This window comes from Polynucleobacter sp. Adler-ghost (genome assembly GCF_018688495.1).
Taxonomy (GTDB): Bacteria; Pseudomonadota; Gammaproteobacteria; order Burkholderiales; family Burkholderiaceae; genus Polynucleobacter.
On record NZ_CP061320.1, the window covers coordinates 1,286,573 to 1,343,702 of the forward strand.

The 57,130-nt window shown below is 46.4% G+C and carries 60 protein-coding genes (2 of these 60 cut by a window edge); 24 read left to right on the top strand and 36 right to left on the bottom strand.

Annotated features, from left to right (window positions below; genetic code table 11):
• From ICV89_RS06750 to ICV89_RS06765, 4 genes are all read left to right on the top strand, one after another.
• Window positions 1-970 carry the 3' portion of an alpha-hydroxy acid oxidase gene (locus ICV89_RS06750; protein WP_215307618.1) on the top strand. It extends 176 nt beyond the left edge of the window, so 970 of the gene's 1,146 nt are visible here — the last part of the coding sequence; its start codon lies beyond the left edge, outside the window; it ends in the stop codon at window positions 968-970.
• Between the two features lie 130 nt (window positions 971-1,100).
• Entirely contained in the window at window positions 1,101-1,772 is a 672-nt protein-coding gene (locus ICV89_RS06755) for a hypothetical protein (protein ID WP_215307620.1), read from the top strand.
• Window positions 1,769-1,960: a hypothetical protein gene (locus ICV89_RS06760; RefSeq protein WP_046330353.1), complete on the top strand. Its 192-nt coding sequence runs from the start codon at window positions 1,769-1,771 to the stop codon at window positions 1,958-1,960. The genes ICV89_RS06755 and ICV89_RS06760 overlap by 4 nt, the downstream gene beginning before the upstream one ends.
• Window positions 1,961-1,982: 22 nt before the next feature.
• Window positions 1,983-2,159 (top strand): hypothetical protein, encoded by a 177-nt coding sequence (locus tag ICV89_RS06765; protein WP_170217000.1) that lies wholly within the window; start codon window positions 1,983-1,985, stop codon window positions 2,157-2,159.
• 42 nt (window positions 2,160-2,201) lie between these two features.
• Here ICV89_RS06765 and ICV89_RS06770 read toward each other — a convergent pair whose 3' ends face one another.
• A complete protein-coding gene (locus ICV89_RS06770; RefSeq protein WP_215307622.1) occupies window positions 2,202-3,302 on the bottom strand; it encodes an alkene reductase in 1,101 nt (366 codons plus the stop codon).
• 78 nt (window positions 3,303-3,380) lie between these two features.
• Window positions 3,381-4,328 carry a hydrogen peroxide-inducible genes activator gene (locus ICV89_RS06775; RefSeq protein WP_215307624.1) on the bottom strand — a complete coding sequence of 316 codons (948 nt, stop codon included), beginning with the start codon at window positions 4,326-4,328 and terminating at the stop codon, window positions 3,381-3,383.
• 180 nt (window positions 4,329-4,508) lie between these two features.
• Here ICV89_RS06775 and ICV89_RS06780 point away from each other — a divergent pair, with 180 nt between their 5' ends.
• Both ICV89_RS06780 and ICV89_RS06785 read left to right on the top strand, forming a co-directional pair.
• On the top strand, window positions 4,509-4,676 hold the full coding sequence (locus ICV89_RS06780) for a rubredoxin (protein WP_215304339.1): 168 nt from the start codon (window positions 4,509-4,511) through the stop codon (window positions 4,674-4,676).
• A gap of 48 nt (window positions 4,677-4,724) precedes the next feature.
• The gene (locus ICV89_RS06785) at window positions 4,725-5,891 is read left to right on the top strand and encodes an NAD(P)/FAD-dependent oxidoreductase (RefSeq protein WP_215307626.1); all 1,167 of its coding nucleotides are present in this window, start codon (window positions 4,725-4,727) and stop codon (window positions 5,889-5,891) included.
• An 88-nt stretch (window positions 5,892-5,979) separates the two neighbouring features.
• On the opposite strand, the gene ICV89_RS06790 is transcribed toward ICV89_RS06785, so the two are convergent.
• The 6 genes from ICV89_RS06790 to ICV89_RS06815 all read right to left on the bottom strand — a co-directional run bounded on the left by ICV89_RS06790 (window position 5,980) and on the right by ICV89_RS06815 (window position 12,016).
• Window positions 5,980-6,573: a urate hydroxylase PuuD gene (locus tag ICV89_RS06790; protein WP_215307628.1), complete on the bottom strand. Its 594-nt coding sequence runs from the start codon at window positions 6,571-6,573 to the stop codon at window positions 5,980-5,982.
• Between the two features lie 194 nt (window positions 6,574-6,767).
• Window positions 6,768-7,544, bottom strand: a complete 777-nt coding sequence (locus tag ICV89_RS06795) for a 3-hydroxybutyrate dehydrogenase (protein WP_215307630.1) — start codon at window positions 7,542-7,544, stop codon at window positions 6,768-6,770.
• A 131-nt stretch (window positions 7,545-7,675) separates the two neighbouring features.
• Window positions 7,676-10,072 carry a xanthine dehydrogenase family protein molybdopterin-binding subunit gene (locus tag ICV89_RS06800; protein WP_215307632.1) on the bottom strand — a complete coding sequence of 799 codons (2,397 nt, stop codon included), beginning with the start codon at window positions 10,070-10,072 and terminating at the stop codon, window positions 7,676-7,678.
• A 20-nt stretch (window positions 10,073-10,092) separates the two neighbouring features.
• Window positions 10,093-10,602: a (2Fe-2S)-binding protein gene (locus tag ICV89_RS06805; RefSeq protein WP_215307634.1), complete on the bottom strand. Its 510-nt coding sequence runs from the start codon at window positions 10,600-10,602 to the stop codon at window positions 10,093-10,095.
• Window positions 10,603-10,644: 42 nt separating this feature from the next.
• Window positions 10,645-11,499, bottom strand: coding sequence for a xanthine dehydrogenase family protein subunit M (locus ICV89_RS06810; RefSeq protein WP_215307636.1), 855 nt, complete (start codon window positions 11,497-11,499; stop codon window positions 10,645-10,647).
• Window positions 11,500-11,539: 40 nt separating this feature from the next.
• On the bottom strand, window positions 11,540-12,016 hold the full coding sequence (locus ICV89_RS06815; protein WP_215307638.1) for a CoxG family protein: 477 nt from the start codon (window positions 12,014-12,016) through the stop codon (window positions 11,540-11,542).
• Between the two features lie 105 nt (window positions 12,017-12,121).
• Between ICV89_RS06815 and ICV89_RS06820 the strand changes: the two genes are divergently transcribed.
• The 8 genes from ICV89_RS06820 to ICV89_RS06855 all read left to right on the top strand — a co-directional run bounded on the left by ICV89_RS06820 (window position 12,122) and on the right by ICV89_RS06855 (window position 19,298).
• Window positions 12,122-12,832, top strand: coding sequence for a TetR/AcrR family transcriptional regulator (locus tag ICV89_RS06820; RefSeq protein WP_251370800.1), 711 nt, complete (start codon window positions 12,122-12,124; stop codon window positions 12,830-12,832).
• Between the two features lies 1 nt (window position 12,833).
• Window positions 12,834-13,292 (top strand): VOC family protein, encoded by a 459-nt coding sequence (locus ICV89_RS06825; protein ID WP_215307640.1) that lies wholly within the window; start codon window positions 12,834-12,836, stop codon window positions 13,290-13,292.
• Between the two features lie 6 nt (window positions 13,293-13,298).
• On the top strand, window positions 13,299-14,540 hold the full coding sequence (locus ICV89_RS06830) for an FAD binding domain-containing protein (protein WP_215307642.1): 1,242 nt from the start codon (window positions 13,299-13,301) through the stop codon (window positions 14,538-14,540).
• 102 nt (window positions 14,541-14,642) lie between these two features.
• Window positions 14,643-15,878, top strand: a complete 1,236-nt coding sequence (locus ICV89_RS06835; RefSeq protein WP_251370801.1) for an ABC transporter substrate-binding protein — start codon at window positions 14,643-14,645, stop codon at window positions 15,876-15,878.
• Between the two features lie 88 nt (window positions 15,879-15,966).
• Window positions 15,967-16,851: a branched-chain amino acid ABC transporter permease gene (locus tag ICV89_RS06840; RefSeq protein WP_215307644.1), complete on the top strand. Its 885-nt coding sequence runs from the start codon at window positions 15,967-15,969 to the stop codon at window positions 16,849-16,851.
• A 14-nt stretch (window positions 16,852-16,865) separates the two neighbouring features.
• Window positions 16,866-17,825 carry a branched-chain amino acid ABC transporter permease gene (locus tag ICV89_RS06845; protein ID WP_215307646.1) on the top strand — a complete coding sequence of 320 codons (960 nt, stop codon included), beginning with the start codon at window positions 16,866-16,868 and terminating at the stop codon, window positions 17,823-17,825.
• Complete coding sequence (locus ICV89_RS06850; RefSeq protein ID WP_215307648.1) at window positions 17,825-18,580, top strand: ABC transporter ATP-binding protein; 756 nt, start codon at window positions 17,825-17,827, stop codon at window positions 18,578-18,580. The genes ICV89_RS06845 and ICV89_RS06850 overlap by 1 nt, the downstream gene beginning before the upstream one ends.
• Window positions 18,581-18,593: 13 nt before the next feature.
• A complete protein-coding gene (locus tag ICV89_RS06855; RefSeq protein ID WP_215307650.1) occupies window positions 18,594-19,298 on the top strand; it encodes an ABC transporter ATP-binding protein in 705 nt (234 codons plus the stop codon).
• 16 nt (window positions 19,299-19,314) lie between these two features.
• On the opposite strand, the gene ICV89_RS06860 is transcribed toward ICV89_RS06855, so the two are convergent.
• Complete coding sequence (locus ICV89_RS06860) at window positions 19,315-19,818, bottom strand: YqaA family protein (protein WP_215307653.1); 504 nt, start codon at window positions 19,816-19,818, stop codon at window positions 19,315-19,317.
• A gap of 186 nt (window positions 19,819-20,004) precedes the next feature.
• Here ICV89_RS06860 and ICV89_RS06865 point away from each other — a divergent pair, with 186 nt between their 5' ends.
• Entirely contained in the window at window positions 20,005-21,174 is a 1,170-nt protein-coding gene (locus tag ICV89_RS06865; RefSeq protein ID WP_215307655.1) for an acyl-CoA dehydrogenase family protein, read from the top strand.
• A 47-nt stretch (window positions 21,175-21,221) separates the two neighbouring features.
• A complete protein-coding gene (locus ICV89_RS06870; protein ID WP_215307657.1) occupies window positions 21,222-22,406 on the top strand; it encodes a CaiB/BaiF CoA-transferase family protein in 1,185 nt (394 codons plus the stop codon).
• Here the strand turns inward: ICV89_RS06870 and cls are convergent.
• From cls to ICV89_RS06885, 3 genes are read right to left on the bottom strand one after another with little or no spacing between them, the layout of a single operon-like run.
• Complete coding sequence (gene cls, locus ICV89_RS06875) at window positions 22,403-23,878, bottom strand: cardiolipin synthase (RefSeq protein WP_215307659.1); 1,476 nt, start codon at window positions 23,876-23,878, stop codon at window positions 22,403-22,405. The genes ICV89_RS06870 and cls overlap by 4 nt on opposite strands.
• Window positions 23,875-24,624: an endonuclease/exonuclease/phosphatase family protein gene (locus tag ICV89_RS06880; protein ID WP_215307661.1), complete on the bottom strand. Its 750-nt coding sequence runs from the start codon at window positions 24,622-24,624 to the stop codon at window positions 23,875-23,877. The genes cls and ICV89_RS06880 overlap by 4 nt, the downstream gene beginning before the upstream one ends.
• Complete coding sequence (locus tag ICV89_RS06885; RefSeq protein WP_215307663.1) at window positions 24,624-24,824, bottom strand: hypothetical protein; 201 nt, start codon at window positions 24,822-24,824, stop codon at window positions 24,624-24,626. The genes ICV89_RS06880 and ICV89_RS06885 overlap by 1 nt, the downstream gene beginning before the upstream one ends.
• A 66-nt stretch (window positions 24,825-24,890) precedes the next feature.
• Here ICV89_RS06885 and ICV89_RS06890 point away from each other — a divergent pair, with 66 nt between their 5' ends.
• Window positions 24,891-25,586: an ABC transporter permease gene (locus tag ICV89_RS06890; protein ID WP_215307665.1), complete on the top strand. Its 696-nt coding sequence runs from the start codon at window positions 24,891-24,893 to the stop codon at window positions 25,584-25,586.
• On the top strand, window positions 25,579-26,289 hold the full coding sequence (locus ICV89_RS06895; protein WP_215307667.1) for an energy-coupling factor ABC transporter ATP-binding protein: 711 nt from the start codon (window positions 25,579-25,581) through the stop codon (window positions 26,287-26,289). The genes ICV89_RS06890 and ICV89_RS06895 overlap by 8 nt, the downstream gene beginning before the upstream one ends.
• Here ICV89_RS06895 and ICV89_RS06900 read toward each other — a convergent pair whose 3' ends face one another.
• The 14 genes from ICV89_RS06900 to ICV89_RS06965 form a co-directional block, all read right to left on the bottom strand.
• Window positions 26,290-26,559, bottom strand: a complete 270-nt coding sequence (locus ICV89_RS06900; RefSeq protein ID WP_215307669.1) for a hypothetical protein — start codon at window positions 26,557-26,559, stop codon at window positions 26,290-26,292.
• A gap of 10 nt (window positions 26,560-26,569) precedes the next feature.
• Window positions 26,570-27,625 carry a formate dehydrogenase subunit gamma gene (locus ICV89_RS06905; protein WP_215307671.1) on the bottom strand — a complete coding sequence of 352 codons (1,056 nt, stop codon included), beginning with the start codon at window positions 27,623-27,625 and terminating at the stop codon, window positions 26,570-26,572.
• Window positions 27,626-27,672: 47 nt separating this feature from the next.
• Window positions 27,673-27,909, bottom strand: a complete 237-nt coding sequence (locus tag ICV89_RS06910) for a hypothetical protein (protein ID WP_215307673.1) — start codon at window positions 27,907-27,909, stop codon at window positions 27,673-27,675.
• Window positions 27,906-28,565 carry a formate dehydrogenase FDH3 subunit beta gene (gene fdh3B, locus ICV89_RS06915; protein WP_215304386.1) on the bottom strand — a complete coding sequence of 220 codons (660 nt, stop codon included), beginning with the start codon at window positions 28,563-28,565 and terminating at the stop codon, window positions 27,906-27,908. Before fdh3B ends, ICV89_RS06910 begins: the two co-directional genes overlap by 4 nt.
• Before the next feature lie 27 nt (window positions 28,566-28,592).
• Window positions 28,593-31,577, bottom strand: a complete 2,985-nt coding sequence (locus ICV89_RS06920) for a formate dehydrogenase subunit alpha (protein WP_215307675.1) — start codon at window positions 31,575-31,577, stop codon at window positions 28,593-28,595.
• A gap of 62 nt (window positions 31,578-31,639) precedes the next feature.
• The gene (locus ICV89_RS06925; RefSeq protein WP_215307676.1) at window positions 31,640-31,861 is read right to left on the bottom strand and encodes a formate dehydrogenase; all 222 of its coding nucleotides are present in this window, start codon (window positions 31,859-31,861) and stop codon (window positions 31,640-31,642) included.
• 132 nt (window positions 31,862-31,993) lie between these two features.
• Entirely contained in the window at window positions 31,994-32,638 is a 645-nt protein-coding gene (locus ICV89_RS06930) for a molecular chaperone (protein ID WP_215307678.1), read from the bottom strand.
• Complete coding sequence (locus ICV89_RS06935) at window positions 32,635-34,725, bottom strand: 4Fe-4S dicluster domain-containing protein (RefSeq protein ID WP_215307680.1); 2,091 nt, start codon at window positions 34,723-34,725, stop codon at window positions 32,635-32,637. The genes ICV89_RS06930 and ICV89_RS06935 overlap by 4 nt, the downstream gene beginning before the upstream one ends.
• 10 nt (window positions 34,726-34,735) lie before the next feature.
• The gene (locus ICV89_RS06940; RefSeq protein WP_215307682.1) at window positions 34,736-35,287 is read right to left on the bottom strand and encodes a DUF3306 domain-containing protein; all 552 of its coding nucleotides are present in this window, start codon (window positions 35,285-35,287) and stop codon (window positions 34,736-34,738) included.
• Window positions 35,287-35,826, bottom strand: a complete 540-nt coding sequence (locus ICV89_RS06945; RefSeq protein ID WP_215307684.1) for a DUF3305 domain-containing protein — start codon at window positions 35,824-35,826, stop codon at window positions 35,287-35,289. Before ICV89_RS06945 ends, ICV89_RS06940 begins: the two co-directional genes overlap by 1 nt.
• A gap of 6 nt (window positions 35,827-35,832) precedes the next feature.
• On the bottom strand, window positions 35,833-36,921 hold the full coding sequence (apbC, locus tag ICV89_RS06950; protein WP_215307686.1) for an iron-sulfur cluster carrier protein ApbC: 1,089 nt from the start codon (window positions 36,919-36,921) through the stop codon (window positions 35,833-35,835).
• A gap of 141 nt (window positions 36,922-37,062) precedes the next feature.
• Complete coding sequence (locus ICV89_RS06955; RefSeq protein ID WP_371817890.1) at window positions 37,063-38,004, bottom strand: anion permease; 942 nt, start codon at window positions 38,002-38,004, stop codon at window positions 37,063-37,065.
• Between the two features lie 80 nt (window positions 38,005-38,084).
• Window positions 38,085-38,732, bottom strand: a complete 648-nt coding sequence (locus tag ICV89_RS06960) for a DUF47 domain-containing protein (protein WP_215307690.1) — start codon at window positions 38,730-38,732, stop codon at window positions 38,085-38,087.
• Between the two features lie 65 nt (window positions 38,733-38,797).
• Window positions 38,798-38,992, bottom strand: a complete 195-nt coding sequence (locus tag ICV89_RS06965) for a heavy-metal-associated domain-containing protein (RefSeq protein WP_215307691.1) — start codon at window positions 38,990-38,992, stop codon at window positions 38,798-38,800.
• Between the two features lie 73 nt (window positions 38,993-39,065).
• On the opposite strand from ICV89_RS06965, the gene ICV89_RS06970 reads away from it, so the two are divergent.
• On the top strand, window positions 39,066-41,363 hold the full coding sequence (locus ICV89_RS06970; protein ID WP_215307693.1) for a cation-translocating P-type ATPase: 2,298 nt from the start codon (window positions 39,066-39,068) through the stop codon (window positions 41,361-41,363).
• On the opposite strand, the gene ICV89_RS06975 is transcribed toward ICV89_RS06970, so the two are convergent.
• Window positions 41,356-42,207, bottom strand: coding sequence for a DUF3047 domain-containing protein (locus ICV89_RS06975; RefSeq protein WP_251370802.1), 852 nt, complete (start codon window positions 42,205-42,207; stop codon window positions 41,356-41,358). The genes ICV89_RS06970 and ICV89_RS06975 overlap by 8 nt on opposite strands.
• 3 nt (window positions 42,208-42,210) lie before the next feature.
• Between ICV89_RS06975 and ICV89_RS06980 the strand changes: the two genes are divergently transcribed.
• From ICV89_RS06980 to ICV89_RS07000, 5 genes are read left to right on the top strand one after another with little or no spacing between them, the layout of a single operon-like run.
• A complete protein-coding gene (locus ICV89_RS06980) occupies window positions 42,211-43,707 on the top strand; it encodes a glycosyltransferase family 39 protein (protein WP_215307695.1) in 1,497 nt (498 codons plus the stop codon).
• Window positions 43,708-43,755: 48 nt separating this feature from the next.
• Window positions 43,756-44,799, top strand: coding sequence for a lysylphosphatidylglycerol synthase transmembrane domain-containing protein (locus ICV89_RS06985; RefSeq protein ID WP_215307697.1), 1,044 nt, complete (start codon window positions 43,756-43,758; stop codon window positions 44,797-44,799).
• A gap of 18 nt (window positions 44,800-44,817) precedes the next feature.
• Window positions 44,818-46,077, top strand: coding sequence for a glycosyltransferase family 9 protein (locus ICV89_RS06990; RefSeq protein WP_215307699.1), 1,260 nt, complete (start codon window positions 44,818-44,820; stop codon window positions 46,075-46,077).
• 5 nt (window positions 46,078-46,082) lie between these two features.
• Window positions 46,083-46,880: a phosphatase PAP2 family protein gene (locus ICV89_RS06995; RefSeq protein ID WP_215307701.1), complete on the top strand. Its 798-nt coding sequence runs from the start codon at window positions 46,083-46,085 to the stop codon at window positions 46,878-46,880.
• 2 nt (window positions 46,881-46,882) lie between these two features.
• The gene (locus ICV89_RS07000) at window positions 46,883-47,749 is read left to right on the top strand and encodes a 23S rRNA (adenine(2030)-N(6))-methyltransferase RlmJ (RefSeq protein ID WP_215307703.1); all 867 of its coding nucleotides are present in this window, start codon (window positions 46,883-46,885) and stop codon (window positions 47,747-47,749) included.
• Window positions 47,750-47,776: 27 nt separating this feature from the next.
• Here ICV89_RS07000 and ICV89_RS07005 read toward each other — a convergent pair whose 3' ends face one another.
• The 9 genes from ICV89_RS07005 to chlG all read right to left on the bottom strand — a co-directional run.
• The gene (locus ICV89_RS07005; protein ID WP_215307705.1) at window positions 47,777-48,148 is read right to left on the bottom strand and encodes a phosphate-starvation-inducible PsiE family protein; all 372 of its coding nucleotides are present in this window, start codon (window positions 48,146-48,148) and stop codon (window positions 47,777-47,779) included.
• A gap of 55 nt (window positions 48,149-48,203) precedes the next feature.
• Window positions 48,204-49,172, bottom strand: coding sequence for a B12-binding domain-containing protein (locus ICV89_RS07010; RefSeq protein WP_215307707.1), 969 nt, complete (start codon window positions 49,170-49,172; stop codon window positions 48,204-48,206).
• Window positions 49,173-49,296: 124 nt separating this feature from the next.
• Entirely contained in the window at window positions 49,297-50,544 is a 1,248-nt protein-coding gene (locus ICV89_RS07015) for a Coenzyme F420 hydrogenase/dehydrogenase, beta subunit C-terminal domain (protein WP_251370803.1), read from the bottom strand.
• Complete coding sequence (gene dxs / locus ICV89_RS07020) at window positions 50,522-52,405, bottom strand: 1-deoxy-D-xylulose-5-phosphate synthase (RefSeq protein ID WP_215307709.1); 1,884 nt, start codon at window positions 52,403-52,405, stop codon at window positions 50,522-50,524. The genes ICV89_RS07015 and dxs overlap by 23 nt, the downstream gene beginning before the upstream one ends.
• A gap of 6 nt (window positions 52,406-52,411) precedes the next feature.
• Entirely contained in the window at window positions 52,412-53,713 is a 1,302-nt protein-coding gene (hemA, locus tag ICV89_RS07025; RefSeq protein WP_215307711.1) for a glutamyl-tRNA reductase, read from the bottom strand.
• Window positions 53,714-53,725: 12 nt separating this feature from the next.
• A complete protein-coding gene (locus ICV89_RS07030; protein ID WP_215307712.1) occupies window positions 53,726-54,211 on the bottom strand; it encodes a TspO/MBR family protein in 486 nt (161 codons plus the stop codon).
• A complete protein-coding gene (locus tag ICV89_RS07035) occupies window positions 54,208-55,413 on the bottom strand; it encodes a geranylgeranyl diphosphate reductase (protein ID WP_215307714.1) in 1,206 nt (401 codons plus the stop codon). The genes ICV89_RS07030 and ICV89_RS07035 overlap by 4 nt, the downstream gene beginning before the upstream one ends.
• Before the next feature lie 5 nt (window positions 55,414-55,418).
• Window positions 55,419-56,747 (bottom strand): BCD family MFS transporter, encoded by a 1,329-nt coding sequence (locus ICV89_RS07040; protein ID WP_251370804.1) that lies wholly within the window; start codon window positions 56,745-56,747, stop codon window positions 55,419-55,421.
• A 1-nt stretch (window position 56,748) separates the two neighbouring features.
• Window positions 56,749-57,130: the 3' end of a chlorophyll synthase ChlG gene (gene chlG / locus ICV89_RS07045; protein ID WP_215307716.1), read on the bottom strand. The gene runs 497 nt beyond the window's last position; 382 of the gene's 879 nt are visible here — the last part of the coding sequence; the start codon falls outside the window, past its right edge; the stop codon is at window positions 56,749-56,751.

The following is a 57,130-nucleotide window of genomic DNA, read 5'->3' on the forward strand; positions in this document are numbered from 1 at the left end:
CACCACCAAAACAACCATGATCGGTCAAGAGGTTGCCATGCCAGTCGCATTAGCACCTACAGGACTAACCGGCATGCAACATGCTGATGGTGAAATTCTGGCGGCACGTGCTGCAGAAAAATTTGGTGTCCCCTTCTGCCTTTCTACGATGAGTATTTGCTCGATTGAAGATGTGGCAGAACGCACCACTAAACCCTTTTGGTTTCAGCTCTATGTCATGAAAGACCGCGGCTTTATTGAGCGCCTCATTGAACGCGCCAAAGCAGCTAAATGCTCCGCCCTGGTTCTCACCTTAGATTTACAGATTCTGGGGCAGCGCCATAAAGATTTGAAAAATGGTTTATCTGCGCCTCCAAAGCTGACGATTGCCAACATCATTAATATGATGACTAAGCCCCGTTGGTGCATGGGTATGGCGATGACGCCCCGCAGAACCTTTCGCAACATTGTTGGTCATGCCACTGGTGTTGGCAATATGTCTTCCCTCTCCTCTTGGACCGCCGAGCAGTTCGACCCAGGTCTGAGCTGGGATGATGTGGAGTGGATTAAAAAACTTTGGGGTGGCAAGTTAATTATTAAAGGCATCTTGGATGAAGAAGATGCCCGCTTTGCTGCTAATTCTGGAGCAGATGCCCTGATTGTTTCTAATCATGGTGGTCGTCAGCTCGATGGCGCGATCTCCAGCATCAAAGCATTGCCAGGCATCGTAAATGCTGTTGGCAAAGATATTGAGGTATGGATGGATGGCGGCATTCGTTCCGGACAAGATGTATTGAAAGCATGGGCATTAGGTGCACGTGGCACGATGATCGGTCGCCCCTTTCTTTATGGCTTGGGTGCTATGGGCGAGGCCGGCGTTACTAAATGCCTAGAGCTTATTCACAATGAATTGGATATCACCATGGCGTTTACAGGACACCGTGACATCCAGAATGTGACTAAAGATATTTTGTATCCAGGAACTTTTTAATATTCCACACTTAGCCAATTTCCCTGAACTGGTATTTGCAATTTCTGCTGTAGCCCTCTCGGGCTCAGTATGGTTTGGCAATGCCGTACTAAGTAAATACCGCACCAAGGACACTGAGACCTCGGCAGACTTGGGGATCATTCAGAGCGCAACACTCACATTGCTTGGCCTGATTATTGGATTTACCTTCTCCATGGCTATCGCTCGGTATGACTTGCGGCAGACTTATGAGGAGGCTGAGGCCAATGCAATTGGCACGGAGTTCTTAAGAGCCGATCTACTGCCGAGCAAAACTGCAGAGAGTGTCAAGGACCTTCTTCGTGAATACCTAGATCAGCGCATCTTGTTTTACTCTAAGCAAGATCACGAGACGGCCATGCAAATTATGAAACGCACCCTTGCTTTAGAGAGCGCAATGTGGAATGAATTACTCCCCATAGCACGAACACAATCAACCCCGACTATTGCACTCGTAATCTCTGGTATGAATGATGTGATTAACTCCCAAGGCTATACCCAAGCAGCTTGGTGGAACCGCATCCCCACTGCGGCCTGGTGGCTGATGGCTGCAATCGCTATTGCTGCCAATATGCTAGTGGGCTTTGGTGCGCGGAACTTTCAACGTAATGTCGGCCTGTTTATGATTTTCCCAACCATGATTGCCATTGCCTTCTTTCTGATTGCAGACATTGATAGCCCTCGTGGTGGTGTTATTCGTATCGATCCACGTAATCTGATTGATTTAAAAAACAATATGAGTCCCGCAAATGGCTCAGCTCCCACCAGAGGCATTAATAAATGAAGCGCATTGTTGATGTATATAAAGATAGGGGTCGAGAGCTTGTGTGGACTTATGTCATTCACCTTGGCAATCTTGAGTTTCACCCAGCCCAAATTGATTTTGAGCAAGAAGCGTTACGACTTTCTCAACTGGATAAGCGTGGAACGCCAAACGAGTTGAGCGCCAAGGCTAGACTTACCGTTCGATAATTTTTCACCTGAGTTCTGAAATATGAAACCTTTAAGCAAAAAAGCCAAGATGGCAGTAGGATGGACAATCTTAATGACCGTCACAGGTACTGCCATGCTTCATCAATGGGAATTCTTTGCAATGGGATGTGCATCTATTGCCATGCTACTCGTTGCGAATCACTATGGCCTACTGAAAGACCCCGAAGACAAAAAATAAGGCCCCTATCTTTCGATAGAGGCCCTGATTGCTCTTCAGCAATTAGAGTGTTGGGTAGTCCGTGTATCCGACTTCTGCTCCACCGTAAAACGTTGCGCGGTTATAAGCATTGAGTGCTGCACCCTGCTTAAAGCGCTCAGCCAAATCCGGATTAGAAATATACAGACGTCCATAGGCCACTGCATCTGCTAAGCCAGCCTCCAAAACAGCTTCACCCATAGCCTGATCATATCCACCGGCACTAATAAATTGACCTTGATATGCCGATCGGAACATCTCTGATGTAATGGGTGCCTCTACGTTCACTTGATCATTGCCACCTGCACTTGTGGAACGCGGTTCGATCATATGTACATAAGATAAGTGATAGCCATTGAGTTTTTGAATGACCGCAGTGAACAAGGCAACTGGATCGCTGTCAGCCATATCATTAAAGCTACCGTATGGTGATAAGCGCACACCGATACGATCACTTGGATAGACCCTGGTAATAGATTCAATCACTTCACCCAATAGGCGCATGCGATTTTCGATTGACCCGCCATAGCCGTCAGTGCGTTGATTGGTTTTGTCTTGCAAAAACTGATCGAGTAAGTAGCCATTCGCAGAATGAATTTCCACGCCATCAAAACCTGCGGCTTTTGCGTTAGCAGCAGCCAATTCAAAATCTTTCAAGAGACCAGCAATATCTTCAGTAGTCATTGCCTTAGGAGTTTCGTAATCGTGCAACCTCCAATCAGCGCCATAAGTTTGGCCAGCAGGCGCAATCGCAGATGGAGCCTCAGGGATACCCTGCTCAGGATGTAAAGAGGAATGAGAAATGCGTCCAACATGCCATAACTGCGCGATCATCTTGCCGCCTTTGGCATGCACTGCACTCACGATCTCCTTCCAAGCCGCTGTTTGCTCAGCAGAATAAATACCAGGCGTTGCGGGATAGCCTTTGCCAATAGCAGAAATTTGCGTTGCTTCACTGATGATGAGGCCAGCACTTGCCCTTTGTTCATAGTAAGTTTTTGCGAGAGGGTGTGGCACATCCCCATCGATGGCACGCATTCTGGTGAGAGGCGCCATCACAAGGCGATTCTTTAATTCAATAGCGCCAAGCTTGACGGGGGTAAACATGATTTCTTTTCCAGACATGAATTACTTTCTTTGAGAGTGAATACATCAATTGATGCGCAACTTTAGCAGGGATATTAAAGTCCCGCCAATACCATACTAGACTTTTTGAAAACTCTTTCGACTGCCCCGACTAATTCTTGGACTAGATTTAAATCTTGACTCAATACTTTGGGCAAGTGCTTGGAACTCATCCTGATGTGCGGTTGACAAGCGAGCAACAAGCGCAATCACTCTATTGGGAGCGGGTGGCGCTAAAGGCCGAGCAATCAATGAGCTGCCATTCAAAATCCCACCTTTTACCGCCATCTCAGGAAGGAGCGCAATGCCCATGCCAGACTCCACCATTTGCAATAAAGTGAGCAAGCTAGTTGCCTCCATGCCTTCGGCATTGCGGATATCAGAATGCTTACAAGCCTGCATAGTGTGATCGCGTAGGCAATGACCCTCCTCTAGCAAAAGCAATCTCTCTGCCATTTTGGTGGGCAAATGAATTTCCTTACCTTTTAATGCTGGATCATTTGCACCTGCAACCAACCAAAATTCATCAACAAAAAGCTCCTTGACCAATAGGCCGGCTGTGTCATATGGCAATGCAATTAATGCAAAATCAAGTTGATGGTCCGCTAAGCGCGCCAGTAGATTAGCGGTTAAATCTTCACGCAAGACAATTTTTAGCTTAGGGTAATGCTCCCGAATATCAGGCAACACATTTGGCAATAAAAATGGTGTGATGGTTGGGATTACTCCCAATCGAATTGTTCCCACCATTGGCTCGCCCGAGGCGCTCGCATACTCCACCAGGTCTTGAGACGAGGCTAAGATGGCCTTAGCCCGTTCCAAAATCTCTACACCGATAGGCGTGATGGCTACATTTTGTCTATCCCGCTCTACTAAGCAGACTCCCAAAACATCTTCCAGCTCTTTTAAACCAGCACTCAGGGTAGATTGACCTACAAAGCAGGCCTCTGCAGCCCTAGTAAAATTGAGCTCTTGAGCAACTGCTACAAAATAGCGAAGTTGTCGTAATGAAGGTAGAGCCGCCATAAGCTGTAGTTATCCCTATAATCTATTTATCAGATAAATAATATCATTCCTATTTACCTTATAAATCATTGTTTGCTTACCTACTTGCTTGCTAGATACAAAACGAGCAGACCTTTGGTAAGCAGGTGAATTTGAAATTCAATTTAAACTGTCTTTAATCTCTTACAGCAAGGAATCCCTATGAAATCTTGGCAATGTATCGTATGCGGTTTCGTCTATGACGAGGCCAAAGGCTTACCTGAAGATGGCATTCCTGCCGGCACTGCTTGGGCCGATGTCCCTGAAGATTGGGAATGCCCAGATTGTGGTGTATCCAAATCTGATTTTGAAATGGTACAAGTTTCCTAACTCAAGCCAAACGCAACACCTTTCAACGCATTATTAGGGAGTCCAGTTTTGGATCATCAGAATCATTCATCCCCATCAGGGATTGTCATCATTGGTAGCGGCCTAGCTGGCTACACTGTCATTCGCGAGCTTCGCAAAATAGATAAGGCGATTCCCATTACCCTAGTAACAAGAGAACCAGGCTACTTTTACTCAAAGCCGATGCTCTCTACAGCATTGGCCAGCAATAAGTCTGCAGAGCAATTGGTCTCTACTAATGCAGAGGGTATGGCAACACAGCTAGACATGACGGTTCTGGGTGATGCTGATGTCACTGCAATTGATACCACCGCACAAACAGTCACTACTTCTAAAGGCAGTATTTCCTATGGAAAGTTAGTGCTAGGATTAGGCGCCGATCAAATTCGCTTACCTTTAGAGGGTAATGCAGCTCATGAGGTCATTACCGTTAATGATCTGGAAGACTATGCCCAATTTCGCAAGACAATTGAAGGCAAAAAACGCGTTGCCATTTTAGGTGCCGGCCTCATTGGATGCGAATTTGCGAATGATTTAGTTTTAGGCTCATATGAAGTAGATGTCATCGACTTAGCGCCGCAGGCTTTGGGTAGATTACTTCCCGAGGCGGCAGCCCAAGCACTACAAGCGAAGCTCAGTGCGGCAGGCGTACGTTGGCACTTTGCCACTACCGTGCAATCGGTTGATCGAAGCGGCGACTCTCTCTCGATTGCCCTTGCCAACGGAACAGTAATCAATAGTGATGCATTTCTATCTGCTGTCGGCTTAAGACCTCGCATAGATTTAGCTCAATCAGCCGGAATTGCAACAGGCGTAGGTATTACAGTTAATCGTCAATTAGAAACCAGCGCCAAGAATGTTTATGCAATTGGCGACTGTGCCGAAGTTGAGGGCTTAGTTCTACCTTATGTGATGCCAATCATGCAGGCAGCACGAGCTTTAGCACCCAACTTACTTGGACAAGCGACTACTCTCAACTATCCCGCTATGCCAGTGATGGTGAAGACCCCCGCCCTCGCAACCATTGTTTCACCCCCAGCCAAAGGTGCAGTCGGACACTGGAAAATGAATACAGTAGAAGGCGGTCTTGAAGCGCGCTTTGAATCTAGTGACGGTAAGCTACTTGGGTTTGCTCTTCTGGGTACAGCTACTGCACAACGTGGCGCACTGACAAAAGAGTTGCCGCCCATCCTGTAATCAAGATGGCTGATTACCATCTCTAGCGCTCTGTACTAAAGCAAAAGGCCCGCTCAGCGGGCCTTTTAATGTATCTAAGAAGATAAGCTTATGAGGCAATCACAAACCATGTTGTGTTGTGTGACTGAGCGCTCATCAAAAATAGCATTGGGATAGAAAGCATTGTATTGAGACGGGAAGTCAACATTGCAATGCGTGCAGACTTTGCTTTGACGTCAGGCTCAACCGCAACAATGCCGAGGGCACGTTTTTGATTTGGCCAAATAATGAACCAAACGTTGAACGCCATAATCAAGGCAATCCACATACCTAAACCGATTGCACGGAAAGGTGCTTGCAAAGTAAATGCCTGATGCGCATATCCATTCAGTATGGATAAAATCAAACCGCTCAGTACAGTTACTAAAGCAGCCCATCGAAACCAAAAGAGCGCTGTTGGAGCGATTACTTTTCCGATTGCTGGCTTTTGCTCATCCGGAATCTTTGGCATGGATGGAATCTGCACGAAATTGAAATACCAAAGCAAGCCTATCCACATCACGCCAACCATCACGTGAATCCAGCGGAATAAGAATGGCAACTCAATCGAGCTCAGGTTCGCACCTAAGGCTAAGACAATCAATGCGAGTAGCACAAAGCCGGCTAAAACAGTGCGGCCTAATGAGGTAAAGATGGATGACATGAGAGCTTCCTAAAAAAAGTAAATATATCAGGCAGGATTTCAGCAAAATTCTTGCTTGCAAAATCCAATTTCACAACATTATAAAACGTACTAATCTGTAGCTACAAAAGCCACAATCGTCCTTACTATAGACGATTCCGAGGAATTTGTTCGGCATAAGGCAAACAAGAGGTGTCCAGTGACCCTTTTTAAGATTACTGAGCCGTCCAGCCGCCATCCATATTCCAGGCTGCTCCACGTACTTCAGAAGCATCTGGACTGCAAAGGAAAATAGCTAATGCGGCCAATTGCTCTGGAGCCACGAATTCACCAGAAGGCTGCTTCTCAGACACCAAGGCTTTTTTAGCCTCTTCATTCGAGATCCCTTCACGCTCTGCTCGGGCATCTACTTGCTTTTGAACCAAGGGGGTCAAAACCCAACCCGGGCAAATCGCATTACAAGTAATCCCCGTTTTGGCATTCTCTAGAGCGGTTACTTTGGTTAGGCCAACGATGCCATGCTTAGCGGCAACATAAGCTGATTTTTGAACAGAACCGACCAAGCCATGCACGGAGGCGATATTGATGATGCGACCCCAGTTACGCTGCTTCATTCCAGGCAAGGCATAGTGGGAGGTATAAAAAGCTGAGCTTAAGTTGATGGCAATAATGGACTCCCACTTATCCGCTGGAAAGTCTTCAATATTCGCTGTGTGCTGAATGCCTGCATTGTTTACTAATATATCTAGCGAACCAAAGCGTTTTTCGGTTTGCTTGATAAGATCTTCAATCTCGGCAGGCTTACTCATATCTGCGCCGTGATATTCCACCTCAACACCACAAGCTTTAATAGCTGTAATTGCAGCATCCTTTTCACCAAAACCATTCACCATTATGTTGGCACCCTGCTTTGCCAAACCAATAGCCATTGCCAAACCAATACCACTGGTTGAGCCGGTGACAAGAGCTGTTTTACCTTTTAAATGGGACATATTTTTCTTCGCTATATCAAGTTAGTCGCACATCCCCAAGCAGGGGATGTACACATGGTCAAAACTGGATCTTACAGGATGCATCAGCACCTTTGATACTGGTAATGCACCGCATATAAACAAGCTCTACATTAGACTTTTCCAAGGGCCTTGAGAATCTTTTCACAAGTAATGGGCTGATCAAACACTGCAGTGTTAAATGGTGCCAGAGCATCATTAATCGCATTTTGAACCGCCCCAGGGGCGCCAGCTGTACCAGCCTCACCAGCACCTTTTGCACCCAACTTAGATGACTGAGTTGGGGTCTCAACGTGAGCTACCTCAATATCCGGCATTTCATTGGCCATTGGCACTAAGTAATCAGCCATACTGCCATTTCGTAACAGGCCACTCTCGTCGTAGATACACTCCTCGAAAAGGACGCCACCGATACCCTGCACAATTGCACCACGCACTTGCTCGTCCACCAACATGGGATTCAACACACGACCGCAATCTTCAACTGCCCAGTGCTTTAAGAGCTTTACAAATCCAGTATCCGGATCGACTTCCACATAAGAAGCCTGAACGCCATTAGTAAAAATAAATGGATATTCTTTTTGAGTGTAATGACGTGTCACCATCAGGTCAGCCGAGAATCCTACTGGCAAAGTATCTGTACGGAAATAACCTATTCGCCCAATCTCACTAAACGGTAGGAGCTGTTCACCGCTTGCTTTATCTAAAACATGACCACGGCGAACAGATAACTCTTCAGGCGATCTACTCAAGATTGCACCAGCGAGCTTCAAGATATTCTCTTGAAGTGCTTGGCAAGCCAATAAGACTGCCTCGCCACCCACTCCGGCACCACGTGAAGCCCAGGTACCACCTCCGTAAGGAGTCACATCGGTATCACCAGTAATGATGCGCACATCTTTAATCGACAGACCGACGGCATCAGCAGCAATTTGCGCATAAATACCTTCAGTACCTTGGCCCTGCTCACCAACACCGATCAATATCGATACAACGCCACTTGGATCTAGACGCGCAGAGGCGCCATCCTGAGATGCGATACGCGCACCACCCACGCCATAGAATGCCGGACTTGGGTTAGTTAACTCGATTAATGTGGCAAAACCGATTCCACGATAGATACCTTTTTTACGCAACTCAGCCTGCTCTTTACGCAAAGCAGAATAGTCCATCATCTTTTCAATAGTTCGTAAGCATTGCTCGTGTGAAAGCACTTCCAACTTAATTCCGGAAATTCCCGAGCAAGGGTATGCATCATCAGGAATCACATTACGTTTACGAAACTCCAAAGGATCCATTTTTAGTTTTTGAGCTGCTAAATCAACCAAGCCCTCAGTCACGGCGCAGGCAATAGGGTGACCTACGCCACGATATTGGCAGGTAGGCGTTTTATTCTGAAACACCACATTCAGTTTGGCTCGGTAGTTCTGATGCTTATATGGCCCGCCAACCAAGTTCACCACCTGATTACCTTCGATTGCACTGGTTCTCGGAAACATAGAGTAAGGGCCAATCGCTGTGAGATCGTCGATCTCAAATGCCAAGATATCACCTTCTTTATTGGCTGCAATACGTCCTTTAATCCGATGCTCACGCGCATGAATATCACTCGTAAATGATTCAAGTCGATCTGCAACAAACTTGACTGGGCGCTCCAACATCATCGCTAGACCCACCGTCGCAAAATCATCAGGATACGCATGCACCTTAATACCAAAGGATCCGCCTACGTCTTTACAAATGACATGGACATCAGACTCTGACAAGCCAAACTGACGGCAATATAAATCTTGCATCATGTGCGGCGCTTGTTGCGAGTGATATACCGTGAGGCGACGATCGCCTGGATTGTAGTCAGCAATTTGGCAGCGAGGCTCTAAAGTAACGCCTGTATGTCGACCAAATCCAAAAGTAGCTTCAGCCACAATATCTGCGGTTGCAAATACTTCATCTACCTGGCCAACATCCAAAGTACGGGTAAAGCAAAGATTGTCGCCAAGCTCAGGATGAATTACCGGAGTATCTGCATCCAATGCCGTTTCCATTGAAACTACTGCAGGTAACTCTTCCCACTCAACATCAATGAACTGCAAAGCATCTTCTGCTTGTGCACGCGTCTCAGCAACTACAGCAACTACAGGCTCGCCTTGCCAGCAAGCCCTATCAATTGCTAATGCGTATTGAGGGGCGGATTTCATACCCGCAAGATGGCCTAAGGTGGCAACCCATGGCTTACAAAGCTCAGCCATTCTCACGCCATCGACAATGGCTAGAACGCCTGGCATCTTGCTGGCTTCTTCAGTATGAATTTTTCCAATTTTCATATGCGCTACTGGCGAACGCCAATAGACAACATGGCCCATCCTAGGCAATTGAATATCATCTACATAGGTGCCCTGACCCTCGATAAGCCGACGCGACTGATGTCGAGGTTCGCTGCTACCGATATAGCGCTGGTCATTGGTTACCGGATCAAGCACCAATCCTTTGAGATCTACTGGCTTATTCATAATCAGTTTTCCCAGTCTTCTTAAGCGAGAGCAACAACGGGTTTAATTTTTTCACCTTTGGCGCGAGCCTCAAGCACAGCCATGATGGCGTCTACTATGGAATGGTAGCCAGTACAACGGCAGTAGTTTCCAGAGATCCATTCACGCACTTCTTCACGAGTAGATTTAGGTTGTTTTTCTACTAATTCGGCCGCAGCAAGCAACATCCCAGAAGAGCAGAAACCACATTGCATTGCATTATGACGCATAAAGGCTTCTTGAAGATCTGCCAATGCCCCACTCTTAGTTAATCCCTCGATTGTTTCTACTACACAGCCATTGGCTTGTACGGCCAGATATAAACAGCCGCGAATAATTTTCCCATCCACCTTCACGGTACAGGCGCCGCAAGCACCTTGCTCACAACCAAGATGCGGACCTTTGAGATGGAGATCTTCTCGCAAAAAATCTACCAAATGACGACGCGGCTCAATCTCCGCATTCACTATCGAGCCATTGACGGTCATCGTAATTTTCTTCTTTAAGCTCATTGAAATCTCCGAACTAGATTTATCTTTTTATATATTGATTGCTCAAGCAATTAAGTGCTTTAGTCCACGCTCTAACAAAACACCAATCAGATGTTGCTTCGTTTGCGCACTGTTAGTGATATCTGCGATCGACTCAATCTCTTCCCTTGCGGCAGCAACTGCATTTGCAATTAATTCGTCATTAAGAGACTTACCATCTACCAAGGCTTGAGCCTTTGTCGCCATGATCGGCGTAGCACACACAGAGAAGAAGGTAAAAGTGCAATCGCTCAGAACATTACCCGCCTTATTCGCAACTAAAGCCACCCCAGCAATCGCATAGTCTCCGTGGCGACGAGCTAACTCATGGAAATAAAAAACTTGATTACTACTAGCAATAGGGATTTCTGTTGCTATAAGAATTTCATTAGGCTCTAAAGAAGTGGTGTAAAGATCAATGAAGAAGTCTTGCGCTGAAATTCGACGCTCTCCATCAGGGCCACCAATCAACATGGTTGCATTCAATGCCAGGCTACAGGCAGGCCATTCAGCCGCAGGATCTCCATAGGCTAGAGAGCCGCCCCAGGTCCCTAAATTACGGATCGCTCTGTGGGCAATATGCGGAGCTGCAGCCTTAAGAAGTGGTGCATGCTGCGCAATTAGTTTGGAGTCCTCAATCTCCGTATGGGTTACTAATGCACCAATACGTAATTGATTTCCGTTAACGGAAATACCTTTTAATTCATCCAAATTCGTAATGTCAATGAGCATGCTAGGCTCAGAAAGACGCAGGTTCAAGGTAGCTAAGAGCGTCTGCCCACCCGCAATCAATTGCGCATCTTCACCAGCTTCGGCCAACATAGCTAAAGCCTCACTGAGAGCCTTCGGTTTTGCATAATCAAATGCTGCTGCTTTCATTGTGTCTCCTCCACTACTTTTATATTGACATCGCCGCGCATTATTGGGCTTGCGGGTCCGACTCCAGTGGCGCTATTTCACCACCTAACTCTTTTGCAAATCGCTGGAAAAAGTCATCCGCAATCTTTTTAGCAGAGGCGCTAATAAGCCGCCCACCAATTTGACCAAGCTTGCCGCCAATAGAAGCCTCAGTCGTATAAGAAACCAGTGTCCCGCCCTCGGCAGCCTTCAACTCCACTCGTGAACGACCTTTTGCAAATCCCGCAGCACCACCAGAGCCCTCAAAGGCCATAGAACAGGATTGATCTGGAATGACATCACTCAAAAATAGCTTTCCTGAGAATCTGGCTCTGACGGGTCCAATTTTGAACATCACCTTGGCATGAATCTCCTCGGGGGAGATGCGACTGATTTCCTCGCAACCTGGAATGGACTTTGCCAGCACGTCAATATCATTCAAGCCCTTCCATACATCTGGGATTGGGGCTGCAATGAGTTGCTCGCCATTTAATTCCATTACATCTCCTTGGGGTTTGTACGAATAGAGTCTTATCTACCAATTGTTCAACAATGTACCATTATTTAACTTTTGGTCAATAAGGCCAAATTCGGATAAACCCTGATGACAATGAGTTTCGATCGAGATGGCAGTGCTAGAGGCAGTATCGCTACAGAATTAGCTGCATCCAGTACGCCTGCACGTCGCAGAATGAGTACCGCAGATCGTAAGCGTCAGATTCTGGATCGTGCTATCCAATACTTTGCAAAGCATGGAATGGATGGGCAACTCAGGAACCTAACAAAGGGATTGGGTATTACCCACACCCTGCTTTACCACTACTTCCCTACTAAGGATGCTTTAATCAAAGCAGTCTATGAAGATGTCTTCGAGTCACGCTGGAAGCCGGAGTGGGAGCAGCTACTCGATGACAAGAAGCTCTCTCCCGAAGAAAAATTTAATGCTTTCTATCTAGACTACTCAAACACAGTGCTGACCTACGATTTTGTACGTATTTTAATTTTCTCAGGACTGAGCGATCACTCCATTAGTGACCGCTTCTTTGAATTATTGCGCGATCGTCTATTACCGCGCCTGATTCGAGAAACCCGTAAACACTGTGGTCGTAGCTCGCGTAGCAAGCCTTCCCAGCGAGAATTAGAATTTTTGATGGGCCTGCATGGCGGCATCTTTTATATTGGTATGCGACGTTGGATATACGGGCAAGCCATTTATGACTCCGGCAACCCCCATACCGAGCAAGAAATTATTCAAGATCGAGTTAGCTCTTACCTTGCTTCAGCAAAAACTTTATTTAATACTGGTAAAAAATAAAATGACCAACTTAAGCTTAAATCACTTCTCTATTCGTAGCCTAGAGATTGAACAAACTACCAAGTTTTACTGCGATGTCTTTGGATTCACAGTTGGACCTCGACCTGATTTTCCATTCCCCGGTGTGTGGCTATACAACGGTGATCAAAACGATTGGGCTAACGCAGTTGTTCATCTCATCGCAATTGATAAGAATAATCCTAATGGCTTAAAACAATATCTTGGGGAACGAGATCCTAGCTCACTCTTTGGCTCTGGCGCAGTTGATCATATCGCCTTCTTTGCCAAGGGATTGGAGGCCAAACTTGCATTACTAGAGAAGTTGGGTATACCTTGCAGACAACGCACCGTACCCGCCATTAAATTACACCAAGTCTTTATGGATGATCCTAATGGTGTTGTGGTTGAGTTGAACTACCCTGCTGCCGAAAAGGCGGCACTAGATGCCAAGGCTGCGTAAGTAAAGATGGCCAAAATACTTGTCATTGGCGGATCACTTGGGGGCTTATTTGCCGCCAATATACTGCTGCGCCAAGGGCATGACGTCACTTTATTAGAAAAAGCAATTGGCTCCCTGGATGGTCGAGGCGCCGGAATCGTGACCCATGACGCTCTTGCGGATGCTTTAAGTGAAGCTGGTATTCAAGTTGATGATAGCCTAGGGGTTGCTGTATCGAAGCGAGTTACTTTGGGGGTTGATGGCGAGAACCTCGGTGAAATGCCACTCCCACAAATCCTGACCTCCTGGAGCCGCTTATATCACCTATTAAAAGAGAATTTTCCAAGCGAGCGTTACCTACAAGGCAAGAATGTCAAAGTGGTGACACAGGACTCTAATAGCGTTCAGGTAAGTTGTGAAGATGGCAGCACTTATCAGGCAGAGCTTCTGATTGCATCAGATGGTATACGCTCCACAGTCAGATCCCAAGTAGCACCAAACATCCAACCTGAATACGCAGGATATATTGCGTGGCGTGGCGTTTGTGATGAAAGTAATTTATCAAATTACACCTTAGATACTCTATTTAATTATTTTGGATTCTGCTTACCTAATGGCGAACAGATGCTTGGCTATCCAGTTGCAGGGCCCGGCAATGACACCAGACCAGGCAAGCGTCGCTATAACTTTGTTTGGTATCGCCCGGCATCCGAGGATGATGAGCTAGTCAAGTTGCTGACTGATGCGGATGGTCACTATTATCCAACTGGCATCCCACCGCTAAAAGTCTCATGGAAGCATATTGCCGAAATGCGCACAATTGCGCGCGATATTCTGGCGCCACAATATGCCGAAATTTTAGAAAAAACACCCTCACCTTTTTTGCAAACGATTTATGACGTCCGTTCGGAGCAAATCGTCTTTGGAAGAATTGCCTTAATGGGGGATGCCGCTTTTGTTGGTAGACCTCATGTGGGCATGGGAGTTACCAAAGCAGGTGATGAGGCTATGGTAATCGCACGTCACATTGCAGCCTTAGGGGCAACTCCTGCAGCACTTGAAGCGTACAGCAAGGAGCGTCTTGAATTTGGACAACAGGTTGTTGCAAGAGCGCAATACTTAGGGCGCTACATGCAAGCACAAGGTAGCAAAGGCAGCAGAAATAACGATAGCCTGCGTAGAAATGCAGATACCGTCATGGCAGAAACGGCCATCGATATCAGTACTTTGTTGGCGGCTGGAAAAGCAGTGCCAGAGTCACATGAATGAAAACCCGCTGTAGATTTTTAGTATTACTAGAAGCATTCAGTTAAGATTTATGCAATACGCAGTAGTCCCATTAATTAACTGTTTTAAATGGAGGAGACAACCATGAAACAAAAAGTAACGAATCAAACAAGAAGAAAAATGTTGATCGGCGGAGCTGCTGCTGCCAGCACTCCACTGTGGATGAATGTAGCCAGCGCCCAGGCTGAACCAATTAAGATTGGTTTTCCAACGCCACTAACTGGGCCATTTTCTGCAGAGGCACAAGATCAAGTTAAAGCGGCTGAATTAGCCATTAAAGAATTTAATGACGCCGGTGGCTTTAATGGACGCAAAGCCGAACTTTTAGTTCGTGACGACAAACTCAACCCAGGTGAAGCTGCAACGCGCACTCTCGAGTTAATTGAAAAAGATAAAGTGAATTTTGTTGTGGGTTCACTATCGGCCGCAACTCAACTCTCTATCAATGCTGTTTGTAAAGAGCGTAAAGTTCTCTTCAATTCAATTAGCCAATCTGATGCGATTAACGAAGCAAAAGACTGGAGTGTTTACACATTCCACGAGGCACTCAATCCAACGATGACAGCAGGTGCAGTGGCGCGCTATGCCATTCCCCGTTTCGGCAAGAAGATCGTATTCCTGACCGCCGACTATGCTTATGGCCATGAGATGGTGCGCGCTTTTGAGCGTGCAGGAAAGGAAATGGGTGCCACTACATTGGCCGATATTCGTCATCCCTTGGGCGCATCTGATTACTCTGCATTCTTGCCGCGCATTAAAGCCTTAAATCCCGACATCTTGGTACTTTGCAACTTTGGTCGTGACCTCGTGAATGCAGCTAAACAATGTACTGACTTTGGTCTAAAGTCCAGCATGAAAATTGTGACGCCAGTCCTGCTCTACACTGCGCGTCTTGCTGGTGGACCAGAAGCATTTGAGGGTATCGTCGGCGGCACTTCTTATTACTGGGGACTTGAGGATCGCATCCCTACAGCCAAGACCTTTAATGACGCATTCCGTAAGATGTACAACGGTTCAGTACCGTCAGACTACGGCGCACTAGGTTACGCCGGGGTAAAAACAGTTCTCGCTGCTGTGAAGAATGCTAAATCCACCGATACAAATAAGGTAATTACAGCACTAGAGAATCTCAAGTACGACTTTTATAAAGGTCCTGAGTACTATCGCAAGTGTGACCACCAAGCAGTGCAAACGGTCATCATTGTGGAATCCAAATCCAAGAATATGAAGGATAAGTATGACGTCTTTAATATTCTGACGATTGAACCGACTACCGAGAAGAATATGCGTAGTTGCGCGGAGTTAGGCCACAAGGCTTAAATCTGAAATTCCAGGGCAGATCATCTGATTTGCCCTGAGTACCTCCCCTGATAGCAATAGCTGAAGGGGAGTTTTTCTGAGTATATATATGACCGGCCTTACATTTGAACTTCTCTGCATGCAGCTACTCACAGGAATTGCCCTGGGTAGCATCTACGCCCTTCTAGCACTGGGTTTGTGCCTGATTTTTGGCATGCTCAATGTAGTGAACTTTGCACACGGTGCCTTCTTCATGGTTGGCGCATTTATGGGCGTCTATTTTTTAGGCGTAACGGGAAACTTTTGGTTCAGCTTAATTCTCACGCCGCTTGCCACTGGAGCCCTCGGATTATTAACCGAGCGATTCTTAGTGCGCCCCCTATACGGTCGAGGTATTGACTACCCGCTACTCCTCACCTTTGGATTGTCTTATGTCCTGATTGAGGCAATGCGCGTTACTTTTGGCATAGAAGGTTTGCCTTCCGTTACGCCTGATGGATTGAAGGGTACTTTAGATGTTGGCATTGGCTTCTTTCCAAAATATCGCCTGTTCCTGATTGCGGCTACCGTTGTCATTATTTTTGCAGTCTGGTTTTTCATTCAAAAGACTCGCTACGGCCTCATCATCAAAGCAGGCGCCGCTGACCAAGAGATCGTCAAGGTACTTGGCGTAGACATTGCTAAGGTGTGGTTAATGGTATTTGGACTAGGCTGTGCGATCGCCGGCCTCTCTGGAATATTGGCCTCACCTACTCGCTCGGTGAATCCAGAAATGGGCATTCCGATCTTGGCAGAGTCCTTTGTTGTGACGGTTGTAGGCGGCATGGGCTCAGCAGTCGGCGCAGTTGTCGCAGGCCTCTTGGTTGGCGTGGTTTACAGCATGACCTCCCTATTCTTTCCAGACCTTGCAGAGCTTTCGATTTTTGTGCTGATGGCAGTAGTACTCTTAATTCGCCCGCAAGGTTTATTTGGCAAAGCGGGGGCGATGGGTTAACCCTCCGAATATTTATGAAATCATTTTTCCAACTCGTTGAACGCCATCGCGTGCTAGCAAGCAGCCTTTTCTTGATGGTTTTTCCTTTCATCATGCCGTACGAAGCGCTTGCTATCAATATCTTGATCTTTGGCTTATTCGCCATGGGATTCAATCTCTTGTTTGGCTACATGGGACTACTATCCTTCGGACATGCAGCCTTCCTTGGTATTGGTAGCTATCTCACTGGTATTGGCATCGTCCATTACTCCATGCCTTGGGGCGCAGCAATATTGGTAGGCGTCATTGGTGCGGCTATCGGCGGACTGATTATGGGCTTTCTAGCCATTCGCACCAGAGGCATTTACTTCTCCATGGTGACACTCGCATTGGGTCAAATTGTGTTTTATTGCTTTTACAAGGCTGAGGGTTTGACTGGTGGGGAGAATGGCTTAAGAGGGGTACGAGTTGACACCTTTAATATTCTCGGCTTCCCAGTTGATTTTTTAAACCCCTTGGTGAAGTACTACATCATTCTCTTTTTTGTAGTCATCGCAATTTGGCTCATATCCCGAATCTTGAGCTCACCTCTGGGCGCCGTGATGGAGGCGATTCGCGAGAATGAAAAACGTGCCGCAGCCTGTGGCTTTGATGTCGCCCGCACCAAACTATTGGTTTTTGTGTTGTCAGCTGCAATCTGCGGTTTAGCGGGTTCATTGCGCGCTCTACACCTTTCTATTGTTCCAATAGACTCACTCCACTACCTCCAATCTGGACAAGCGGTAATGATGAGCATCTTAGGTGGTATGGGCACTTTCTTTGGGCCATTCATTGGCGCAGCTGTCATGCTCTATTTAGAGGATGTGGTTACTACCTTTACCAAGCATTGGATGGCCGTTATCGGACTGATATTTATGTTCTTCGTTTTGTTCTTCCCTAAAGGAATTTGGGGAAGCATCTTGAGCAAGCTAAACCTCAATCAGGATTTGAAATAATGAGTAGCTCAAATCAAACCCCCATTCTAGAAGCTCGTAATGTCAGTAAGAGCTTTGGGAAATTTAAAGCCTTACAGAATGTCTCAACCACATTTATGCCCGGCTCCCTTACAGCAATCATTGGACCTAATGGCGCAGGCAAAAGTACCTTCTTTAATGTTCTTAGTGGCGCATTTCCACCGTCTAGCGGCCAAATCTTATTTAATGGCAAAGATATTACCGGCATGCAGCAATATGAGTTTGCCCGTATCGGCATCTCTAAGAGCTTTCAGATTACCAATGTATTTAAGCAACTCACCGTTCATGAAAATGTGCGCGTTGCCGCCCAAATGGAAACGGCGCGTTATAACTTTTTACGTAATGCACAAAGTTATCCAGAGCCCATTGAGCTTGCAGACCAGTTGTTACGTCGCGTTAACTTAGAGCATCTCAGAAATAAAAAGACGGGGGACTTAGCCCACGGTCAACAACGCGCTTTAGAAATTGCGATGGCGCTCGCATGCAACCCTAGCCTTCTTTTACTGGATGAGCCAACCGCAGGCATGTCTCCTGAGGAAACGCTCGTCATGATGGATCTCATTCGCACGCTTGCAAATGAAAGAACGGTGATTTTGGTTGAGCATAAGATGAAACTCATCATGGGTTTATGCAAACGCATCATTGTTTTACATCATGGTGAGTTTTTAGCTGAAGGCACTCCAGAAGAAATTCAGAATAATGCAGAGGTACGACGTGTGTACCTAGGTCAAGGTTAAAGAAGGTGTATATATGTTGCGTGTAGAAAATTTAAATGCCTGGTACGACCGCAGCCACGTTCTGCAAGGCGTCTCCTTAGAAGTCAATAGCGGTGAAATCGTTACCTTAATGGGCCGTAATGGTGCTGGCAAGACTACTACCCTGCGCTCCTTAATGGGTCTGCTGTCAAAGAGGGAAGGTAAAGCTTCTATTGATGGCACCTCTTTTTTAGATCTCGCGGCGCATGAGCGCTACCACTTAGGCTTAGCTTATGTCCCCGAAGATAGGCGGATTGTTCCAGGATTAACCGTCAAAGAAAACTTAGAGCTGGGTGTGATTGCCAAGAAAAGTCGTGGCGATATGAATGCCCTGGTTGATGAAATCGCAGAAACCTTTCCTCGCCTGAAGGAGCGATTGCATCAGGATGGTACTTCGATGTCTGGTGGAGAACAGCAGATGCTAGCGATTGCTCGCGCCATGATTGCCAAGCCAAAAGTAATCTTGTTGGATGAACCATCAGAAGGGATCATGCCAGTCTTGGTTGAAGAAATGTTTGAACTATTTGCCAAACTAAAGCAGCAGGGTTTAACTATTCTGCTTGTGGAGCAAAATGTTCAGCAAGCACTTAAGATTTCCGATAGAGCTTATATTTTGGATCAAGGTGAAATTGTTTTCCACGACACCGCTCAAAATCTGTTGAATAACGACGAGATTCAGCAAAAATACTGCGCTGTTTAATCTTTCAAATCCCCGCTTAAATTAGACCTAGCCAATGTCCTAATTGGTGCCAAACGCTGGTGGGCACCAAAGTTAACAACCAGGTCATCGTGAGATAGCGTAGTAACTTACCAATAAACATATAGATTAAGCATGGGCCCCAAGCCAGCCTGAGCCACCCTGCCGCCAAACACAAGGGGTCGCCAAAGCCAGGCAACCAGGATAACAAGAGCATCTTTGGCCCCCGCTCTTCGAGCCAGCGCTGCATTCTGCCATTACTGGGTCCTTTGAGGGACTCAAAGCTATTACGGCTTATTAGTCCGAGCCACCAGTCAAGCATACCCCCCAATGTATTGCCGATCGTGGCAACCATAATGGCGATCCAATATAAATGGGGATTAACTGAGACGTAGCCAAACAGTATGGGCTCAGAGCCGACAGGCAGTAAAGTTGCGGAGATAAAAGCGCTGATAAATACCGCTGGCAAACCAATCGATGGCATCCCAAAGAAGTCAAAGAATTGACTGAGCATTTGCTCCATTACGCCAGAACTCCGGACGGTTTAGAAAGTAAGTACTTGGTCATCTATCAAGTATGCCCCAATAGACACTCAGGTCGGCCGCGGCCCTTAGGAATGAGGTCTTTTTTGACCTGCCCTGAATTCTGAATTCTTGCTTAAACTGTAGGTCTTAGCATTAATTAACCTCCCCCTACTTTAGATAGCCATATGAATCACCCCATCCCCAAGCCAGACCAATATCAAGATATGCGTGAAGCTTTGCGCGACCTCTGTAGCAGCTTTGACTCTGCTTACTGGCAAAAGGTAGATCATGAGCGTGACTATCCAGAGGCGTTTGTAGATGCCATGGCCCAAGCGGGCTGGTTAGCGGCATTAATTCCTGAGGAGTATGGTGGCTCTGGATTGGGTTTGGCTGAGGCTTCAGTCATCATGGAGGAGATTAATTTCTCCGGTGGCAACGCTGGCTCTTGCCATGGACAGATGTACAACATGGGCACCTTGCTACGCCATGGCTCTGACCTACAGAAGAAACTCTACCTCCCAAAAATCGCAACCGGTGAATTACGCCTTCAGAGTATGGCGGTGACCGAACCCAGCACAGGCACGGATACCACCAAACTCAAAACTACTGCCGTCAAAAAAGGTGATAAGTACATTGTGAATGGTCAGAAGGTTTGGATCTCCCGCATTCAGCACTCTGATTTGATGATTCTGCTAGCGCGCACTACGCCATTAGCAGAGGTCAAGAAAAAATCAGAGGGCATGTCGATCTTTATCGTCAACCTGAAAGATGCTATTGGCAATGGCATGGCAATTCAGCCGATTGCTAATATGGTCAATCATGAAACCAATGAAGTCTTCTTTGATAACTTAGAAATTCCAGCTGAGAATCTCATTGGCGAAGAAGGCAAAGGCTTTAAGTACATCTTAGATGGCCTCAATGCCGAGCGCGTCCTCATTGCAGCTGAGTGCATTGGTGATGCTTATTGGTTTGTAGATAAATCACGGCGTTATGCCAATGACCGTGTGGTATTTGATCGCCCTATTGGCAAGAACCAAGGCATTCAGTTCCCTATTGCCGACTCGTTTATTGAGACCGAGGCAGCTAACTTGATGCGCTTTAAAGCATGCGAACTGTTTGACAATAATCAAGCTTGCGGTGCAGAGTCGAATATGGCTAAGTACTTGGCTGCAAAAGCCTCTTGGGAAGCGGCCAATGTTTGTCTACAAACGCATGGTGGCTTTGGTTTTGCGAATGAATATGATGTTGAACGCAAGTTCCGCGAGACCCGTCTCTATCAAGTTGCGCCTATCTCTACGAACTTGATCTACTCTTATGTGGCAGAGCACATTTTGGGTCTGCCACGCTCCTTTTGATGTGCTAGATCTTTTGATTGATTGAGTTTTTTTAGACAAGTAATGACATGAGTATTCGCCCCTTAGATGGCATCACTGTAGTTTCCCTAGAACACGCTATTGCCGCCCCTTTTTGCACGCGCCAATTAGCTGATTTAGGTGCGCGTGTTATTAAGGTTGAGAGGCCTGGTGCCGGAGACTTTGCCCGCGCCTATGATGAGCGCGTCAATGGCATGTCCTCTCACTTTACTTGGGTCAACCGCTCCAAAGAAAGCTTGACCTTAGATCTCAAACAAGAATCTGCGCTAGCAGCACTGAAGATGCTACTCAAAACAGCTGACGTCCTAGTACAAAATTTGGCGCCTGGTGCCGCAGCACGCATGGGACTGACTGCAGAGCTCTTGCAAAAAGACAATCCGGGTTTGATTTTGTGCGACATCTCAGGTTATGGAAATAACGGCCCTTATCGTGACAAAAAGGCTTATGACCTGTTGATTCAAAGTGAAGCTGGGTTCTTATCTGTTACCGGCACACCAGAAACTCCTAGTAAAGCAGGTAACTCGATTGCTGATATTGCTGCAGGCATGTATGCGTACACCAATGTACTGGTGGCACTATTACAGCGGGGTAAGACTGGCAAGGGATCTACGATTGATGTTTCTATGCTCGAGTCTTTGGGTGAATGGATGAGTTATCCACTCTATTACGCTTATGAGGGTGCAACACCCCCTCCTCGCAATGGTGCATCTCATGCCACGATCTATCCTTATGGGCCATTTAAAGCTGGTGATGGCGGCACTATCATGCTGGGATTACAAAATGATCGTGAGTGGGTTTTATTCTGTGAAGTGGTACTTGAAAATCTAACCCTCGCCAAAGATGAGCGCTTTGATAAAAACTTCAAACGTAATGAAAAGCGCGATGAATTACTCTCCATCATTGATGCGTGTTTTAGCAAACTCACTACCGAGCAGGTCATAGCAAAGCTAGATAAAGCTCAAATCGCCAATGCCCGACTTAACGATATGCAGGGTTTATGGAATCACGATCAACTCAAAGCTCGCGAGCGCTGGGTACAAGTCGGGTCACCGGTAGGTCCCATTCCAGCAATGCTTCCGCCTGGTAGCAATAACAGCTTCGACTACCGCATGGATGACATTCCTGCGGTGGGGCAGCATACCGAAGCAATCCTATCTGAACTTGGTATTGCCGCAACTGAAATTAAGGTGATGCGCAGCCAAGGGGCGATTTAAAGTAGAGGTGATGCTAAGTGTGCTGCGTTCTCTAGCAAGACGCGCCAACGTGGTCGCTTAGCCCAACTTACCGGATCAACTAAATCCGATTGCGCTAAGTAGGATTCAATCAGGGTCTCTAGCTTGGCACAAAACTCATTGTTGTAGACAATTAAACTGATCTCAAAATTGAGGCGCAAGCTGCGCTGATCAAAATTGACTGATCCAAAAATTGCCACTTGCTGATCAATTAGCAAACTCTTGGTATGCAATAAACCACCATGAAATTCAGCGATATTGACACCCGCATCCATCAGGTCAGCATAAAAGCTATGGCTACTCCAGGCGACTAAGGCTGAATCGTTCAATTTAGGAACAATTAAAGTGACCTTCACACCACGACCAGCTGCTGCCATCAACGCCTGAATCAAGCCATCATCTGGACCAAAGTAAGGCGTGGTGATGATGAGCTCTTTGCGTGCATCCATGATGGCGGAGAGCAATACCTGATACAAGATGTCATCGCGATATACCGGACCGGAAGAAAACTCTTGGGCAAGTACTCGCCCCTCAATCGGAGTGGGAGTGGGAGCCACAGCATTAAAGTGGGTAATCTTCGGATTGTCGACACTCCAGTCAAAAGAGAATGTCAGCTCAAACTGAGATGCAACCGGGCCTTCAATTCTGACCATGGCATCCACCCACTCCCCCACACCGGAGTCTTGCTTAAAACTGCGTGGATCGACCATATTCATACTGCCAGTCCAAACCACGGTGTTATCGATCACAAATATTTTTCGATGTAGCCGGAGATCCGCACGACGAAATTGAAAGCGTCCAATTTGAATTGGCAATGCCTCAGTGACTTGAATGCCAGCATTTCTAAAGCGATTAGGCCAGCTGGATTTAAACCAATCTTTACTTCCCAATGAATCTAGTAACACCTTACAGGCTACACCCCGTTTAGCCGCCGCAATTAAGGCCTCGCCAACGCGATCAGCATCACCACCTAAGGCCCAAATATAAAACTCCAAATGCAGTGATTTTTTTGCCTGGTTAATTTCGTCAATGAAATGCTGCAAAATCTCAAGTGAGCTGGTAAACAACTCTATCTTGTTACCAGCAATCACGGGGGATCCGTTTTTGGATTCAGCTAATAAGCTAAGAGCCCTGCCTTCGATAGGTAGTTGTAGCTTATCAGCTTGATAGTGCTTGCGCATTTCTGCTGTGATGGCCGCATATTCCTTATCCATCCGAATAATTTTTCTCGTGAGTTTACGACCTACAGGGCGCTCACCAATCAGGATGTAGAGACTGATACCTAGAAGCGGAAACAAGACCACAATCAAAAACCATGCAATCGCAACACCGACTGGTCTTCTGACGGAAATTAATCTAAATCCAAACAGAATCACAATGACCGCATGAACTATGGGGACCCAAATTAAAGAGAATCCAAAAATAGATCCTAATAAATAATTTAATATGCTCATATGATTTCCAGTTCAGCAGTAATACCTAGATGATCTGAGAGCTTCAACCATTCATGCAAAACTGCTGCCGAATGAATCTTCAAGCCTCGTACATAAATTCGGTCCATTGAAAGCATGGGCTTCACACTGGGAAAGGTTTTTGCAGGAGCACCTGTAAGTACCTCAAAAACCTCTTGAAAACCAGCGGCACGCATCGGGGCGCTAACACGATTACGCCAATCGTTAAAGTCACCCGCCACAATAGTGGGTCCACCCTCTGCAAGAAAATCAATGTAGCGAATAATTTCATCTAATTGACGCTCTCGCCCCCTCTCAAATAAAGCTAGATGCACACAAAAACAATGGATCGGCGTTGAATTTCCTTCTAGCTGGGCAACGCTATGGAGCAAGCCTCGCCTCTCGAATCGATAGGCAGAGATGTCGTAGTTTTCACCTTTACGCAATGGCCTCTTTGAAAGGATTGCGTTGCCATGATGGCCGTCTGGATACTCAACATTTTTACCGTAGTGCCAATCATGCCAAAAGTCTTCGGATAAAAAATGGGTAAGCTCTGTTAGTGGCCATTGGCTAAATCTCCTAATCCGCCCACGATGCTCTTGTTGCAGCTCTTGTAAAAATAGCAAGTCTGGATGATGACTGCGCATTTTTTGACGCAACTCATAAATAGTGGATTTTCTGTGCAAGGGTGATAGCCCCTTGTGGACATTCATAGTCATGATGCTAAAGCGACCTAGCACTTGTGTCATCAAAACTGTCCTGCAGCACGCTGCCGTCGCACGCGTGCTAAATAGATTTCACCCTCGACTAAATCCTGACACTGCATACATTTATTACAAATGGATGCCTGCTCGCGTAAGTCATCAATCGAGTCAATTGGATGAGTATCGAGATATTCGCGCAGATCAACATCGAGAACCTCATTACAGAGGCAAATGACTTCAGCCATGAGTTCAAAAAGGGGAAATTGTTTGCATTCATGCCATTTTGCCATCCCCTTGCTAGAATCTAGCCCATGTTGACGACCTTTCAAGATGCTTTCAGACTACTTTTGCATTTAGATGCAGGGGTCATTGGCATTGTGCTGGTCTCACTTCAGGTCAGCTTGAGCGCATTGATCCTCGGCACCATACTAGGACTACCAGTTGGTGCCCTATTGGCCACAGAGGAATTTAAGGGTAAACAAACAATTACACTGATCTTAAACACCCTCATGGGCGTTCCAACTGTGATTATTGGTGTCATTGTGTATCTACTGCTATCGAGGACAGGGCCTTTAGGAGTATGGGGCTGGCTATTTACACCCAAGGGCATGATCCTGGCCCAAACACTGCTCACAACCCCCCTAATTGCCGCCCTGAGCCGCCAAATCCTAGAGGATTCTTGGAGAATTCATCGGGATGCTTTCATGGCACTTCGCTTACCCAAGCTTTCCACCCTGAAGTGGCTTTTATGGGACTGCCGCTTCTCCCTCACCATTGCCATCCTTGCTGGACTCGCTAGAGCGATATCCGAAGTGGGGGCCGTCATGATCGTCGGCGGTAATATCGATCAATCTACTCGTACCATGACAACAGCAATTGCCCTAGAAACTAGCAAAGGCGATCTCCCCTTAGCACTTGCTTTGGGTATTGTTTTGCTTGGCATTGTTTTGTTGGCAAACCTCTTTACATTTGTAGTTCGCCAAATTGCGGAGCGTCGCTATGGTTAATCATTCTGAACAATTCCAGCAATTTATTGAGTTCAAAGACGTCATTGTCAAAAGTGATGGACGCATCATCTTGGATATCCCTCATGCAGTGATTCCTGCAGATCGAATTTGCGCTTGCATTGGCCCTAATGGCGCCGGCAAAACAACCTTCCTCAAATTAATAGATGGCTTAATCAAGCCAGACTCGGGCACCGTTAATCACTCAAGCGGCCCCATTAAATCGTCTCTGGTATTGCACCATACGCCAATGATTAAAGCCTCAGCACGAACGAACATGTCGATGGTGACAGACTCAGATCCCTCAATTTCTTCTATTGCTATTGATGCGGTGATGGAGCAGATCGGCTTAAGTCACCTTGCCAATAGTCCTGCGCACAAACTTTCGGCAGGTGAAAGACAAAAACTTTGCTTAGGTCGAGTTATTTTGCAAAAACCCAACTTGATACTGCTTGATGAACCTACGGCTAATTTAGATCCGAACACGACAGAACAAGTCGAAGAGATCATTCGCCAATTTAAGTGCCAAGGCTCTGATGTCATCTTTACATCTCACCAACTTGCACAAGTACAAAGAATTGCGGAATACATCATCTTCATTGATCAGGGCCAGATAAAAGAAAAGGGACCCGTAGGTCCCTTCTTTGCCAATCCCCAGACACAAGCAGCTAAACGCTACTTACATCAAGAATTACTCGTCGACTAATTACTTGGCTGCTGGTGCCGCAGCTACAGGAGCAACAAACGGTGGCGGAGCTACACAAGCTGCGGGAGCTGGTGTACCAGCAACCCTGAAGCGATCAGCCACTCTATTTTGAGCTTGACATAGCTGGAATGCACCCATTCTGTCGCCATAGGCAGTCTTGGCTTTTGCCAAAGCTGCAGCCTCTTGAGCCTCAGGTGTCAACGGAGGCAAGGCAGCAAATACAGCTGCGCTTGCGAGTGAACAGAATGTGAGAGCGATGATTTTTTTCATAGCCATGTCCTTATTTATTAACTTTGTCGTACCAGAGCTCATGGTGCTCTTTAGCCCAAGTAGCATCAACATAGCCAGTCATCATGCCATCCGATGAGCCTTGCATACCGATAGAACCAATGTAAATGTGGCCCATTGCCATTGCAGTCATCAAGATAGAGGCAGAGCTATGAACGATGTTGGCTAACTGCATGGTGCCACGGAGATACTGCACGTCCATGAACGGTACGATCATATCGAGCACGAATCCTGAAGCTGAGATAGTTAAGCCTAGTACAACCATACCAAACCAGAACCAGATTTTTTCACCCATATTGAAGAAGCCTGCAGGTGGGTGCTTACCGGTCAATGCACCGCCAAGCGTCATCAACCAGGTAAGGTCGCCCTTGCCAGGAATGTTGCGAGTGGCAAACAGCAAGAAGAAAATCACAACGCTCAAAGTAAACAATGGGCCAGAGTAGTTATGAATATTCTTGCAAATCATCAAGAATGATCCGTAAGCCGCACCACCCATCAAAGGCATTGCAAAGTACTTACCCCACAAAATCAACATACCGGTTAAGGCTAAGCCGATAAAACTGGCAGCCATTACCCAGTGCGTGAAGCGCTCAAAACCATTGAAACGCTTGATTTTTTGACCCGACATAGGAGCGTGAAGCTTGATTGGACCCTTGACCAAGAACAGAGCAGCAATACCAAAGAAGGCAATTGCTAGAATCCAAGCACCGTAAACAGTGATGACACCATTACGAATCAAACGCCACTGTTGACCAGCGCGCTGAATCAACACACTAGACTCTTTATCAGGAATGCTGACATAGTTATAAGGGTCGCTGTTCGCGGTATCCCAAATAGCACCTTCCTTAGGCGCCGTATTTGCGGGTTGCGATTGCGCTTGGGTACCCTTTGAAATCTCGTTGAGATTCTTTGGGAAATCAATTCCGCTTGGGCTAGGCAGAGGCGGCATTGCTGCACGTTCTGCCAAGGCAACGCCACTTAAAAGACTTAGCGAGACACCAAGAGCTAAAGCCCAGGAGCGACTGACACTAATAAATGATCGATTCATACAAATATCCTTAAACGTTTTCGTTTTATTTATTGTTGTTTAACTGATCACTTAGCGCGTGAATATTCAGATTGACCCTGATTGCGCTTGTTAATCGCTTCTGTCCAACTAGCTTGATCTCCAGGCTTCCATCCCTTAGTCATAAACCCATTGTCAGCACCCATATAGGGTGCGACATCTGGACGCTTAGCTGCATAGGCTGCAACTTCAGGTGGTTCAGAGCATGCGGATAAGAGCGTACCTGCTGCCAGAGCAATAGCGAGAGTTTTGAAATTCAATTTCATGATTTCGCTCCTGGAATTTTGGCAGCTGGTGTTGGGGCTGGAGCTGGTGAGCCGGCAGGACCATAAGCAGTTGACCAACCGAAGATGTCATTGCTTGGATATCTACCATTCGCTTCGCGCACTGAAACGCGTTTGGCGTAAATACTAGAAATCACGTCGCCATCTCCACCAATCAATGCTTTGGTAGAACACATCTCTGCACATAAAGGCAACTTACCTTCAGCTAAGCGGTTACGGCCATATTTTTCAAACTCAGCAACGCTACCGTTGGCTTCTGGGCCGCCACTACAGAATGTGCACTTGTCCATTTTGCTGCGAACACCGAAGGCGCCCTTGCTCAAGAACTGAGGTGCACCAAATGGGCAGGCAAAAGAACAATAGCCACAGCCAATGCAAATATCTTTGTCATGCAAAACCACACCTTCGTCGGTACGGTAGAAGCAATCCACTGGGCAGACAGCCATACAAGGCGCATCTGAACAGTGCATACATGCAACTGAAATAGACTTTTCTTTGCCGACGATACCGTCGTTAACCGTAACTACACGGCGACGGGTAATACCCCAAGGCACTTCATTGTCGTTTTTACAAGCAGTAACACAGCCATTGCACTCAATGCATCGTTCTGTATCACATATAAATTTCATTCTTGCCATTGTGTTCTCCTGACTTTATTTTTTAACTTAGGCAAATTTTTCGATTTGGCACATGGTGGTTTTAGTTTCTTGCATCATCGTTACCTGATCGTAGCCATAGGTCGTAGCAGTATTCACCGCCTCACCTAACACAACTGGGGCAGCGCCCTCTGGGTAATATTTGCGCAAGTCGTTACCCTGCCACCAGCCAGCAAAGTGGAATGGTACAAAGGCTGTGTCTTGGTCAACCCGCTCAGTAACCATTGCGCGCACCTTGATCTTGGCACCCGTTGGAGACTTAACCCAGACGTAGTCCCAATTCTTAATGCCACGAGCTTCTGCAGCCTTAGGATTGATCTCCACAAAGTTCTCTTGCTGCAACTCTGCCAACCATGGGTTAGAACGAGTTTCGTCTCCCCCACCCTCGTACTCAACCAAACGACCAGAAGTCAGAACGATTGGGAACTTCTCATAAAGCTTGTCGCTCAAGTTCTTGTCTTGCAGCGTTTTATACAAAGTTGGCAGGCGCCAGAAATTCTTCTTATCCGCAGATGTTGGGTACTTGCGCATCATTGGCTCATTAGTACTGTAGAGCGCCTCGCGGTGTGTTGGTATGGCATCTGGGAAGTTCCATACCACTGCGCGTGCTTTCGCATTGCCAAATGGATGGCAACCGTTTTTCATTACCACACGCTGAATACCGCCAGAGAGGTCAGTCTTCCAGTTTTTACCTTCAGCAAGCTTTTGCTCTTCTTCAGTTAATTGATTCCACCAGCCGAGTTTTTTCACAAGTACGTGATCAAACTCTGGATAGCCAGTGGTGATCGCTGAACCCTTAGAGCAAGAACCGTCTTCGGCCAACAAATTCTTACCGTCTTTTTCCACACCGAAGTTGGCGCGGAAGTTACCGCCACCTTCCATCACACTCTTACTAGTGTCATAGAGGTTTGGTGATCCTGGATGCTTAATTGCTGCAGTACCGTAGCAAGGCCAAGGCAAACCGTAGTAATCACCTGTTGTGTCATAGCCAGTTACTGGATCAACACCGCCACGTGACTTCAATGTCTTCGGATCGAATACTCCCGCCATTCTCATGTGCGCTTTCAAACGCTCAGGAGTTTGACCGGTGTAACCAATTGTCCAGACAGAGCGATTAATTTCGCGCAAGATATCTTCGATCTGCGGCTCTTTCCATTGCTTACCAGCAAACTTCGAATTGAGCATCTTGTAATTCTTGGAGAGCTCTTCACCGAAACCAAGGCGATCAGCAAACGCTTGCATGATCACATGGTCAGGAACAGACTCAAACAATGGGTCGATCACTTTCTCGCGCCACTGCAATGAGCGGTTTGAGGCAGTAGCTGAACCCGTAGTTTCAAACTGAGTTGTCGCTGGCAATAAGTAAACATTACGATTTTTGTTTACAGACTGGCCTTCAGCTGGAGGCATTGCTGCCATAGCCGCAGTCGCACTTGGATAAGGATCAACCACCACCAACAAATCCAATTTGTCCATCGCACGCTTCATGTCCAAACCGCGTGTTTGTGAGTTTGGCGCATGACCCCAGAAGAACAAACCTTTGACATTGGTCTGCTGATCAATCATGTCATTCTTCTCAAGTACCGCATCAACCCAACGAGAAACCGTAGTACCGGATTTCTCCATCATATCAGGAGCGTAGCGACCTTTGATCCACTCGTAGTCAACACCCCAAACTGTTGCGTAGTGTTTCCATGAGCCTGCTGCCAAACCATAGTAACCAGGCAAGGAATCTGGATTAGGACCTACGTCGGTTGCACCTTGAACGTTATCGTGACCGCGGAAAATATTTGCGCCACCGCCGGACTTACCGATGTTGCCCAAAGCTAATTGCAGAATGCAAGATGCGCGCACCATGGCGTTACCAATGGTGTGTTGTGTTTGACCCATACACCAAACTAAAGTGCTTGGGCGATTCTTCGCCATCGTTTCAGCAACTTTGTACATCTGTGCTTCTGGAACGCCACAAGCCTCTTCTACATTCTTTGGAGTCCACTTCTCCATCACTTCTTTGCGGATCTCGTCCATACCGTAAACACGGTCATTGATGTACTTCTTATCTTCCCAGCCATTGTTGAAGATGTGATAGAGAACACCGAACAAGAATGGAATATCAGTGCCCGAACGAATGCGAACGTACTGATCAGACTTCGCTGCAGTACGGGTGTAGCGTGGATCAACTACGATCACCTTGCAACCATTTTCTTTTGCATGCAATAAGCTGAGCATAGACACTGGGTGCGCTTCTGCAGCGTTAGAGCCAATGTACAAAGCCGCCTTGGAGTTCATCATGTCGTTGTAGCTATTAGTCATCGCACCATAGCCCCAGGTGTTAGCAACACCGGCAACTGTTGTGGAGTGACAAATACGTGCTTGATGGTCTGTGTTGTTGGTTCCAAAGAAAGAAACCCACTTACGCATTAGGTAAGCTTGCTCGTTATTGTGCTTTGAAGAACCAATAAAGAAGAGTGAATCTGGACTGTACTTGCTACGCAAATCTTTCATCTGAGCAGTGATTTCAGTCAAAGCCTGATCCCAAGAAATACGTTGGTATTTACCGTCAACCAACTTCATTGGGTAACGTAAACGGAAATCACCGTGGCCATGCTCGCGCAATGATGCGCCCTTAGCGCAGTAAGCGCCCAAGTTAATCGGGGAATCAAATGCGGAGTCTTGACGAACCCAAACACCATTCTCAACGGTAGCGTCAGTCGCGCAACCTACGGAGCAGTGGGTGCAAATGGTTCTCTTAACCTCGATCTTGCCCTTGCCGTCCAGCATTGCTTTGCTTTGCTCAGCAGATGCCTTTTGTACCAGCGTTAATTGGCTTGCCGCGATACCAGCACCAACGCCTACTCCGGAGCGCTTGAGGAAGGTACGGCGATCCATCGTTGGCACGGCGGACTGAAGTCCCCGTGACAAGCTACCGATGAGGCGTGATGCAGGTGTAGAGCGACCGCTCTGTGGGGTATTGGATTTACGAGTCAGACTCATATGTTGTCCCTGAGAAATATTTTTATTTAATTATTTGGAAATGACTTCTTTAGCAACTTGATTTAAAGCATGGTGGTTTCGTAATACTTACGAATGTGCGCTGTGAGTTGATAGCCATCATCTTTACCCTGCACTGTGCTGCCAATTTCTTGAATCACTGCTTTGCCAAGCGGAGTTTGGGAGGCTATGGCTACGGCACCAACAGTGGCACCCGCTCCGATGAAAAACTTCCTACGGGAAGGCTTGTTTTCTTCGTTTACTACGGCTGTAGATTTGGTGCTCATCGCATGCTCCTCTTTAGTGCAAATTTGATATGCATCAAGTGTAATTGGTAATTGCATTTTTGACATATTAGAGTTACAAAAAAATGATTCTAGGGGGGTAAACCCTAGTCTTTTTGTAATGCACTACAAAATTTAAATCATGTCGAAGCTTTGTCCTTCAATCGCAAGAAACTCCCGAGTCAAGGCAGCTACTGGATGGTAGAGATGCATCTCTGGGATATCTTCTATTGCATCGCAGAGTTCGTCATACCAAGGGCGAATATGGCTATTGAAAAAAACCCTTTGATTTGTAAGGTTTGAAATCTCTACGTCATCCCCTGCAATGAGGTACCTCATGACCTCACACAAGGCTGAAATATGGTCCTCAGTTTCTGTAACTTCTTCCGCAGATTCCAAACCAAAAGTCTGAAGAGATCGACGGATCTCGACTAAAGGTTTTTCATTTAAATGGCCAGCCATGTAAAAAGAGCCATTTAGAATAATGTTGGGTCGCCCCACGCTAATGAAGTTCAGGTCAAACTCCTCGTGCCAGGCCTGAGCGGGATTATTTTTAGCAACCTCAACTACGCTATGCCAAACCTTCGCCAGCGGAGCATCTTCTGCCTGAATCTCTTCTCCATCAGGAATGGAGGCGGCAATTTGATTCAGCAATTCCTGATCTGGCGCTTGATGAAAAAGTCGGGCAATCAAACCATATAGATCAGCACGAGCCAGATCCTCTGGCAAACCCTCGTCCCCAACCGTGGTTACGGTACCTTCTTGTGTCTTTTCACTCATTGTTCTTTATTCACCATGTCAACTACACGACAATCACTGCACATCTTGAGTCTCTCTAATGCGGCGCCAGCAAATGCCCCATGAGCACCCAACTTGGAGAGCATCAAATCGACCATCTTGGAGGTTCCAAAAACCTTTCCACAGCTAATACAGTGAAAGGGTTCGGTTTCATTCAGCTCAACCTTTTCCTTGCGCTGCTCCACTGAAAGCAAGCGTGGCGATAAGGCTAAGGCGTGCTCGGGGCAGGTTTGAACGCAGATACCACATTGAACGCAGTGCTTTTCGATAAAAGAAAGCTTCGGCTCATCCAGGTTATCCAATAGCGCGCCCTCAGGGCAACTGCCTACACAAGACATGCAAAGTGTGCAAGCGTCCTTATTTATATTGAGTCCACCCAAGAAGGATGACTTTGGCAAGACTGCTCCAGCTTCTGGAAGTGGTGTTTTGGCTTGCTTTTGCAAATGCTCTAAGACCATCTCGATTGTTTCGCGCTTCTGATTCCCCAAACCAAAACTGGCCGGCGAACAAATAGCTTGCAGAGCGCCGCGCTGACGAAGCTTGCCCATAGCAATAGATGCTGGCTGCAAATCCTCTGCGGACTTGAGTTGTATTAACGAGAACCTGGCATCAAATCCATAAGCAGCCAGAATGGCGTTCCCTAAATCGGTTTGCGTTTCTAGTGCGGCACGATAAGCAGGATCCTCATCGCCTGTCAGCAGCAGAATCACTTCGCCAAAACCATAACTGAGCGCACCCAGCCATAAATCCAACCCGGTAGAAGCAATGTGCTCAATGCCATAAGGCAATACAAAAGATGGCAATCCTTCAAACTGCTTTGGTCTCAAGTGCGCCATACGTCCCAGAGAATCTAAAGCTTGGCTTCCAGCTTGAAGTGTATGCAATAGCAAAGCAGGTGCTTGCGCTTGTTTAGTCTTGGCACTCTCGAGGGCAAAGACATTGGCGAGAGTTTTAATCTCTTTACCTTGATGGGGCACGCTTGGGTAGTTGTAGCGCATTGCGCCGGATGGGCAGACTGTCGAGCAAGCTCCACAACCCATACACAAATTTGGATTGACTTCTACAGTACCCTGTCCATTCTTAAACACAGAAGATATAGCGCCTGTAGAGCAAACATCGATACAAGCATTGCACCCAACTTTGCCATTACGGCCATGCGCACAAATCTTTTCGTTATAGACAAAGTACTTTGGCTTTTCAAACTCACCAACCAAACCTAATAGTTGGGTGGCAACCAATGCTTGCTCTAAGGGATCATTTCCGGGAGCAAAGTAACCTTTTGGCGTCTGACTCATGCGCATCTGCGGATCAACACGCAGATCCATAATCAAATCAAACTCAGCACTGCGCTGACGCTCTACTCGATCAAAATTGATCGCACCGATACCAGCACAGGCCGTAATACATGCACGATGCGATTTGCATTTATCTAGATCAATCTGAAATGCGTCATCAATTGCGCCTTCAGGGCAAACCTCAACGCAGGCCCCACAGCGGGTACACATCTCTGGATCAATGGGGTTTTGCAAATCCCAATCTACCGTGAAATTCCCTAGATAACCATCTAGCTTAATAGGGCTACCGGTATAAATCGGAAAGTTTCTGGCGATGGGGAGTGCACCCGGTTCGGTACATAAAACAGAGACCTCAAGAGAATCGCTCAGCTTTTCGGCCCAAGGTAAAGCTTGCTTACCAGGACCAACAACCAGTAAGCGCCCTTGGCTTTCATAATTAACGACCGGCACGGGCTCTGCTTGCGGCATCTCAGCTAAAGCTAAGAGCGCGGCGATCTTTGGGGTGGAAGCTTTAGCTTCTTGTGTCCAACCTGCTACCTCACGAATATTGACGAAACGCAATGGCGCAACCAAAGGCTTGGCTGATTGTTCGGCTAGCTCACTAAATAATGCGCTTTCTTGAGTGCACGCAATCACGATGGCATCGCTACCATCAAATGCCTTCATCACTGAACCCACTTCCTGCCTACATAAGGAGGTGTGCATGGTGAGGCCCAAGGCCTTGCCATCCAAGGGCATAGTTCCGTTGCAATTACAGACTAATTTTTGACTCATTGATTTCTTCTTAACTGGTTTTTTTATCCACGGGCAAGGGGTCTTTATCCCCTACTTCCTGAATAGTCGTTGGTGTGGATGTTAAATCAGTCTGAGCACTTAGGGGTAAAGCCTGTTCTACTGGCTCAGGCGGCACCTTGGCAACAGTTTTCGCATCGTCAGCTTCCTCGTCGCCATCCTTGCGGAAAATGTTGAGCATGTCCGATTGCACCATGCGCTTGAGCATTTCCAAGGGAATGGGATCGGGTTTGGAGTAGTCATCAATGTAAATGTCCAGGCCATCCATGATGTTGAAGTGCGGGTCCGAGAACATCTTCTTCATGGCAGCTTGCTGAACTGCTGGATCTACATCTGGCTTCATAAAGGCAGAAAAGTCAGGTGCAAAACGATCGATCTTCTCGACATCGTCCAAAGTTGCTGGTGGGGGTGTGTCTGCAGAAGCTTGCTGCACTTCAGGCTTAGCTGTTAACGCTTGCGTGGTCTGCTCGACTGGTTTTTTTTCAGGCTCTAACTGCTCACCAGCCTTCAGACGTGACCAACGGCCCAGAAATCCGCCGGCCATTAATCTTCTACCCCACGATTAGCGCCTTTGAAAGACTCAGGGCGATGTCGCTTCTTGGGCTCAGGACGGTAATGCTCATTGACATACTCTTGCAACCAAGAGGCATGCTCTGAAGAAAGTGGCACGCTATCCACTGACTCGCCACCATCCAATAAACGCCCTGCTTCGTTGTAGCTGACGCAAATGCGGTGCGGAACTGCAATCGACGTTTCCGATTTAGCTAGCTCAATAGACTGGGCATCAATATAGCGCTCAATATCTTCCTCTAGGCGCCACATTACAAACCAACACGGTTCAATAGCTGAAAGATTAAGGTAGTAGCCTTCACCCTCATCTGGGAAGAGCTTGAGTTCGTAGCCAGTAAATAACCAAGACTCACCTTGCTCATCGCGCCCTAAAAACTGCCCCACGAATTTGTTCTCGACACTGGGTATATTGGTGAACTGCCCAAAATCCGGCAACACCTCATGAGGTACCCACCGATATGAAATCCACGGGTTATCAACAAACTGCTTGCGCATGATCACAGCAAAACGCATAAGGCCTTAGGTGTTTTGAACCACAATGTTTGGAAATTTATTACTCATATCCTTAGACAGTGCTGCCACTTTGATGGCGACTCGTCTTGCAATCGTTTTATAAATTTCGCTAATAGCGCCATCAGGATCTGCGACTACGGTTGGACGACCCGCATCCGCCTGCTCACGTATCGATAAGTTCAAGGGCAATGAGCCCAAAAAGTCTGCGCCATATTCTTGGCACATCTTTTGGCCACCGCCAGTACCGAACACATGCTCTTCATGACCGCAACTTGGGCAGACATACGTACTCATATTTTCGATGATGCCCACAATCGGCACCCCAACCTTCTCAAACATCTTTAAGCCCTTGCGCGCATCTAGCAATGCAATGTCTTGTGGTGTAGTCACAATCACCGCACCTGTAACAGGCACCTTCTGAGCAAGCGTTAGTTGAATATCGCCGGTACCAGGAGGCATATCCACAATTAAATAATCGAGATCGCGCCAACGGGTTTGACGCAGCAACTGCTCTAAGGCAGAGGTCACCATAGGGCCTCGCCAAACCATAGGGGCATCGTTATCGATCAAAAAACCAATTGAGCTCGCTTGAAGGCCATGACCTTCCATTGGCTCCATGGTGTTTTCTTCAATGGATTCTGGTCTACCGGTAATACCCAACATCATCGGCTGGCTTGGTCCATAGATATCCGCATCCAACATGCCTACTTGTGCACCTTCAGCGGCCAAAGCTAAAGCAATATTCACGGCGGTAGTCGACTTTCCGACCCCACCCTTGCCACTGGCTACAGCAATAATGTTTTTTACATTAGGTAATAGTTTGACGCCACGCTGAACAGAATGGGCAACGATTTGACTGCTCACATTGACGCTGACGTTTTTAACATCAGGTAATTCACGGAGCACGGCAATCACCGATTTACGAATCACATCAAATTGACTTTTTGCTGGATAGCCTAAAACAATATCCAAGCTAACATCACCGCCATCAACGCGTAAATTTTTCACACTCTTCGATGTTACAAAATCAATTTGGGTATTAGGGTCAATCAGACCTTTTAGTGCAGCTTGCACAGTCTCTATAGTAAGTACCACCGACTTCTCCTAAGAAAAACTTCCCACTAAAGGGAGGCTCAATTGTTTATTGAGTTCTATTACAAATAATGGAATAGCGGCTAGATTAACCGCACATGCAAAAAATTGCTTAAAACGAGCTCAGAGGCTCGTTATCGTTACTCAAAAAATGAGGAGGCTGATGTAATACACCGCCATAGACATCACGGCAGTGGCTGGAATGGTGAAGATCCAGGCCCAAACGATATTGCCAGCGACTCCCCAGCGAACTGCACTTGCGCGCTGGGTGGAGCCGACGCCAACAATAGCCCCAGTAATTGTGTGGGTAGTAGATACCGGTACCCCCAATGCAGTTGCCATGAATAAAGTGATTGCTCCACCAGTCTCAGCGCAAAAGCCGCCAACAGGTTTGAGCTTGGTCAGCTTCTGGCCCATGGTTTTCACAATGCGCCAACCACCAAACATCGTGCCCATTGCAATCGCAACGTAGCAAGAAATAATAGTCCAGGTAGGTGGCATGCTGTTACTCGACTCTGCGTAACCGGTAATGATCAGCAGCAACCAAATGATGCCGATAGTCTTCTGGGCATCGTTGCCACCATGGCCCAAACTATAAGCACCTGCAGACACTAACTGTAAACGCCTAAACCAGCGATCTGTTTTTGATAGGTTGGCATTGCGACAAACCCAGGCTACCAACAACATCGTTAATGAGCCCAATAAGAATCCCACCAGCGGCGAAATAAAGATGAATGAAACCGTCTTGATAATTCCTGACCATACCAAGCCATCAACACCAGCCTTAGGTAGAGCCGCTCCAACCAGCCCACCAATCAATGCATGGGAAGAGCTGGAAGGAATGCCGTAATACCAAGTAATTACATTCCAGATGATGGCGCCCACTAGGGCTCCAAAGATCACATGCAAATCTACTGCAGCTGGATGAACAATTCCCTTGCCCACGGTAGCAGCAACACTAAGATGAAAAATGAAAATAGCAAGGAAATTAAAGAAAGCGGCAAAGAGCACTGCCTGCTGAGGCTTCAGAACTCCAGTAGAGACGACGGTGGCAATCGAGTTAGCGGCATCATGAAATCCATTCATGAAATCGAATGCCAAAGCTAGCGCTACTAAAAGCGCTACCACCCAAAATGCGACTTCTATTGTGGTCAACTTATTTAACCTTAGGAATTTTCAAGAACAATGCCTTCAACCAAGTTGGCAACGTCTTCACATTTATCAGTCACTTCCTCAAGCAGCTCATAAATACGCTGCAGCTTAATGAGCTCACGCACTTCGATATCTTCCCGAAATAATTTAGTGATCGCAGTTGAGAGCAGGCGATCTGCACCAGATTCCAAATGATCGATCTCGTCACAGGTCTTGAGTGCAGCCTTTGCAACTTCTGGCTCTGATATGTCTTTGAGCATACCAACAGCATTTTTGACGCCTATACAGCATTGGTTGCAAAGCTGAGCCATATGCAGCATCTCATCCGTCATTTGCTTCACGTTGTAAAGATGCATGGCTTCTGTACCGTTCTGAATTAAATCAGCCACATCGTCCATGGTATTGATGAGATCAAAAATTTGATCGCGATCGATTGGAGTAATGAAGGTCTTATGAAGGCGGCGATGCACCTCTTTAACCACATCATCACAGGCGTGTTCTGCACTATCAACCTCTTGCGTGTATTGAGCACGCAATGCTTCATCGTTGTAATGTTCAATGAATTTTAGGAAAGATTCGGATGCTGCAACGATATGGGCAGCATGTTCGTTGAATAATTCAAAGAAATTGCCATCGTGAGGCATTAACTTACTGAAGAACATAATTCACGATCCTATAGAAACAAACGACTGAGATTGAGTAACTTGCAAATATTCTAAACAATGCCTTAATTCACTATAGGAAACCCGGCATCTGTTATAAGCCCCGAGGCTAATTCTGGGGAGAGGGTCGTTTCTAATGTGACCAACTGTGTCGCCAGGTCCACCTGAACCTGAGCCTGGGGATCTTGGGCTTGCACAGCACGAGTGACTGCGTTGACGCAACCACCACAAGTCATTCCTGAAACCTTGAGCGTAAACATGGCTACCCTTTCAAAACAATCAAAATACAGTAGTTAATGGCTTTTTTTCACCATGCGGTAGATTATCTTCTACATGAGCACTACAGAATCCCCAAATTCAGAGTTTTATACCCTCGACATCGGCGGGATGACCTGTGCTTCCTGTGTTGGCAGAGTAGAAAAGGCTTTAGACAAGATTCCTGGGGTTGAGGCAGCAAGCGTCAATTTAGCGACCGAGCAGGCAAGAATTCGCGTTCGGCGGGGTTCCTCAAGCCTAGAGGACATCATCGCGCTTGTTAAAAAGACAGGCTACGAAGCTAAAGAAAGTTCCATTCGAGGTAATCCGGATCAGAAAATTAGCAAGCCATTTTGGGCTGCCGATGGTTTAGGCCGCGTGGTTCTGAGTTTTGCACTGTCAGCACCCCTCTTCTTGCCGATGTTCTTTATGCCTTTTGGTAATCATTGGTCTTTATCAGGATGGTGGCAACTCGCTTTGGCAACACCAGTCCAATTCATTTTGGGATGGCGTTTCTATGTCGCAGGCTATAAATCCTTAATGGCTGGCGCGGGCAATATGGACTTATTGGTTGCCTTAGGTACTAGCGCTGCTTATGGGCTCAGTCTGTATATTTTGCTCACTTCAAACCATGCACATGAACTTTACTTCGAGGGATCTGCAGTCATCATCTGCATGGTCTTATTAGGCAAATGGTTGGAGGCACGAGCCAAGCAACAAACCAGTGAAGCGATTCGCGCCCTGCAAAAACTCTGGCCAGAGCATGCCAAAGTTTTAAACGCGGATGTTGAGCTACAGGGGAATGCAGGTATTAGCGCCGATCAATATCGCGACTTACCACTAGAACAAGTGCTACCTAGCGATAAAGTCTTCATACTTCCCGGTGAACGCATTCCGGTAGATGGCGTCATTATTTTGGGTAGCAGCCACGTTGATGAATCCCTGCTCACCGGCGAAAGCAAACCCGTTAAGAAATCAATTGAATCAAAAGTCATTGGGGGCGCCTTAAATGGTGAAGGTGCACTAGTAGTAATGGCGCAAGCTGTTGGTGTTGAAAGCGTACTCTCACAAATTATTAACTTGGTAGAGGAGGCGCAAACACAAAAAGCGCCGATTCAAAAGTTAGTTGATCAGGTGAGCGCGATATTTGTGCCCACCGTCATTGTGCTTGCGCTCTTAACTGGCCTAGGCAACTGGCTTTACTTAGACTCCATCTCCACTGCTATCTTGCGCGCCGTATCGGTCTTAGTGATCGCTTGTCCTTGTGCGCTTGGCTTAGCCACTCCAGCTGCAATCATGGCAGGTACTGGCATAGCCGCACGTTTCGGCATTTTAATTAAGGATCCGCAAGTATTAGAGTTGGCGCATAAGCTCAATATCGTTGCCTTTGATAAGACCGGCACATTAACGATAGGCAAGCCACGCATGCTCGCACTACTACCTTTAGATGCATCACTTGCCGATGCCGATCAGATCCTCGCCACTGCTGCAGGCTTGCAATTGGGAAGCGAACATCCTTTGGCAAAGGCATTACTAGTTTCATCCAATGAAAAAGGCATCGCGCCGATTACCACTTCGTTTAGTAAAGGCTTGCCTGGTATTGGGATTGAAGGCATTCCGAGTAGCGGTCCTTTTGCAGGTCAAACACTGCGTTTGCAGAGCCTAGCCTCGCTTGAGGGCAGTAGTCAGCACAATCTCGTTTTGCAAAAAGCACAGGCGTATTTTGAACAGGGTCAAACTGTTTCTGTACTGATGAGCTTAGGTAGCGAAAGTAATGGCGCACCTTCACCAATTGCTGTCATTGCTTTTGGAGATGAACTGAAAGTAAATGCAAAATCAGCGGTCGACGCATTGCATACATTACATATTCGGACGGTGATGCTATCGGGCGATAATGTATCCGCCGCTACTCGCGTGGGAAAAATAATCGGTATTGATGAAGTCTTTGCACAAATTATGCCGAGCGATAAAGCGCAAATGATTCATCAGCTACAAAATCCACCTGCAGCTCAGAAACAGTATGTTGCGATGATTGGTGATGGCGTCAATGATGCGCCAGCATTGGCGATGGCGGATGTGGGCATGGCGATGTCTACCGGGACTGATGTAGCCATGCAAGCCGCTGGAATCACACTAATGCGTGGCGACCCTACTTTGGTTGCTGATGCAATTGATATCTCTAAAAAAACTTGGAATAAGATTGCTCAAAATTTATTTTGGGCGTTTGCGTTTAATACGATTGGTATACCGATGGCAGCCTTAGGCTATCTATCACCTATGCTGGCTGGGAGTGCAATGGCGCTCTCCAGTTTTTGCGTGTTGAGTAATGCCCTACTCTTAAAGCGCTGGCGCCCCAATAACCTATCAGCTATTTAGAATTCTTACGCAGTAACTCGATATCTCCGTACAGGGCACGGGTTTCTGATTTTGTATTGTCGGTATCCGTCAGCAGTGCAATACCAATGACATTACCTGGCACCTCTCCATAAGCCAACTTGTAGTCCGCCGCTAAATCCCGCTCATGCTTGCGCCACTCGCCCAGACTATCCCAACCAGAATCCACCACAATCATCTTTACACGAGAGGTATGGGCATTGTTCAAAACTGTATTGACTGAATTCTTACCCGACCAGATGTACATCACTGTGGCGTAAGGCATTTCTTGACCACTAATCAAGTTGGCCATCTCAAAGGTGAGTTTTTCCTTGAGGGGAAGTTTGGATTTATTACCATCAAAGGCTACTAAGATACGCAGTGGTGCATCGTCATGCTGACTATCTGTATTGTCTGCTTGGGGTATTGCACCTACTGCCTTCCATTCCCATTGCAACCATAAGTTCTGTGCTGAGCGGGGACGAAGTTTTACCGCGAGACCAGATGCTGATGTTTTAGAGTTAGCAGCTAGCACGGTACGACCTTGGTATTTCTCCAGTCGGTAAATGGTGTTCTTTTTATAGGGTGCGATGCGATAGAAATGCCAACCATCTGGCATGCCATCACGCGGCTTCTCAGCAGAGAACTTAGGTAAATCCTCTTGAGCTGGTAATTGATCCGCATTAAATGCCTGCCCTGCCTCATTCTCAATAGAGTTTCCAGTCAAACCTGCACAGCCTCCTAAAGAGATGGCTAGGATGATTAAAAGCAAATGGGATCGAAAACAGGTTTTACTTGGCATAGCATCAATTGTCCCAAAGAATGGCTTACTTAAGTCTAAAATCATGACATGCGTCACCAATCACCTTCAAGCTGGGCTGTCCTCAGCATTTGCATTGCTACGCTAGTACATTTTGCGCTTGGTTTTTCGATCGAGTTTTCCGTCGATGAAGCGCACTACGCTTTATATGCAAAACATCTTGCCTGGAGTTATTTTGATCATCCACCACTAGTTGGCTGGATCCAGTGGCCGCTTGTGAGCCTGACTTCATCCGAAGGAATCATTCGCTTGATTCCGGAGTTGCTCTGGGTGCTCTCCGCTTTCTTGGTATATCGAGTGACCCTAGAAATTCACCACTTGATACAAGGGCGTAATGCGGGTTATTTAACTACCGCACTTCCCTCCGCAAACCTGTGTGGACTGATGGCTGTCTTGGCCATCATCGTAGCGCCATTGCCCCACGTTTTAGCAATCGGTCTCTTGCCCGACACCCTGCTTGCCCCCTTAAGTTTAGGCTTGATGTTAATGGCCTTACGTTGGAGTAGAAAAGATCACTTCACTATTGAGGACTGGATCATTACCGGCTTGATACTGGGCTTGGCAGGTCTAAGTAAGTACACCGCCGCATTTACTGCATTTGCTTTGCTCTTCGTATTTTTAGCTTCACCCAAAAAAGTCTGGATTACTAAAGCTGGTTTTTGGCTTGCAGCAGCAATTGCCTTGATTGTGATTAGCCCCGTACTCTATTGGAATTGGGTCAACGATTGGATCTCATTCAAATATCAAATTGCTCATGGCAGTGGCGGCACTTGGGCTTGGCGAAGAGTCGGGACCTTTTTAGGTATTCAGATTGCCTGCTTTGGCCCCCTCTTACTTTTGGGTGCCTATACTTTTCTGAGGGATTGCCTCCACTCACAGAAGTGGGTTCTGATTACCCTACTCAGTTTCTTCGCAATTCCCTTTGTGATTTTTGCTGCACTATCTGGAGGCGGCGGCCTGCCCCACTGGACTACCCCTGCCTGGTTTTGTCTGGCACCATTTGCCGGTATCGGTCTAGCTAAGGCATGGGCCATACAACATCGTGTGGCAATTCGGATATTGCTTCTTGGGCAGTTATTGATTTGCTTGCTTGGTTTTGGTTTTGTTTTGGCTGGAGGCCTTACTAACTCAGCTGTGAAATCAAACCCTATTGCCGACCTCTATGGCTGGAAGCTTGCTGGCCAAAAAGCTGCTCAATTAGCGCAGGCGATAAACGTCAATGGGATAGCAGTGCAAAACTGGACATTGGGCAGTCGTACTGCCTGGTACGCCCAAGATCTTCCGGTTTTTGTACTAGACCAAAGACAGGATCAGTTTGACCTTTGGTTTGGACAATTGCCGGTCGGCGCAAACGTCTTACTAATTAACTGGTCGGGAATGGCTTTTAGCCCACCCGTAGGTGGAAATCGGGCCTTTGAAGTCTGTGAACACCTTGACCAGCTAGAAATTATTCGATTTGGGCAAGTTTTATCTAAATTTGACTACAGCCTCTGCCGAAACTGGCGAGATGCTGGCGCAGTGCGTTAATTCCCCAAATTCAAGACCTTAGGAGCCATAGGCATTATCCTTATGCCTATGAGTGCACAACCCCAAGCCACCCCCAAAGCCACATCTGGGTGGAAAGCAATCCTGAAGCGGGCATGGCCCACGATTCGTATTTTGTTATCGATCGCCCTTCTCTGGAAAGCTACCAGCGGAATTGATTGGCACGCCATATTAGATTCAGATATTCAGATGCAGCCATGGTGGTTTTTGGCTGCTGGATTAACCATGATCTCAGCGTTTATCTGTGGCGGACTACGCTGGGGATTTTTGATGCGCAAGGTCGGCTTTCAAGGCAGCCTCGCCAATTTTGTCTCACTCTACTTTGCTGGCGGACTCATTAATCAAGGCTTACCCAGTACGCTGGGTGGCGATAGTTATCGCGCCATTACCGCAACCCACTTAAATAGTAGTGGTAAGTTGATTGAGGCAAAGGAACTGAATGAAGAGCTACATCATTCGGTTGACCTAGAGCACGCAACCCCTAAACTACGCCTGAGTTTTTCCATGGTATTGGTGGATCGCTTGCTGGGCTTAGCGGGGAATAATTTACTGGGCGGACTTGGCCTCATTTTGGGTGGCGCGACCTTAGCCGCTTGGGGCACTGATTTAGGTTATGCAGTCACCAGCATGATGGTGGTAGCGGGTTTATTGCTTGCGGCTATTTTGGCATGGGGACCTAGCTGTCATTTGTTGCAAAAATTACTAGACCGTGTACAAATGAATCATGCCCTGCCGGGTATTAAGCTCGCTTTTTCTTGGCCCATGAATGTGGCTCAAGCTGCATTTGCAATTGGTATTCACTCTCTCACTATTTTGACGCTGCTCTTCTGCCTCAAGGCTTATGGAGTTGATGCGCCGATTGAAGCCCTCATGATTGGCCTACCTGCCTTGAGTCTTTTATTGATGCTACCCATCAGCATCTCTGGCTGGGGCTTGCGTGAAGCTACACTCTCTTCTGTACTGGCATTGTGGGGCGTGAGTCCGTCCATGACAGTATTAGCATCCATTAGTTATGGTGCCATTACCGTCCTATCGGTATTACCTGGCGCTTACTTTTTATTAAAACGGAAATAATTCTTTTAGAGCCCCACTATGAGTATTAGCGTCAACACCATGCGTGCAATTGACCACTGGGTCGGCGTACCACTTTGCGCAATAGCAAGCCCAGTAGTTGCTTTGATTGATGGCGTGAAGAATATCTTTTCTCGCAGCCCAGAAGCACCCCGCAAATTACTCTTTATTGAGTTATCCGAAATGGGTAGCGCAATCTTAGTGGATCCTGCCATGCGTAATGCACAAGCTCGTGGCGCTGAATTATTTTTCCTGATCTTTAAAAATAATCGTGCCAGCCTGACTTTGTTAAACACAGTAAAACCTGAGAATGTCTTTACGATTGATTCCTCTAGCCTAGGCGGCTTAATTAAAGATACGCTTCAATTTTTACTAGTAGCCCGCAAGCACCGTATCGATACCGTCATTGACTTGGAATTATTTTCTCGTTTTACCGCCCTGTTAACTGGCTTGTGTGGTGCACGCCGTCGTGTGGGTTATCACATCTTTCATGGTGAAGGTTTATGGCGCGGATTTATGCTGACACGTAAAGTTCATTACAACCCGCATATTCATATTACTAAGAATTTTCTCTCTCTGATTCATGCGGCATTTGCTCAAGAAATTGAAGTTCCATTCAGCAAAATACATATTGCAGATTCAGAAGTTCATTTAGAGCAAGCGGTAATTGATCCAGCAGTATTAAGCAAAGTTCGTGAGCGCATTGAGAAACTGAGCGCAACATTTAACATTGCGTTTAAGCAAGGCGAGCAACGCCTCATTTTGGTCAACCCCAACGCTAGTGATCTGTTGCCACAAAGGCGCTGGGCTCAACAGCGTTTTTCTGAGCTGATTCAGGGATTAAATCAACGCTATCCAAATGATCTTATTCTGATCACTGGCTCCCCAGCTGAATTTGCCTATGTTGAAAAAGTTCGTGCAGTTGCCAATGTTAAAAATGCCCTGAACTTTGCAGGCCAGGTGAGCTTTGCAGAATTACCACCGCTCTACACCCTGTCTGATGTGATGGTAACGAATGATTCTGGGCCTGGCCACTTCTCTGCCGTCACTCCATTGCGGACAGTTGTCCTCTTCGGACCAGAAACGCCAGCGCTTTATGGCTCTATTGGTAAATCAATTGCCATTACAGCTAATCTGGCATGTTCACCGTGCGTTAGTGCAGCCAATCATCGCAAAACACCCTGCCATGACAATGTCTGCATGCAAGCTATTACGGTTGCTCAGGTACTAGAAAAGATGGTGCATCAATTAAATGAAGCCGATCAAGAGCGAGGACGTTAAGTCGCATGGCTGAGCAGCACAAATCGGCTTTAGCAATTGCATCAATTTGGGTTTGGTGTATCCCGCTTCTGCCGCTAAGTCTAGCAATCGCCATTTACTTTGGTGAATTACAAACTCCAACATTTTTATTTATTAATCGGTATACCCAGTTACTTCCAGATACTTTATGGGCATGGCTCACTTTTATTGGTAATGGCTGGGGGATCTTTGCACTGTGTTTCCCCCTCTTGCTATTAGCGCCTCGATTACTGAGTGCCGGACTTTTGGCATCCTTGATTGGCGGCGCTATCAGTCAAATCATCAAGCCTTTTTTAGCCCTTCCTCGTCCTGCTGGGGTACTTGCTTTAGAAGACTTTTATCGCATCGGCGAACCTCTATTGCAAAAAGCGATGCCCTCCGGTCATACCCTGACTGCTTTTGCGGTAGTTTCTGGAATCTACTTTGCTAGCGATCGAGATAAAAGAGCCTCTTTGTGGTGGATCTTCCTCATTGCCGGTTTTGCGGGCATCTCTCGCAATGCGCTGGGTGCTCACTGGCTTACTGATGTTCTAGCAGGTTGCGCTATTGGACTGTGGTCTGGAATGCTAGGAGCAATATTGGCTAGGTTGATTCCAGAAAAACAGATGGCGCCTAATCAGATCGGGCCGCGCTTACTTGCTCTGGGCGGACTTGTAACTATCTATATTCTCCTGACGCAAACCTTAGATTCAGAGCTTAATCAGTCATTGCAATATGCATGTGTGACATTAATTGGCATTACTTTAGCTTTGTTTATTAAAGCGCAAAAACCCAAGGCCATATAAAGATGTTTAGTTATCGCCACGCTTTTCATGCGGGCAGTCATGCTGATATTCTGAAGCATCTCGTGATGATTCATTTAGTTGAATATCTACAAGAAAAGCCTGGAGCTTTGACGATTGTTGATACGCATGCTGGTGCTGGTATCTATAGTCTGACCGATGGCTTTGCCACTGTCAGCAAAGAAGCTGATCAAGGCATTTATCGCTTGGCTAAATTTGCAGAGGGTAATTCGATAAGTTCTGGGATAGCTAGTTATCTCGAACACATTCGTTCCGAAAATAATACTAATGAGATTGCCGTCTATCCCGGCTCTCCATTTATCCTGGCGCATTTGCTGAGAGCACAAGATCGACTGAAGCTCTTTGAGTTACACCCCAAAGAAATTGATATCCTGCGCCATAATATCAGCCAACTCAAGCAATCAAAACAAGTCGACATTTATGCGGAAGATAGCTTTACAAGACTGAAAGGCTTAATGCCACCACCTAGTAGGCGTGGGCTGGTATTAATTGATCCCTCTTATGAGGATAAGCAAGACTATCGTTATCTCGAAACGGCGATGGAAGAGGCTTTACATCGTTTCGCTACTGGATGTTACGCAATCTGGTATCCATGCCTCTCCAGAAGAGAATCAGCCTCCCTGCCGGATCATATGAAAAAGATTGCTGCAAGCCATAAACGTTCTTGGTTGCAAGTTGAGCTGCGGGTTGAGAATGCTCCAAAGGAGCGCCGACTGCAGGCTAGCGGCATGTTCATCATTAATCCACCGTGGACTCTAGAAAAGCAGCTATCTGAAAGCTTGCCCATTCTTGTTAAGGCGCTTGGACAAGATAGCGGGGCATTATTTTTATTAAAGAGTTTTGAGGCCTAAGCTATCAGCCGGCATTAATTAAGAGATTTATACCTCTGTATCTTTAGTGCTCATGGCTTTTTTAATAATGATCGCCGAAAGAGCTAGCAACAATACCGCCCCACTCTCATATATCAAGTCAACCGTACTAATTCCCTTGCCCTGCAAAATAATGAGCCTGCAGAGGGCTGTAATGGCAATGAAGATTGGAATAGTGATTGGGATCTTGTTGTACTTATAAAAAGCTGCCACCATACCTAGTACCTCGGCATAAATGAACATCAACAATAGATCGGTTAAGGCAATTTTTCCGTTTAGAAGAACGGCATACATCTCTATACCGACACTAAAAATAGTAAAAAATGCAATAAGAATTAAGATTCCTTTTTCGGCTGCAGTAATCCAATCGTAAATTTTCATACTATGAGTACCTTAGTCATCGATATCAGAAAAATGTATCCACACTAAACTACAGCTAGCGTAATCGCTCAACATAATAAGTCGCCTTTTCCAAGGCATCTGCTGCATCAAACCCAACCATATCAGCACCCAATTCATCTACCAACTCTGGGCATTGATTGAAGACAGGGCTGCCAACAATCAGGCCAACACGTGGGTTTTTTGATTTGAGCTTAATCTCTTGAATCAGGTCTTTTAACTGTGGGAACTGCTCGCGAACACTTGCAGAAAGGCCGATCACATCAAACCACTCTGTCTGCGCCATGGAAACAATGTCCTCTTGAGTTGCAGCCAACTCACCCCATATTCTCCAGCCGGCTTTGGCGAAGAATTCAGAGACCATAAATAAGCCTAAGTTATGTTGTGAGCCTGGCAAAGGAACAAGCATGATGCTAGATCCGGTTTTATTTTGCTCTGCATACTGCTGAAAAATGGGGCTTAAGTCATACATGAGCTGCTTGATACGCCAAAGTGCAATCGTGACGTCGGTAAAACTAGACTCATCTTCCTCCCACATTTCGCCCAATTTTCTAGCGACAGGGGTCAATAAGAGCAGATAGATATTTTCCAGACTAACACCAGAAGCATGGATATCTTTGACGTACTTCACAGAGGTTTTCGCATCCTCTTGCAACACTAATAGTGTTAACTCGTTCACCGATTGTTGCGGAATAAGGTCGACAGGAGGAGCCTTTAAAGCAGAGGAAATTGATGTCTCGAGATGCTGCTCAACTATCAACGGCAAGATATTATTTTCAATCGTCTTGACTAGCGACTCAAGATATTCCTCTTCCGTACAGGCTTTTTCTAATGGATGTGGAGTATCGTTTTTTTCAAATGTAGCTTTTGAGGGTGCATTTGAAACCAAGCAGTCCTCCCAAATACTATCGGACTTACTGGGAGTGGAGCTCCGGTTAGGGTTGGAGTCGTCTTGGCTAGATCTCTTTTTAGATTTAGCGATGCTCACTAGTCTGGATAAATTCATGAACATCACTTGATCTGGTCACAGTCTCAAGTCATTACTTGAGATCGCCGTGACTGCCTAAGAGCCTATAAATGGGAATGTTTACTTTATAGGCTCATTTTTAGGGATACTCAAATGAAATATCTTAAGTACTTTCCCTAGACGCCCTTTTTTCATCACTAGAAGGTCGTATTTCATATTTTTCAAGTAGAACCCAGGTGGCTTTAGGCACCATGTTTTTTATTTTGTGCGGAGCAACATTACGTAATTGAATCACCGATTCAATTGCCTTCATCTCTACCCTTGCTTTAGCAAACTCGAGCCCGCGAGGCCCAAATCTCGGCATTACCCAGGCAAAAATACTTCGCATGAAGTTTGGCATCCGCTGTAATGGCAAGCCACCTGCAGCAAGCTCCACATTTTTCATAAAGCCTTTAACGGGACCTAAACGATTGCCAGCGGAACTCACTGGCTCAAGCGATAGCTCGGTAGAAAGGAGGTTTACGAGCTCTTGACCTTTTGGATTGCGAACAATAATCCATTGCTCTCCCGTGCCTGCCATATACCCCACCGTGATATCCGATAGGGAGTTGACGTAATCAACGCAGGTTTTACAAGTCGTCGGAAAAAAATCTGCGGGCAAAGTACTGAGGGGCAACTTTAAAAAAGGAATCTCTTGTACTTCACCATTTTTAAATCTCAATTCAACATGGTAGTCGGCTCTAAATTCTAAATACGTAATATCTTCGGGATTGGGACTCAGCAGGCCTAAAAACTGATGGAAGTTTTCTGTGGTTGTGTTGTCAGAGCAAGGAGACCCGATGATAAGCAGCCTCTCAAATCCAAGTTCTTTTTCCAATGCTCTTGCAGCATAGACTTGGCACGGTATTCCCACCATCGCTACTTTTTTATATCCTAACTCTCTTGCCTGCTCAAGATACTGAATGATAGGTGCATAGCCCATCTTCATACCTCGACACTGAGCCATATCTTCTGCTTTAGTGACGATTACTGGGCTTGGCTTCCAGCGATCCTTGGGGTCAGAACGCATGGTAATGACAGCATCTATTTCCCCTCTCTCCAACAGAACCTCACATAGCCTACTAATAATCCCTGTCCATTGCGCACCAGGCAATGGGTTAATTAGTCGAGCCCTAAACATGTGGAGATAGGCGCCAAAAAATACCTCATCCGAGTTTTCTAGCTTCCGCTCTCTCCCATGAGCTGATAGTTCGTATTTTGGGTAATCAGGTTGAATAAATTGGCAAGCAGTAGCGCAGCGCTTGGGAGTTGAGGTGCGTGACACTCCACAATCAGTGCATAAGTCCCGATAGGGAAGATCTTGAGTTAAATCATTTCCTACCAATGCTTTATCCAAATCTAGAAATAACACTCTGCTTTATCTTTTGAGCAGAGAGTCCGTAATGATCTAATAGCAGATTGACATCGCCGTGCTCTACATACTCATCAGGCAATCCAAGTTGGAGGGTTTCTATTTGAATATTCTTGTTAGACAACACCTCAAGGCAAGCACTTCCAGCACCCCCCTGAATTGCGCTATCTTCAATCAAGACCAGAGCGTCGTGAGACTGGGCAATAGTCAGAAGTAACTCTTCATCAAGCGGCTTAACAAAGCGCATGTCTACTACAGTCGCATTAATCTCTTCTGCTACGTCTAAGGCGGAATATAAGATTGGTCCAAAGCAGATGAAAGCGATTTTTTTCTTTGGAGGCGCTTCATGACTAATGCTGCGGACTATTCTGCCCTTACCGATGGGTAGCGTATCTAATGAAGATTCAACTGGAGTTCCAACTCCGGAACCACGTGGGTAGCGGACAGCTGCTGGGCCATCATGCCTATAAGCAGTGCTTAACATTGCACGGCATTCTTGCTCATTCGAAGGGGTCATCAGAACTAAGTTTGGCAGGCAACGTAAGAAGGCAATATCAAATGCACCAGCATGCGTTGCACCATCTGCACCAACAATACCAGCGCGATCAATCGCAAAAACAATCGGGAGGTTCTGCAAGGTGACATCGTGAATTAGCTGATCATAGCCGCGCTGTAAAAAGGTGGAGTAAATCGCAACTACTGGCTTTAAGCCTTCACAGGCAATTCCAGCGGCAAAGGTAACAGCATGCTGCTCTGCAATTCCAACATCAAAGTAGCGATCTGGGAAGCGCGCCTCAAACTCATTTAATCCAGAACCCTCACGCATGGCTGGCGTAATCGCAATCAGTCGCTCATCAGCAGCCCCCATATCGCACAACCATTCACCAAATACTTGAGTAAAGGTTTTCTTACTTGCTTTGCCTGCTTGAATCCCTACGCTTGCATCAAATTTACCTGGTCCATGATAAAGAATGGGATCCTCTTCCGCCCTAGAATAACCTTTACCTTTTTTCGTAATGATATGAAGAAACTGGGGCCCCTCAGTTTGAGCAAGATGTTTGATGTTTTCTAGAGTAGGAATTAATACATCTAAATTATGTCCATCAATCGGGCCGTAGTAATCAAATCCAAATTCCTCAAAGATCGTGGCTGGACCAACCATGCCTTTTGCATGACCCTCGAGTCTTTTTGCAAACTCTCGTATTGGGGGAGCAACAGATAGCACCTTATCGATACCTCTTTTGGTTGCCGCATACATCGAGCCTGAAATGAGTTTGACTAAATATCGATTGAGTGCTCCAACTGCTGGTGAAATCGACATCTCATTGTCATTGAGTATGACTATCAAAGGCACTTTTTTATTGACGCCAGCATTGTTCATGGCTTCAAACGCCATACCAGCACTCATAGCGCCATCACCAATAATAGCCACCACGCTGCGCTTTTCATTTTTAGTCTTCGCTGCTACAGCCATTCCCAGTGCAGCTGAAATACTCGTTGAAGAATGTGCAGTTCCGAAAGCGTCATACTCGCTCTCGCTTCGCTTTGGAAATCCTGAGATGCCACCGTATTGACGCAGAGTAGACATTCCCTCACGTCGCCCCGTCAATACTTTATGGGCATAGCTTTGATGGCCTACATCCCAAATCATTCGGTCATGAGGGGTATCAAATACGTAATGCAGGGCAATAGCTAGCTCTACCGTTCCAAGATTAGAAGATAAATGTCCGCCAGTACTAGAAACAGAATTGAGAATAAAGCTGCGTAATTCTTGAGCTATTTGAGGGAGCTGATTAGATTCATAGGCCCTCAAATCAGCAGGGCTAGTAATCGTCTCGAGAAGATTGGTGACCTTGAGCATAGTAATTTACTTTGACGTATAGATTGTCGAAATAATCTTCTTGAAATCTTCCAGATTTTCATGGCTAGAATTCTGAAGCGCACAAATTGGGGCGTGCATAAATTTGTTGGCTAGTGCGCTAGCCATTTGAGAAAGAACAATCATGGGATCTTCTCCTTTGGCAATTCTTCTGCCTGCTTTTTCCAGTTCAATTTTTTGATACCGCTCACCCACATCCTGAATGGATTTAATGATGGGCACTACTGCTCTTTTTTCTAAGGCTTGATAAAACTCAATCACTCCCTTTTCAATGATTTTCTCTGCCTCATGAACAGATTCTGTGCGATTGGCTTTGCCTGCACTCACAATCTCGCCCAGGTCATCGATAGAATATAAATAGGCATCTTTTACACTCTTAATCTCAGACTCAAAGTCTCTTGGAACTGCTAGGTCTATTAAGACCATGGGGCGAAACTGTCTTGCCTTCAAGGCCGTTTTAACCATACCTAGACCGATAATGGGCAATGAACTTGCTGTGCAAGATACCACTACATCGTATTCATGTAGGTGCTGGGCTAACTCGTGCAAGGGGAATGCTTCAGTTACTAAATTTTGATCAGCGAAGGCTTTGATTAATTCACTACCCCTATCCACCGTACGATTAGAAATCGCAATCTTTTTGGGCTTCTTGCCCGCAAAATGACTTGCACAAAGACCAATCATTTCTCCTGCGCCGATGAACAGCACATTACATCCATTGATATCGCCAAAAATACGCTGAACCAGTTTGATTGAGGCGCCAGCCATTGATACTGAGTGAGCACCAATTTGTGTGTTGCCACGAACCACTTTAGCTACAGAGAAAGTCTTATCAAATAATGGCTTTAGATATGCGCCAACAGTTCCTACTTGATTAGCGCAGTCAATTGCCTTCTTCATTTGCCCCAGAATTTGGGTCTCTCCCAGCACCATAGAATCTAGCCCACTACCCACCCTAAAGGCATGCTTGACAGCATCTGCTGATGTTGCAGAGTAAATATAGGGACGCAGTGCATTACCTTGAACATTATTTTGCGCTGCTAACCAGTCAAAGGCTCTTTTTTCAAAATCATTATCTGCATACTCAATATCGTTTGCAGCGCAGTAAATTTCCATACGGTTGCAAGTCGATAGAATTGCCACCTCAGGACTACTACTTGAGTTTTTTCCCTGCAAGTACTTACGCAAGTCAATTAATGAATCTTGCAAAATCTCAGGAGCTACAGCAACACTCTCTCGAATATCTATCGGAGCAGTGTGATGATTGACACCAAGATTGAGTAGTTTCATGCTGGCCATAATTTAATAAGCCCCCGGATTGAGAACCAGAGTCTCCCAGTTCAAACACATCGCGATAGTGACCCAAATCAAATAGGGCAACATTAAAAAGGCAGCTAACTTGCGAATAGGCCACATGACCACCATGATTCCTAAGACTGATAGCCACAGAAAACCAGCTTCTATCAAAGACCAATCTGGGTGGTGCATACGAAAGTAGAAGATGCTCCAGAGTATATTGAGGAAGCTATTGAGCACAAATAGCCCAACCAAAGAAATTCTCTGCGACCTTGTTGGGCGATTGTTAAAAGCAATCATCCAAGCCGCTGCTGATAGTATGAAAATAATGGTCCAGATCAAACCAAAGGCCCAATCTGGTGGTTTCCATGCAGGCTGCTTTAATGAGAAATACCAAGGCCCGATTTCTGTCGCCAATCCACCCGCAACAGAAGTAATGATCATCCATGCGGCAATCATCAGCAGGTACTTGCATTCAAAGAAAATTCTCATGCCTTAGCTAATCCCAATAAATGCCCCATATCTTTAAAGAAGATCTTGATATGAGCTAAAGGCTTTTTGCGCACGAGTTTTTTATTCATATAAGACTCGAAGGTCAGCTTCTGAACGTCCTTGTCTTCACACATTTTGACAAAACTCTCGCGACGCTTGTCAGTTGTGTACCAGAAATACTGCATGATCCCTAAAACCCAGAAAGTCATGCGATGCTCTTTCATAAAGCGCTTTCTAGCCAACTGCAACTTTGCGGGATCATTGCTCTCTACAAATTCATATACAGCCTCACCTGCTAACTGACCACCTAGCATGGCGTAATAAATCCCCTCGCCAGATGCTGGCGCGACCACGCCTGCTGCATCACCAGCCAACACAACCTGCTGTCCATCATCCCATTTTTTAAGAGGCTTCATTGGTAAAGGTGCGCCCTCATGGCGGATGAGTTCTGCACCCTCAAGACCCACATCTGAGCGCAGCTTAGCTACGGCATTCCTCAAGGAGAAGCCTTTGTCAGCACTGCCAGTACCAATACTGATCGTATCCCCGTGAGGAAATACCCAGCCATAAAAATCGGGTGAGATCGGCTTTTGATACACCACATCACATCGGGTGGAATCAAAATGATGCGGGGTGTTTGGAGGTGTTTTAATAATTTCGTGATACGCAAAGACGTAATTGGCTTCAGCACAACCCTTTACTCCAGCGCTTCTTCCAACTTGAGACTTAGCACCATCAGCACCAATTACCGCTTTAGTAAGAACGCTTTTAATGGCACCAGAATCACCATCACGCGCACCTCTTGTGCGGTAATGAATACGAGCAAGTGGACCTTCACGTGTCAGGCTTTCAAAAAGGCCATCTTCTCGAGTCGCTCCAGCAGCGACAGCGCGCTTGCGCAGCCATTCATCGAATTGGGCTCGATCGACCATGCCAACAAAACCATTATCAATCGGAATGTCAACTGCTTTGCCAACAGGCGAAACCATACGTGCTGATTTTGCCTTGGCAACTAACAGCTCATCGGGAATCTCAAAGTCTTTGATTAAGCGCGGAGGAATAGCTCCACCGCAGGGTTTCACCCTGCCTCGCTTATCCAGCAATAAAACTTGCTTTCCTTTTTTAGCCAGGGTTTGGGCTGCCGTAGCTCCTGCCGGACCGCCGCCGATCACCACCGCATCATAAATAAATTCTGTTCCCATTCGCTTTACCTCGTTTGACTCGTAATGCTATTTTTTCTCTCAACTAGAGAGGCCATATATGCTGAAACAACGAACAACAGTGCTTCGATAAAAAAGACGCTGGAGTATGCAAAAGCAGGGTTAGTAAAAATGGATCTTGCTAAATCACTAGCTCCAGCACCAATTAATCCACCCAAGCCAAAGGCAATGGCTTGCGCACCACCCCAAAGACCGATGCGCACACCCTCTTTGCCGGCTCCACCCACTACTGCTAATCGCATCATGGAGGCAATCGCCGCAATTGAAAAAGCGCCGTTTGCTAATCCAAGCAGAAATACATTAGGCTTTAATGGCCAATCACCTTCTAGCAAACCAGCGAGCACCAATCCGAACATGGCCAATGCGGATGCGAGACAGCCGTAAATCATCCATGAACGTAGCGAGCCAAAATATTTGCGTAATCGACTCGATCCACAGACGGCGACTAATAACATTCCGGTCAAAACACCAGCATGCTGAATACCTGAGAGGCTAGTTGTCTCACCCAAGGTATATTTAAAAATCATTCCTGCAAATGGCTCCAGAATCAAATCTTGGGCACTAAATGCCAGCATCGACAAAAAGATAAAGATCGTAAATCGCTTGGTATCTGGATCAGCCAAGATATCGCTCAGGGCTTTTTTGAAGGGGACTTTTTTATCTATATTCGCTCTACTATTTTGTAGATCATGACCTTCTAGCTTGAACAGAGCTGCAAAAGAAAGTGCCATAGCAGAAAGAGAGATGACGCCGGAGATCAAGATCACTTTTTCTGGCTCGTATGGGTCTAAAAATTTTCCAGCAATACCGCTCGTCATAGCAAAACCAAAAATCATCATGAGCCATACCGTTGTAGCAGCAGCTGCTCTACGCTCGTCGCTCACACCCTTAGCTAGTAGAGCTAACAGGGATGTACCGCTCATACTGACGCCAACACCAATAAAGAAGAAAGCAATAATGGCGGAGGCAATCCCTAAGAGAAGATGCACTCCCATTAATGCTGTCGCGATAGCAGCACCAAAACCACCCATCGCCAATAAAGTGATGCCACCTAATATCCAAGGCGTTTTCTTAGCCCCACTATCGGACTCAAAGCCCATTCTTGGACGAATGACTTGCACAAAATAATGAATCGCCACTAAGAAGCCTGGGAGACTCGCTGGCAAGGCTAGCTCTACTACCATGATTCGATTTAGAGTTGATGTGGTCATCACCACAATGGCGCCGATACAAGCTTGAACAAGCCCAATACGTACGATACTCAACCATCCGAATGTCGAGAGATTTAATAGTGGTTGACTGATTGCTATGCTCATATTAGCCATCCATTCCTGTTACTGCAAAAGCAGAAACCATCATTCCGGTAACTAAGACAGGAACTCCAAAGCCACTATAAAAAAGTGCTTTCTCTATGGGCCGCTTTAAAAAACCTCTTAATAAAATTACTTGCGCTACGATCAGTAGGCCAATGACTAAGGCATACATTTCCTTATTCCAAGATAGCAGCAGGCATAGCACCACTATCTGCGGAATCAACATGAATGCTGCAGCAACTTGCGCCGCTCTTTTGGCTCCGAGTTGCACGGGTAAGGAGCGCACACCCATTTGCCGATCACCCTCAATCGCTTTAAAGTCATTCAAAGTCATGATGCCGTGAGCACTTGCGCTATAAAGGCCGGCAAGTATTAGCGATGGTTTA

Excerpts from the sequence above, each read along its gene's own strand:
- ICV89_RS06760 (WP_046330353.1), top strand. The coding sequence starts at position 1,769 with ATGAAGCGCATTGTTGATGTATATAAAGATAGGGGTCGAGAGCTTGTG.
- ICV89_RS06765 (WP_170217000.1), top strand. The coding sequence starts at position 1,983 with ATGAAACCTTTAAGCAAAAAAGCCAAGATGGCAGTAGGATGGACAATC.
- ICV89_RS06770 (WP_215307622.1), bottom strand. The coding sequence starts at position 3,302 with ATGTCTGGAAAAGAAATCATGTTTACCCCCGTCAAGCTTGGCGCTATT.
- ICV89_RS06775 (WP_215307624.1), bottom strand. The coding sequence starts at position 4,328 with ATGGCGGCTCTACCTTCATTACGACAACTTCGCTATTTTGTAGCAGTT.
- ICV89_RS06780 (WP_215304339.1), top strand. The coding sequence starts at position 4,509 with ATGAAATCTTGGCAATGTATCGTATGCGGTTTCGTCTATGACGAGGCC.
- ICV89_RS06790 (WP_215307628.1), bottom strand. The coding sequence starts at position 6,573 with ATGTCATCCATCTTTACCTCATTAGGCCGCACTGTTTTAGCCGGCTTT.
- ICV89_RS06795 (WP_215307630.1), bottom strand. The coding sequence starts at position 7,544 with ATGTCCCATTTAAAAGGTAAAACAGCTCTTGTCACCGGCTCAACCAGT.
- ICV89_RS06800 (WP_215307632.1), bottom strand. The coding sequence starts at position 10,072 with ATGAATAAGCCAGTAGATCTCAAAGGATTGGTGCTTGATCCGGTAACC.
- ICV89_RS06805 (WP_215307634.1), bottom strand. The coding sequence starts at position 10,602 with ATGAGCTTAAAGAAGAAAATTACGATGACCGTCAATGGCTCGATAGTG.
- ICV89_RS06810 (WP_215307636.1), bottom strand. The coding sequence starts at position 11,499 with ATGAAAGCAGCAGCATTTGATTATGCAAAACCGAAGGCTCTCAGTGAG.
- ICV89_RS06815 (WP_215307638.1), bottom strand. The coding sequence starts at position 12,016 with ATGGAATTAAATGGCGAGCAACTCATTGCAGCCCCAATCCCAGATGTA.
- ICV89_RS06820 (WP_251370800.1), top strand. The coding sequence starts at position 12,122 with ATGACAATGAGTTTCGATCGAGATGGCAGTGCTAGAGGCAGTATCGCT.
- ICV89_RS06825 (WP_215307640.1), top strand. The coding sequence starts at position 12,834 with ATGACCAACTTAAGCTTAAATCACTTCTCTATTCGTAGCCTAGAGATT.
- ICV89_RS06830 (WP_215307642.1), top strand. The coding sequence starts at position 13,299 with ATGGCCAAAATACTTGTCATTGGCGGATCACTTGGGGGCTTATTTGCC.
- ICV89_RS06835 (WP_251370801.1), top strand. The coding sequence starts at position 14,643 with ATGAAACAAAAAGTAACGAATCAAACAAGAAGAAAAATGTTGATCGGC.
- ICV89_RS06840 (WP_215307644.1), top strand. The coding sequence starts at position 15,967 with ATGACCGGCCTTACATTTGAACTTCTCTGCATGCAGCTACTCACAGGA.
- ICV89_RS06845 (WP_215307646.1), top strand. The coding sequence starts at position 16,866 with ATGAAATCATTTTTCCAACTCGTTGAACGCCATCGCGTGCTAGCAAGC.
- ICV89_RS06850 (WP_215307648.1), top strand. The coding sequence starts at position 17,825 with ATGAGTAGCTCAAATCAAACCCCCATTCTAGAAGCTCGTAATGTCAGT.
- ICV89_RS06855 (WP_215307650.1), top strand. The coding sequence starts at position 18,594 with ATGTTGCGTGTAGAAAATTTAAATGCCTGGTACGACCGCAGCCACGTT.
- ICV89_RS06860 (WP_215307653.1), bottom strand. The coding sequence starts at position 19,818 with ATGGAGCAAATGCTCAGTCAATTCTTTGACTTCTTTGGGATGCCATCG.
- ICV89_RS06865 (WP_215307655.1), top strand. The coding sequence starts at position 20,005 with ATGAATCACCCCATCCCCAAGCCAGACCAATATCAAGATATGCGTGAA.
- ICV89_RS06870 (WP_215307657.1), top strand. The coding sequence starts at position 21,222 with ATGAGTATTCGCCCCTTAGATGGCATCACTGTAGTTTCCCTAGAACAC.
- cls (WP_215307659.1), bottom strand. The coding sequence starts at position 23,878 with ATGAGCATATTAAATTATTTATTAGGATCTATTTTTGGATTCTCTTTA.
- ICV89_RS06880 (WP_215307661.1), bottom strand. The coding sequence starts at position 24,624 with ATGACACAAGTGCTAGGTCGCTTTAGCATCATGACTATGAATGTCCAC.
- ICV89_RS06885 (WP_215307663.1), bottom strand. The coding sequence starts at position 24,824 with ATGGCTGAAGTCATTTGCCTCTGTAATGAGGTTCTCGATGTTGATCTG.
- ICV89_RS06890 (WP_215307665.1), top strand. The coding sequence starts at position 24,891 with ATGTTGACGACCTTTCAAGATGCTTTCAGACTACTTTTGCATTTAGAT.
- ICV89_RS06895 (WP_215307667.1), top strand. The coding sequence starts at position 25,579 with ATGGTTAATCATTCTGAACAATTCCAGCAATTTATTGAGTTCAAAGAC.
- ICV89_RS06900 (WP_215307669.1), bottom strand. The coding sequence starts at position 26,559 with ATGAAAAAAATCATCGCTCTCACATTCTGTTCACTCGCAAGCGCAGCT.
- ICV89_RS06905 (WP_215307671.1), bottom strand. The coding sequence starts at position 27,625 with ATGAATCGATCATTTATTAGTGTCAGTCGCTCCTGGGCTTTAGCTCTT.
- ICV89_RS06910 (WP_215307673.1), bottom strand. The coding sequence starts at position 27,909 with ATGAAATTGAATTTCAAAACTCTCGCTATTGCTCTGGCAGCAGGTACG.
- fdh3B (WP_215304386.1), bottom strand. The coding sequence starts at position 28,565 with ATGGCAAGAATGAAATTTATATGTGATACAGAACGATGCATTGAGTGC.
- ICV89_RS06920 (WP_215307675.1), bottom strand. The coding sequence starts at position 31,577 with ATGAGTCTGACTCGTAAATCCAATACCCCACAGAGCGGTCGCTCTACA.
- ICV89_RS06925 (WP_215307676.1), bottom strand. The coding sequence starts at position 31,861 with ATGAGCACCAAATCTACAGCCGTAGTAAACGAAGAAAACAAGCCTTCC.
- ICV89_RS06930 (WP_215307678.1), bottom strand. The coding sequence starts at position 32,638 with ATGAGTGAAAAGACACAAGAAGGTACCGTAACCACGGTTGGGGACGAG.
- ICV89_RS06935 (WP_215307680.1), bottom strand. The coding sequence starts at position 34,725 with ATGAGTCAAAAATTAGTCTGTAATTGCAACGGAACTATGCCCTTGGAT.
- ICV89_RS06940 (WP_215307682.1), bottom strand. The coding sequence starts at position 35,287 with ATGGCCGGCGGATTTCTGGGCCGTTGGTCACGTCTGAAGGCTGGTGAG.
- ICV89_RS06945 (WP_215307684.1), bottom strand. The coding sequence starts at position 35,826 with ATGCGTTTTGCTGTGATCATGCGCAAGCAGTTTGTTGATAACCCGTGG.
- ICV89_RS06955 (WP_371817890.1), bottom strand. The coding sequence starts at position 38,004 with ATGAATGGATTTCATGATGCCGCTAACTCGATTGCCACCGTCGTCTCT.
- ICV89_RS06960 (WP_215307690.1), bottom strand. The coding sequence starts at position 38,732 with ATGTTCTTCAGTAAGTTAATGCCTCACGATGGCAATTTCTTTGAATTA.
- ICV89_RS06965 (WP_215307691.1), bottom strand. The coding sequence starts at position 38,992 with ATGTTTACGCTCAAGGTTTCAGGAATGACTTGTGGTGGTTGCGTCAAC.
- ICV89_RS06970 (WP_215307693.1), top strand. The coding sequence starts at position 39,066 with ATGAGCACTACAGAATCCCCAAATTCAGAGTTTTATACCCTCGACATC.
- ICV89_RS06975 (WP_251370802.1), bottom strand. The coding sequence starts at position 42,207 with ATGATTTTAGACTTAAGTAAGCCATTCTTTGGGACAATTGATGCTATG.
- ICV89_RS06980 (WP_215307695.1), top strand. The coding sequence starts at position 42,211 with ATGCGTCACCAATCACCTTCAAGCTGGGCTGTCCTCAGCATTTGCATT.
- ICV89_RS06985 (WP_215307697.1), top strand. The coding sequence starts at position 43,756 with ATGAGTGCACAACCCCAAGCCACCCCCAAAGCCACATCTGGGTGGAAA.
- ICV89_RS06990 (WP_215307699.1), top strand. The coding sequence starts at position 44,818 with ATGAGTATTAGCGTCAACACCATGCGTGCAATTGACCACTGGGTCGGC.
- ICV89_RS06995 (WP_215307701.1), top strand. The coding sequence starts at position 46,083 with ATGGCTGAGCAGCACAAATCGGCTTTAGCAATTGCATCAATTTGGGTT.
- ICV89_RS07000 (WP_215307703.1), top strand. The coding sequence starts at position 46,883 with ATGTTTAGTTATCGCCACGCTTTTCATGCGGGCAGTCATGCTGATATT.
- ICV89_RS07005 (WP_215307705.1), bottom strand. The coding sequence starts at position 48,148 with ATGAAAATTTACGATTGGATTACTGCAGCCGAAAAAGGAATCTTAATT.
- ICV89_RS07010 (WP_215307707.1), bottom strand. The coding sequence starts at position 49,172 with ATGAATTTATCCAGACTAGTGAGCATCGCTAAATCTAAAAAGAGATCT.
- dxs (WP_215307709.1), bottom strand. The coding sequence starts at position 52,405 with ATGCTCAAGGTCACCAATCTTCTCGAGACGATTACTAGCCCTGCTGAT.
- hemA (WP_215307711.1), bottom strand. The coding sequence starts at position 53,713 with ATGAAACTACTCAATCTTGGTGTCAATCATCACACTGCTCCGATAGAT.
- ICV89_RS07030 (WP_215307712.1), bottom strand. The coding sequence starts at position 54,211 with ATGAGAATTTTCTTTGAATGCAAGTACCTGCTGATGATTGCCGCATGG.
- ICV89_RS07035 (WP_215307714.1), bottom strand. The coding sequence starts at position 55,413 with ATGGGAACAGAATTTATTTATGATGCGGTGGTGATCGGCGGCGGTCCG.
- ICV89_RS07040 (WP_251370804.1), bottom strand. The coding sequence starts at position 56,747 with ATGAGCATAGCAATCAGTCAACCACTATTAAATCTCTCGACATTCGGA.